This window comes from Streptomyces sp. NPDC006602 (genome assembly GCF_042870385.1).
Classification (GTDB): domain Bacteria; phylum Actinomycetota; class Actinomycetes; order Streptomycetales; family Streptomycetaceae; genus Streptomyces.
The window spans coordinates 1-55,080 of the sequence record NZ_JBIAHG010000010.1; the positions used below are offsets into that span (position 1 = coordinate 1).

Below are 55,080 nucleotides of genomic sequence, written 5' to 3' on the forward strand. Positions count from 1 at the left end.
GGGCGTCCCACGCCGCCCTCCGGACGAGACCGCGGCTCCTACCGGAGATCCTTCTCGATTCAGGGCCGAACGGCCAGGGCCGGTCGGCCCTGTTTTCACCTGTCGTGGCGGTGCCCCGGGCCCGGAGGGTGCTTTCAGCCGTCCCAGGTCCAGTCGGCGACCTCGGGCAGGTCCGTGCCGTGGATACGGATCCACTCGTGATGGCGCAACCGGATGTCCTCCATCCGCTGCCGGACGGCAGCGGCGCGCACCGCGAGGCCGGGCACGCGGTCGATGACGTCCATGACCAGCCGGTAGCGGTCCAGGTCATTGCGGACCACCATGTCGAACGGCGTGGTGGTGGTGCCGATCTCCTTGTAGCCGCGCACGTGCAGGTGGGCGTGGCCGGCCCGGCGGTAGGCCAGGCGGTGGACCAGCCACGGATAGCCGTGGTAGGCGAAGATCACCGGCTTGTCGCGGGTGAACAAGGCGTCGTACTCCGCGTCGGGCATGCCGTGCGGGTGCTCCTCGGCGGGCAGCAGCCGGGCCAGGTCGACGACGTTGACGACCCGCACGGCCAGCTCCGGCAGATGCCGGCGCAGCAACTGGGCGGCGGCCAGGACCTCCTGGGTCGGGACGTCGCCCGCGCAGGCCAGGACCACGTCGGGCTCGCCGCCGTCCTCGTTGCCCGCCCAGTCCCAGATGCCGGCGCCGCGGGCGCAGTGCACCTTGGCCTGGTCCATGGACAGCCAGTCGAAACAGGGCTGCTTGCCCGCGACGACGACGTTGACGTAGTCACGGCTGCGCAGCACGTGATCCGCCACGGACAGCAGGGTATTGGCGTCCGGCGGCAGGTAGACCCGTACCACCTCGGGGCTCTTGTTGAGGATGTGGTCGACGAAGCCGGGGTCCTGGTGCGAGAAGCCGTTGTGGTCCTGCCGCCACACGTGTGAGGTCAGCAGGTAGTTCAGGGAGGCGATCGGGGCGCGCCAGGGCAGGCGCCGCGTGGTGCGCAGCCACTTGATGTGCTGGTTGACCATCGAGTCGACGATGTGCACGAACGCCTCGTAGCAGGAGAACAGCCCGTGCCGACCGGTCAGCAGATAGCCCTCCAGCCATCCCTGGCAGGTGTGTTCGGACAGGATCTCCATCACCCGGCCGTGCCGGTCGAGGTCTTCGTCCACCTGGAGCGTCTGGGCCTGCCACGCCTTGCCGCTGGCCTCGTACACGGCCTGCAGCCGGTTGGAGGCCGTCTCGTCGGGACCGACCAGGCGGAAGTCGCGCCGCTCGGCGGTGGCCGCCATGACGTCCCGCAGCAACTCGCCGAGCACGCGGGTCGGTTCGTGCAGAGTGGCGCCCGGCTTGTCGACCTCGACGGCGTACCGCTCCAGCGGCGGCAGGGGCAGCTCGCGCAGCAGCAGACCACCGTTGGCGTACGGGGTCGCACCGAGCCGCCGGGTCCCCTCCGGGACGCAGGCCAGCACCTCGGGCCGGGGGCGGCCCTGCTCGTCGAACAGCTCCTCGGGCCGGTACGAGCGCAGCCAGGTCTCCAGCTGCCGCAGGTGCTCGGGGTTGTCCCGGACGGCGGACAGCGGGACCTGGTGAGAGCGCCAGGTGCCCTCCACCGGCAACCCGTCGACCTGCGCCGGGCCGGTCCAGCCCTTCGGGGTGCGCAGCACGATGACCGGCCAGCGGGGGCGCTCGCCGGCGCCTTCCTCGCGTGCCGCGCGCTGGAAGGCGGCGATCCGGTCCAGCGCGGTGTCCATGGCCTCCGCCATGGCGCGGTGAACGGCCATCGGGTCGTCGCCGGTGACATGGATCGGGTCGTGGCCGTAGCCGCGCATCAACTCGTCGAGTTCACTCTCCGGCAGCCGTGACAGCACCGTCGGATTGGCGATCTTGTAGCCGTTGAGGTGCAGGATCGGCAGCACCGCGCCGTCGTGGACGGGATCGAGGAACTTGTCGGAGTGCCAGGACGCGGCCAGCGGCCCGGTCTCCGCCTCGCCGTCGCCGATCACGCAGGCGACCACCAGGTCCGGGTTGTCGAAGGCGGCACCGTACGCGTGGGAGAGCGCGTAGCCCAGTTCACCCCCCTCGTGGATCGAGCCGGGCGTCTCGGGTGCCACATGGCTGGGCACCCCGCCTGGGAAGGAGAACTGCTTGAAGAGGCGGGCCATGCCTTCGGCGTCCCGGGTGATGTCCGGGTAGGTCTCGGTGTACGAGCCTTCCAGCCATGCGTTGGCGAGCACGGCGGGCCCGCCGTGACCGGGGCCCCAGATGCACAGGGCGTCCAGGTCACGGGCCTTGATAACACGGTTGAAATGGGTGTGCACCAGGTTCAGGCCCGGGGAGGTGCCCCAGTGGCCGAGCAGCCGCGGCTTCACATGCTCCGCGCGCAGCGGCTCGGTGAGGAGGGGATTGGCCATCAGGTAGATCTGGCCGACGGCCAGGTAGTTCGCGGCGCGCCAGTGGGCGTCCAGGGCCCTCAGCTCCTCCTCGGTGAGCCGGGCGGACGCCTGCTGAGTGTCGACGGACATGTGAGATCCCTTTCGGATCGGGTGTCGATGGGACGTACAAGCCGGTCCGTGCCTTCCACCATCGGTGACCGGCCACGTACCCAACAGGGCCGACCGGGCCACCCTCAGTGCCTCAGTGCCTCAGTGCCTCGGAGCGTCAGGGCGTGAGATCCACTCCGTAGAGCGTGCGCCCGCCGACGAGTTCCCGCCCGGTGACCAGCTCGGCTTCGATGCGGACGAAGACCTGCCGCGGCGAGGGCGCCCAGGAGCGGGGGCCGTGCTGTACCAGCCGCTCGTGTTCGACGGGGTCGGTCACCACCGTGGCCGGCCCGGTGACGACGACGCTCCAGCCCGAGTGGGCCGCGGCATCGACCTCGTCGGCCTCGAAGGCGACCACGGCGCCGTCGACGGCGCGAACCAGTTCCGATCCCGCGGAAGTGCACAGCACCACCGCGTCGTCGCCGTCCAGACAGAAGTTGACCGGCAGGACCGCGGGCAGGGCCCGGCGCGTGTGCACGATCCGTCCGACCGGCACCTTCGCCAGCAGACGCAGGCACGCCTGCCGATCGAGTTCGCGGAAACCGTCGTTGCGGTACATGGCCAGTCCGTCTTTCGCCCAATGACGCGGTGGTGCGGTCTGAGTCCATCCTCCGGTGGGCGGGGGACGGCGGTGAGGGCCCGTCGGTCCCTCCTCGGCCGGAGACCGGCCCTGTCACACGGTGATCCAGCGCCCGGTGACGGCATCGGGCTCGATACGGATCCACAGGTCTCGTCGTCCTCCGGCCCAGGGCGTGCTGTACGCCCGTTCGGTGAGCCGGCGCGCCTGGTGAGGACAAAGCCGCACCGGGACTCAGTCGTTCAGAACGCGGTCAGGCCCCTCTCCCGGAACTGCTCCTGGACCCTCCGGACCAGTTCGAGCCCCGGGCCGGGAGTGTCCCGGAGTGGGAAGGGCAGGCCGAGGGCGTCGTATTTCGCGGCGCCGAGTTTGTGGAACGGCAGGACCTCCACACGATCGACGGTGCCGAGGCCGGCCAGGAAGCGGGCGAGGCCGTCGACGGCTTCCGGGTCGTCGGTCCAACCGGGGACCAGGACGTAGCGGATCCACATCCGCCTGCCGAGACGGTCCAGGCGGGTGGCGAAGTTCAGCGTGGGCGCGAGTTCACCGCCCGTCAGCTTGCGGTAGGTGGTGACATCGAAGGACTTGATGTCGAGCAGGACCAGGTCGATGTCGGCGAGCAGGTCATCGATGGCGCGGGCGCCGAGGAAGCCGGAGGTGTCGACAGCGGTGTGCAGCCCGGCCTCCTTGCAACGGCGCAGGACCGCGGCGGTGAAGGCGGGCTGGAGCAGCGGCTCGCCGCCCGTGATGGTCACCCCGCCGCCGGCCGTGGTGATGAAGGCCCGGTACTTGTCGATTTCCGCCATCACCTCGTCGACCGTGGCCTGCCGCCCGTCGCGCATGTGCCAGGTGTCCGGGTTGGCGCAGTACAGGCAGCGCAGTGGGCAGCCGTTGACGAAGAGGACGAACCGGGTCCCGGGACCGTCCACTCCCGTGGACAGGTCCCAGGAGTGGATCCGGCCCGTCACCGGCTCGGCCGTGGTGTTCACAGCGAGTCGTGGAAGGTGCGGCTGATCACGTCGAGCTGCTGCTCGCGCGTGAGGCGGACGAAGTTGACGGCGTAGCCGGAGACCCGGATCGTCAGCTCCGGGAACTTCTGCGGGTGTTCCATCGCGTCCTCCAGGGTCGCCCGGTCCAGGACGTTGACGTTCATGTGGAAGCCGCCGGAGGCCGTGTACGCGTCCAGGATGCCGACCAGGTGGCCCGGCCGCTCGTCCGGGTTGTGACCCAGCCCCTCGGGAGTGATCGTGGTCGTCAGCGAGATGCCGTCCCGGGCCTCCTCGTACGGCAGCTTCGCCACCGACAGGGCGGAGGCAGCCACCCCGTGCCGGTCCCGGCCGTTCATCGGGTTGGCGCCGGGCGCGAAGGGCTCCCCGGCACGGCGGCCGTCGGGGGTGTTGCCGGTGTGCTTGCCGTAGACCACATTCGAGGTGATGGTCAGCACCGACTGGGTGTGCTCGGCGTTCCGGTAGGTGGGGTGGCGGCGGACCTTGGACATGAAGGACTTCACGAGATCGACGGCGATGGAGTCCACACGGTCGTCGTTGTTGCCGTACGCCGGGAACTCGCCCTCGGTCGCGTAGTCGACGGCCAGGCCGGTGTCGTCCCGGATCACCTTCACCCGGCCGTACCTGACCGCGGAGAGGCTGTCGGCGGCCACCGACAGTCCGGCGATCCCGCAGGCCATGTAGCGGTACACCGGGTGGTTGTGCAGCGCCATCTCTATGCGCTCGTAGGCGTACTTGTCGTGCATGTAGTGGATGACGTTGAGCGTGTTGACGTACGTCGCCGCCAGCCAGTCCAGCATGCGGTCGTACGCGGCGGCCAGTTCCCCGTACTCCAGGTACTCGCCGGTCAGGGCAGGCGCCTCGGGCGCGATCTGCTCACCGGTCATCTCGTCCCGGCCGCCGTTGATCGCGTACAGCAGTGCCTTGGCGAGGTTGACGCGGGCTCCGAAGAACTGCATCTGCCGGCCCACCGTCATCGCGGAGACGCAGCAGGCGATCGCGGTGTCGTCGCCGGTGCGCGGGCGCAGCAGGTCGTCGGACTCGTACTGCACGGCGCTGGTGTCGATCGACACACGGGCGCAGAACTCCTTGAATCCGGACGGCAATTGAGGCGACCACAGCACGGTCAGGTTGGGCTCCGGGGCCGGGCCGAGGTTGTAGAGCGTCTGCAGGAAGCGGAAGGACGTGCGGGTCACCAGCGTGCGCCCGTCGCCGCCGATACCGCCGATGGACTCCGTCACCCAGGTCGGGTCGCCGGAGAACAGCGCGTCGTACTCGGGGGTGCGCAGGAACCGCACGATCCGCAGCTTGATCACGAAGTCGTCGATCAACTCCTGGGCCCCGGTCTCGTCGATCAGACCCTCCTCCAGATCGCGCTGAAGGTAGACGTCCAGGAACGTGGAGGTACGGCCCAGCGACATCGCGGCGCCGTTCTGCTCCTTCACCGCGGCCAGGAAGCCGAGGTAGAGCCACTGCACGGCCTCGTGGGCGGTGGCAGCGGGGCGCAAGACGTCACAGCCGTACGAGGCCGCCATCTCCGTCAGCTCACCCAACGCCCGTATCTGCTCGGCCAGTTCCTCACGGTCCCGGATGACGTCCGCGCTCGAGAGCCGCGCGTCCAGCAGCGCGCGCTCGGCCCGCTTGGACTCGATGAGCCGACCGGTGCCGTAGAGCGCGACGCGTCGATAGTCGCCGATGATCCGGCCGCGGCCGTAGGCGTCCGGCAGCCCGGTGATGATGCCTGCCTTGCGGGCGGCGCGCATCTCGGGGGTGTAGGCGTCGAAGACCCCGTCGTTGTGGGTCTTGCGGTAGGTGCCGAAGACGCGGGTGACGAAGGGGTCGGCCTGGTAGCCGTATGCCTTCAGACTGTTCTCGACCATCCGCAGCCCGCCGTTGGGCATGATGGCCCGCCGCAGCGGGGCGTCGGTCTGCAGGCCGACGATCAGTTCGCGGTCGCGGTCGATGAATCCCGGTCGGTGTGAGGTGATGGTGGACGGGGTGCCCGGGTCGACGTCCAGGATTCCCTTGCGCCGCTCGTCGGGGAAGTGCGCGCTGACCTTGTGCCAGACCGTGAGGGTGCGCTCGGTCGGGCCGACGAGGAACGCCGAGTCGCCCTCGTACGGTGTGTAGTTGGCCTGGATGAAGTCGCGTACGTCGATGCGGTCGCGCCAGCGTGTCCCGGCGAAGCCTCGCCATGCCTCGGCCGTACGGCTGTCAGCTGTCACCGTTGTGGTCATCGCGGGATGTCCTCTCCCTGTTCGCATGCGTGCGTCTCTCACTGCCGATACTCGTCGTCCGCCGTGCTCGCGGGCAGTGCCGGACAGGCCTGGGAACGGTGCCGTCCGTCCCGAGCCGTAGGGCCGTTCGGCCCACCAGCCCCACCCTTGCGGACCTCAGCCGATGGACAGCTCGGGGCGGACGAGCGTCCCCGACCTCCCATGGACGATCTCGTAGGCCGCGTCGAGGGCGCCGATAGCGGCCAGACCACCGCAGCGTTCGACGAACCGGGCGGCGGCCTCCGTCTTGGGTCCCATCGAGCCGTCGAGGAAGCCGCCGCGCCGCAGGGCGTCCGGGGTGGCGTCGAGGACGGGGCGCTGATCGGGGGTGCCGTAGTCGGTGTAGACGTTCGGCACGTCGGTGAGGATGAGCAGGAAGTCGGCCTTGAGGTCCTCGGCGAGCAGGGCGGCGGTGAGGTCCTTGTCGATGACCGCGTCAACTCCCTGCAGTGCGCCGGTGTCGTGGTCGGCGGTGACGGGTATGCCTCCGCCGCCGGCGCAGATGACCAGCGCTCCGCACGTGAGCAGGTCGTGGATGGTCTCGGTCTCGACGATCCCCTGGGGTGCTGGTGAGGCGACGACCTGGCGCCACCCGGTGGCGTCCTTGGCGATGTGCCAGCCGCGCCTTCGCGCGAGTGAGCGGGCGACGTCCCGGGGGTACACGGGGCCGACGCGCTTTGTGGGCCGCGCGAACGCCAGATCGTCGGCCCGTACGAGGGTGTGGGTGACGAGCGCGGCGATTTTGCGGCCGGGCAGCGTGTCGTGCAGGGCGCGGACCAGCAGTGATCCGATCAGGCCCTCGGTCTGGGCGCCGAGCAGGTCCAGCGGATAGGGGGCGGTCAGGATCGGGTCGGCCGCGCTCTCCATGGCGAGCAGGCCGATCTGCGGCTCGTTGCCGTGGGTGATGACGATCTCGTGTTCGAGAGCGAGAGCGGCGACGGCGGTGGTCACCCGGTCGATGTTCGCCTGCTGCACCGCGGCATCGGGGCGGTCACCCCGGCGCAGCAGGGCGTTGCCGCCGAGAGCGATGACGATGCGCACGGTTCAGTCCTCCAGGGTGGCAACCAGCACGGTCTTGATGGCGTGCAGGCGGTTCTCCGCCTGATCGAAGGCGGTAGGTGGGCGGGGCAAACTCCTTCCAGCGGGTTGTCTCTCGTCCTCATCGAACCGCCGTGCCCGTTCCGGCGCAGGGGGCCCATGGGCTCTCACGAGGTACCGGACGGCCCCACCATGGGGCCGGGTGGCCCCATGGCCCGGCACGGGGCACGGGCACACGCTGGACGTGGCAGGTACGAACGCCTGATCGGAGGCACATCATGAACGCTCCCCCCACGGCCGGCATGCTGCGGGCGCTGCCCGCCGAGCACCGGCATCGGCTGATGCACTTCGCCCGGGAGGTGTCGTTCCCCCAGGGAACCCGTCTCTTCGAGGAGGGCGGGCGCGCCGACCGGTTCTGGATCATCCGCACCGGCACCGTCGCCCTCGACATGCACGTGCCCGGCCGCCGCGCGGCCGTCATCGAGACTCTCGGACACAAGGAACTCATCGGCTGGTCCTGGCTGTTCGCCCCGCACAGCTGGCACCTGGGTGCCGAGGCGACCAGCCCCGTGCGCGCCTACGAGTTCGACGCCGCCGCGATCCGTTCGCTGTGCGAGGACGACCCCGCGCTCGGTCGGAGCGTCGCCCAGTGGGTGGGCGACGTACTCGCCCACCGCCTGCGCTCGGCCCGCACCCGTCTGTTGGACCTGTATGCCCCTTACGGCAGCGGCAGCCTCCTGTGACCACCCCACGAGTCGTGACGACAGCGACCAAGGAGACATGATGCACGGCACCCCGCACATCGTGAGTGACGTCATGAGTGACACCGTCGCCGCCATCGGCCGCAACGCCAGATGCCGCCGCCGGTGCTGAAACTGCCGGACCGGCCGCCGTCGACCGGCTACCAGCGCCCGCCGCGCGATCTGCGGACCTACGTCCCCGACCACGCGGCGAGCCTTTGAACAACCGGTACCTGTCTCACACCCGTTCCGGCACGACGGCGACCGGGCAGGCGGAGTGGTGCAGGGCCGCGTGGGCAACCCGGCCGAGCTGGAGCCCGAGGTGACCCTCGCGGCGGCGGGCGCCGACGACGAGCAGGTCGGCCTCGTGCGAGGCGTCCAGGAGCACCTTGCGGGCGTGGCCCTCGACGGTGCGCCGACGCACTTCCACGTCCTCGGGGGCGTCGCGCAGCGCCGCTTCCAGCGTCTTTGCGGCCTGTTCCTCATACAGACGGGCGGGCTCGCCGGACAACAGCGGATGGTCGGTGCTCTCGTGTGCGGGGCACCGCCAGGCCCGTACGGCCTCCAGGGGCACCCCACGCCGCCGCGCCTCCTCCAAGGCGAAGCGCAGGGCCGCCGACGGCTCCGGGTGCTCGCCGACGCCCACGACGACGCGTCCGCGGACCGCGGGCGTCACCTGGTTGTCGTTGCCGCCGCGCAGCACGACCACCGGGCAGTGGGCGTGGGCGGCCACGGCCAGGCTCACCGAGCCGAGCAGCAGTTCGGTGAGGCCGCTGCGGCCACGAGTGCCGACGACCAGGGCGCCGGCGTGCCGCCCTTCCCTCACCAGGGCGTACTCCGGCTCCTCCGGCAACACGTCGGCGGACACCTTCAGGTCTGGGTGGCGGGCCCGCGCCCGGCGGGTCGCGCTCTCGATGATGTCGTCGGCCCGCACCCGCTCGGACGGGTTACCGAGGTCGGCGGCGAGTGCGGCGCCCTCGTAGCGCTCCCACAGCGAGGCGTACACCACCCGTAGCGGCACCCCGCGCAGGGCTGCCTCGTCGGCCGCCCAGTCCACGGCCCGCAGGCTCGGCTCGGAACCGTCCACGCCCACGACCAGGGGCACTTCCCTCATCGTCGTCACCTTCCCGCGCCGAGGTCGAAGACGATCCGGGCCTTGATGTGGCCCTGCAGAACGTCCTCGATGGACTCGTTGACCGAAGTCAGCGGCCGGGTCTCGTAGATCACCCGAGTCCGGCCCGCCTGGTGCAGCTGGAACACCTCGGCGAGGTCCTGCCGCGTGCCGACGATCGACCCGATCACGGACGTGCCGTTGAGGACGGTGTCGAAGATCGGTACCTCTACCGTGCCGTGCGCCGGCAGCGCCACCATCACCAGCTTGCCACCGCGCCGCAGCCCGGAGTTGACGGCGGCGAAGGCGGACTCGTTCACGGCGAGGGCGATGGCCGCATGCGCGCCGCCGAACCGCTTGAGCACTTCCCCCGGATCGTGCTTGCGGGCATCGATGACGAGGTCGGCACCGAGCTCCGCCGCGAGTTCGAGCTTCTCGTCGGTGACGTCGATCGCGGCGACCTGAGCTCCGGCGATCTTCGCGTACTGCACGGCCAGGTGACCGAGCCCGCCGACGCCGGAGATCGCCACCAGCTGAGTGGGACGGACTTCGGCAACCTTGAGCGCCTTGTACGTGGTGACGCCGGCGCAGGTCAGCGGGGCAGCGTCGAGGGCGGTGATGCTCTGGGGGACGGGCTGGGCGAAGTCGGCCCAGGCCAGCATCTTCTCGGCATAGCCGCCGTCACAGCCGTAGCCGGTGTTGACCTGCTGCTCGCACAGCGTCTCCCAGCCGGACAGGCAGTGCTCGCACCGCCCGCATGCCTTGCCCAGCCAGGGCACGGCCACCCGCTGCCCCACGGCGAGATGCGTAACCCCCTCACCGAGCTTCTCCACCAGGCCCACGCCCTCGTGACCGGGCACGAACGGCGGGTTGGGCTTGACGGGCCAGTCGCCGCGGGCGGCGTGGATGTCGGTGTGGCACAGCCCGGACGCCTCGACCCGGACGCGGACCTGGCCGGGGCCAGGCTCGGGGTCGGGCCGTTCCTCGATGACCAGGGGCTCGCCGAAGGCTCGTACGACCGCTGCCTTCATGATGTCTTCTCCTCGTGAGTCGTGAGTCGTGAGTCGTGAGTCGTGAGTCGTGAGTCGTGAGTCGTGAGTAGCGGCAGCGTCAGTCGTGCGCGATGACGGCGACGGGGGCGGCGGAATGGTGCAGGACTGCGTGAGTAACCGGGCCGATGTGGGCGCCGAGCGGGCTGCGGCGGATGCGACGGCCCACGACGACGAGGGAAGCCCCGCGCGAGGCGTCGACCAGCTGGACGGCGGGACTGCCCCATCCGGACTCCTCGACGACCTCGACGGACGGGTACTTCTCCTTCCAGCCGTGCAGCACCCCAGCCAACGCGGCAGCCTCTTGCTTGCCCAGCACGGCGTTGAACTCCGGGTCGACGGTCAGGCCGTAGGCGAAGTAGGGCGGCAGGTTCCAGGCTTGGACGACCCGCAGGGGTGCGACACGGCGGGCGGCCTCCTCGAAGGCGAAGGCGATCACCGTGTCGTCGGGGCTGTCGGTGTCGAGACCGAGCACGACGGGCCGGAACCCGGTCGCCGCGGACGGGATGCCGGCCGGGTCCATGGTGTGCTCGTCGGCGGCCTGCTCCCCCGCCCGCACGAGCACCAGGGGAACCTCCGCGTGCGCAACGACTTCCTGGCCCACGGAGCCGACGAGGAACCCTCCCAACCCGCTCAGCCCGCGGGAGCCCAGGACCAGCAGCTCGGCATCCTGCGCCACGCGCGTCAGCACCTCGCCGGGACGGCCGCTGATCTGATCCACGGTCACGTCCACGCCGGGGTGACGCAGACGGAGCCCTTCGGCCGCTTCGCGCGGGATGCGCTCGCTCCAGTGCTGCTGAGTCTCGGCACCGAGCAGCGGCGCCTGCGCCATGTGCTCCGGGACGGGCTCCCAGACGTGCACCAGCCGCAGCGACAGGCCGCGCAACTTCGCCTCGCGGGCCGCCCACTCGGCGGCGGCACGGCTCTCGGACGAGCCGTCGAGGCCCACGGTGACGTTGCGGGGCATACTGCCCACCTCCTGAATCGGGGTTTCTGATCTCAGGATGTGGGCGGGGAGGGAGACAGTGCAGAGGCCACATGTCCCGACCGAGGGCCGATGGGCCCCATGGGGTGGGAGGCGTCCCGTCGTCGCCGTGCCCGCACTGTCCGCCGTCGCTGCCCGGCGCGTCGACCAGAGCTGAGAACTTCCGCCGCCTGGCGCCGGCCGCCGGCCGCCGTCGACGAACAGAACAGCCCGGTCCGCTGGTCCGTCCTCAACGCCGAGCCGACGTGTAGGTCGACATCACCGCCCTGGACGCCGTCGACGCACTCCGCCGCGAGCTCACCCAGCGCGGCATCGTCTTGGCCCTCGCCCGCGTGAAGCAGGACTTGCTGGACGACCTGACGGCGTACGGCCTCGCGAACACGGCCGGCGGCGAGAAGGAGCTACCCCACCCTGCCGACTTCCGTGGCCACGTACCGGAAGTGGTGCCGCGACCACGGGACCGCCCCGGGCGCCAGATGCCGCAGCGCTCCGCGCGCGAGGTGCCCAGGGCCGGCGCCGCCGTCGGCGATCACCAGGTCAGTGGGAGCGGACAGGGCCGTCGGGAGGTCGCCCCGACGCCGTACGGCCCTGTGGCAAAGCAGGTTGCGGGGCCGATGTTCCCGACTCCATGGGGCCCTTCGGCCCCTCTTCGCCCAACGCCACGAAACAGCGCCGAAATATGGTCCGGTGCCTGCTACACAGTAGACGCCGCCCGATGCGATGCGGCGCACTTCCCACTTCATCCCCCTGCCTGGGAGGCTCCATGCTGTCCGCAGAATCCGCCGCGGTGATCCGTGCCACCCTGCCCGCCGTGGCCGGAGCGCTCGACGAGATCACCAAGCGCTTCTACGGCGCGATGTTCCACGACCGGCCTGAACTGCTCGACGGAATGTTCAACCGCGGCAACCAGGCCAGCGGAGCCCAACGCCGCGCCCTCGCCGGCTCGATCGCCGCCTTCGCGACCGCGCTCCTCGATGCCCCGGACGTCCGCCCGGACACCCTGCTGGACCGCATCGCGCACAAACACGCCGCGGTCGGCGTCACCGACGACCAGTACACGATCGTGCACAAGTACCTCTTCGGCGCGATAGCCGAGGTACTGGGCGACGCGGTCACCCCTGAAGTGGCGGCCGCCTGGGACGAGGTGTACTGGCTGATGGCCGGTGCCCTGATCGACCGGGAGGCCCGCCTCTACCAGGACGCGGGCGTCGAGCCCGGCCACATCTGGCGGCAGTGGACAGTCGTCGAGCGCCGCACCGAGACCCCGGACACCGCGTCCTTCCTGCTCCGCCCGACCGACGGCAAACCAGCCCCTCATGCACGGGCAGGCCAGTACGTGAGCCTGCGCGCCCTGATGGCCGAAGGCGTACACCAGCTGCGGCAGTACAGCCTGTCCTCCGACCCGGGCGGGGAACTGCGGCGGATCACCGTGAAGCGGGTCACGGGTGCGGCCGGTGAGCCGGACGGCGAAGTCTCCAACCTGCTCCACGCCCAGGTCCGTACGGGAGACGAACTGACGCTGTCCGCGCCCTTCGGCGACGTCTTCCTCGACGACCCGGTCGACACCACCACCCCGATCGTGCTGGTCTCCGCGGGCATCGGCTGCACCCCCATGACCGGCATCCTGGCCCACCTCGCCGCCCTCGGCTCACCCCGCCCGGTCCTGGTCCTGCACGCCGACCGCTCCCCCACCGACCACGCCCTGCGCACCGAGACCCACCGGCTCGTCGGCCAACTGCCGAACGCCCGCGCCCTGTTCTGGTACGAACGGCCCGGCGCAGAAGAACCCGACGCCCGTACCGGCCTGATGAACCTGGACGGCATTGAACTGCCCCACGACGCCGTCGTGTTCCTGTGCGGCCCGCTGCCGTTCATGCGCGAGGTGCGCGGACAGCTGCTGCGTGTCGGCGTCCCGGCCAGGCGCATCCGGTACGAGGTCTTCGGGCCCGACCTCTGGCTGCCCGGCCCGGCGGCCTGAACGACGTCGGACATCCCATCGCCCTTCCAGGAGAGGAACCGACATGACCGGCAAGAACAGCCAAGACACCGCTCCCAGCGTGCTGCTGCGTTTGGACGGCGAGGTGGACGAGGACACGCTCGGGTACGCCCACGCGAAGATCGACGCCGTCGTGGGCAGGCCGGGGCTGCCCTCAGTCACCGGCGAGGTGCACCTCACGCGAGCGTCCGCCCACCACGCGGACCGCCCCTGGTCGGCGACGGCCGCCCTGCACGTCGGGCAACGTGAGGTGGTCGTGCTCGCCGAGGAGGCCACCGGCCGGGAGGTCGTCGACCAGCTCCACGACCGGCTGCGCCGCCAGATCGACAAGGCGGCCCACGCCGGTCATCCCAGCCACCGCGCCCCGGCACCGCCGTGGCGCGGCGGGACTGCTGGGCCACGCCCTGCGGAGGGCATCGGCAGGACGGCGGACTCTCACCCGGCATGAGCCCGCGGGGAGTACGGGCCCGGTCGTTGGCGGTCCACCGACTGGGCTCCTGTCCTGCCCCCGCCCGCGCGGGGACACCGTAGAGCCCGCCTCAGAGGCCATATGGACCACACCGGTGAGTGCCGGACGACGTCGTCTTTCAGCGTCGAGTACTCCGTACGCACCGCCTGGACAGCAGTGGCCCAACTCCTCAAGCTCGACGAGCAGCCTGCACCGGTCTACAAGGGGCACCACGACCCCCACGCTCTGGCCGCGGCTCTGGAGACCATGCACCCTCGGTGGCCAGGGGTAACGACCAGCCGGTGGTCAACGGTTACCTCCGCTGCCCTCTGGCAAGATGCCAGTGCGGGCCACGTCGGCGTACCACCGCGCGCTGGCCTTCGGGATGCGCTTGCCGGTCGGGTAGTCCACGTAGACGGCACCGAAGCGCTTGCTGTAGCCGTAGCCCCATTCGAAGTTGTCCAGCAGGGACCACAGGAAGTAGCCCCGGACGTCGACGCCGTCGGCGATCGCGCGGTGCACGGCCGACAGATGGCCGTGGAGGTAGGCGATGCGTTCCGGGTCGGCCACCTCGCCCTCCGGGTTGACGTAGTCGTCGAACGCGGCTCCGTTCTCGGTGATCACCACAGGCATCGCGGGGAAGTCCGCCTGGAGTCGCATCAGCAGGTCGTACAGGCCGCTTGGGTCGACCGCCCAGCCCATCGCGGTGGTGCTGCCCGGTGGCCGGTGGAAGGCGACGTTGTCGGCGCCCGGCCAGGGGCTGTGCTCGCTCGCCCCGTGGCCGTCGGAGCCGTGGCCGGCCTCACCGGTGGCGGCGGAAACGAGCGTGGGAGTGTAGTAGTTGACGCCCAGGAAGTCCAGCGGCTGCTGGATCGTGGCGGTGTCGCCGTCCCGTACGAAGGACCAGTCGGTCAGGCTCGCCGTGTCCTGCAGGAGATCCTGCGGGTACTGGCCCTCCAGCACAGGGCCGGTGAAGACGCGGTTGGCCAGGGCGTCGATCCGGCGGGCGGCGTCGAGGTCCTCGGCGGCCTCGGTCAGCGCGCGGACGTGGTGGATGTTGAGTGTGACGGACGTCCGCGCGCGGGAGGGCAGTTCCGCGCGCAGCGCCTGAACGGCCTTGCCGTGGGCGAGGTTGAGGTGGTGCGCCGCGCGCAGGGCCGCGACCGGGTCGGTGCGCCCGGGCGCGTGGACACCCGAGCCGTATCCGAGGAAGGCGCTGCACCAGGGCTCGTTGAGGGTGATCCAGGTCTTCACCCGGTCCCCCAGCGCGTGGGCCGCCAGGGCCGCGTAGTCGGCGAACCGGTCGGCGGTGACGCGCTCCGGCCAGCCGCCCGCGTCCTCCAACTCCTGGGGCAGGTCCCAGTGGTAGAGCGTGACGACCGGCTCGATGCCCTTCTCCAGCAGTGCGTCGGTCAGGGCGCGATAGAAGTCGAGCCCCTTCTCGACGGCCGGGCCGCGTCCGGTCGGCTGCACGCGCGGCCATGAGAGGGAGAACCGGTAGGCGCTCACGCCGAGGTCGGCCATGATCGCGACGTCTTCACGCCAGCGGTGGTAGTGGTCGGTGGCGACGTCACCGGTGTCGCCGTTGCGCACCCTGCCGGGCGTGTGCGAGTAGGTGTCCCAGATCGAAGGGGTGCGTCCGTCGGCGGAGGCGGCACCCTCGATCTGGTACGCGGCGGTCGCCGTGCCCCAGGTGAATCCCTGCGGGAACCTCAAGATGGTGGTGTTCTCCGGGGCGGGCGCGACACGTCGGGTTGCGGTGGTCATGTGGGTCCTTCCAGATGTACTGCGGGCGAGGAGGGCCAGGCGGGGTGGCGGGCGTCGGGCCGCGGCAACAGGAGGACGGCAGGGCGCTCAGCCCTTGACCGCCCCCTGCATGATTCCGCCGACGATCTGACGGCCGAAGATGACGAACAGGGCGAGCAGGGGCAGCGTGCCGAGCAGCGCGCCCGCCATGATCAGCGACTGGTCGCGCACATATCCCGCGCTGAGCTGGGTGAGGGCGACGGGCACCGTCGGATTGGTCATGTCGAGCACGATGAAGGGCCAGAAGAAGTCGTTCCAGGCATGCACGAACGTGATCATGAACAGCACGGCCATGGGAGGCCGCGCGATCGGCAGCACGATGCTCCAGAAGATGCGCAGGGAGTGCGCACCGTCCACCCGCCCGGCCTCGACGAGTTCGTCGGGCAGCGCCTCGGACAGGTACTGCCGCATGAAGAACACGCCGACGGCGCTGACGAGCGTGGGGAAGATGACGGCGGGCAGCTTCTGACCCCAGCCCAGCTCGGTCATCATCATGAACAGCGGTACGACACCGAGCTGCGGCGGCACCATCATGGTGCCGATCACGAGCATCAGCAGGATGTTGCGGCCCTTGAAGCGGAGTTTGGCGAACGCGAAGCCGGCGAGGGTGGCGAACAGCACCGTGGACAGGGCGATCGCGCCGGCCACGATCAGGCTGTTGAGCATGGCCTTGCCCAGCGCGGCGTCCTGCCATGCCTTCCCGAGGTTGTCGAGAAGGTGGGGGCCGGGCAGGAACGGCGGAGGCGTCTGGGTGACGCGCGTGTTGTCGGTCGACGCCGCCACCATCGTCCAGTAGAGCGGGAAGAGGGAGAACAGGGCCGCGATCCCCAGCAGGATGTAGGCGACGGGCCCCGCGTGGTGCTGACGCCCGGCACCCGGGTGCCGGAACAGTCGTCGGCGCCGTTCGCCGGACGGGGTTGCCTTGCCGGCCTTCCGCGCGATACCGGGGCGCGCGTCCGCCGCCTGGACCGGGATGCTGTCTGTGGTCATGGAAATCTCCCGGTCAGGCCTTGCGCGCCACGACGCGCTTGACGACTCGTTGGACGACGAACACGAGGATGAGCACCAGGAACATCGCCCAGGCGACCGTGGCGGCCCGGCCCATCTGGTAGTTCTTCCAGCCCTCCTCGTACAGCAGCAGGCCCAGCGTCTGGTACTGGTTGTCCGCTCCGCCGGTGATGCCGTTCGGGCCCTGGCCGAAGATCAGGGGCTCACCGAAGAGCTGGGTGGCGCCGATCGTGGACAGGACGATGGTGAACACGATGGTGGAGCGGATACCGGGGACGGTGACCTTCAGGAACTGCTGCCACCGCGAGGCGCCGTCGATGGCCGCGGCCTCGTAGCGGTCGCGCGGGATCGCCTGCATCGCCGCGAGGTAGAGCAGGGCGTTGTAGCCGGTCCAGCGCCAGATGACGATCGAGGAAATGGCCGTCTGCGCGGCCCACTTGTTGTTCTCCCAGTCGATGTTGTCGACACCGACCAGGCTCAGCATCCAGTTGATCATGCCGAAGTCGCGCTCGAAGAGCATCGTGAACACGAGGGCCGCGGCACCCACCGACGTGGCGTACGGCGTCAGGGCGGCGACGCGGAAGAACGTCGAGCCGCGCAACCGGTAGTTGAGCAGGTGCGCCAGCCCGAGCGCCATCAGCAGCTGCGGCACGGTCGACAGGACGCCGATGGTGAAGGTGTTGAGCAGAGCGTTCCAGAAACGGTCGTCGTCCCACAGCGCCGTGTAGTTGTCGAAGCCGACCCACTCCATGAGGTTCAGGGTCGACAGTTCGACGCGGTGCAGTGAGATCCACGAGGTGTAGATGAGCGGGTAGAAGCTGAAGGCGGCGAAGACGATGAAGAACGGGGCGACGAAGGCGTACGGCGCGCCGCGGACGTCGAGGCGGTGCAGCAGCGTACGGCGCCGCTGACCGTCCCCGTCGGTGCCGGTCCCGGGCGGCAGAGCGGTGCCGGGCGCACCGTCTGGGGGTGTCGAGGTGGAGATGGCCACCGGAAGGCGTCCTTCCTGGAGGGTGAGGGAGGCGGGCAGGGGCCCGGCGGCCCACACGGGCCGCGTGTGGGCCGCCGGGCTGCTGCGGAGACGGGCTACGGGGCCCGAGGTGGAGAAGGGCCGCGGGTCCCGAGGTGGAGAAGGGCCACGGGTCCAGGTGGAGAAAAGGTCAGCCGGCGGCCTTCTCGATGCGCTCGTCAGTGGTCTTCCATGCCTCGTTCGGGCTCTTGTTCTGCGCCTCGATCAAGGTCAGGCCCTGCGAGAAGATGTCCTTGATGGTGCCGTCCTTACGGCCGAGCACCTGCTCGTCGGGGATCTCCTGGGCCGCGGCGCCGAAAATCTGTCCGATGGGCGCGCCACTGAAGTAGTCCGACTTGGCATCGACCACTTCGGGCATCTCCAACGCGGTCTGCGACGAGGGGAAGTTGCCGATCTCCTTGAAGAGGTAGGCCTGCTGCTCGGGCGCGGTGAGCCAGGCGACGAGCTCCTGCGCCTCCTTCTTGACGGGGCTCTTCTCCATCACGCCGAGGAACGATCCGCCCCAGTTGGCGCCCTTGGGCGCCTTGGCGACGTCCCACTTGCCCTTGTTCTTCGGGCCCGCCTTCTCGCTGATGTGTGCGAGCATCCACGCCGGGCAGACGGTCGTGGCGAAGGTGCTGTTGGCCAGGCCGGGGTCCCAACCGGGCTGGAACTGGCGGAGCTTCGCGGTCAGATCGGAGGTGGCGGCCTTGGAGGCCAGCTTCCACGCGTCCTTCACGACAGGGTTGGTGGCGTAGATCAGCTCGCCCTGCTTGTCGTAGAACTGCTGGGAGTTGCCGTAGATCATGGCGTTGAACAGTCCGCTGGAGCTGTCCATGAAGGCGACCTTGTCGGCCTTCGACTCCTGCTTGAACCGCTTGCCCGTGTCGACGTACTTCGACCAGTCGCCCTCCCACAGCTTGGCGACCTCGTCGCGGTCGGTGGGCAGGCCGGCCTGCTCGAAGAGGTCCTTTCGGTAGCAGACGGCCATCGGGCCGATGTCGGTGCCGAGGCCGATGACCTTCTTGTCCGCGGTGGTGACCTGGCTCTGCTTCCAGGGAAGGAAGTGGTCCGTCCCGGCCGCGCCGGCCAGATCGACGAACTTGTCCTTCTGGGTGTCGGCCAGTTCCTTGGCCCGACCAATCTCTATGCCCTGGATGTCCTTCAGCCCGCTGCCGGCGGCCAAGTGGGTCTGCAGGGCGGTGTAGTAGGTCTGCTCGTCGCCCGCGACGTCCGCCTTGATGACGACGTTCGGGTGCTCCTTCATGTACTTGTCGAGCAGACCGGTCTCCTTGAAGCCCATGACGCCGAACAGGCCCATGGTGATGGTGACCTTGCCGTCCTTCTTCCCCCCACCGGTCCCTCCGTCGCTGCCCCCGCAGCCCACGATCAGGCCGAGAGCCGACACAGCCGACACGGCGGCCACGACTCTCGTACGCAACTTCCTTCGGAGCTTGTCCATTTTCGTCCTCCCAGCGGCGGCGCTGACGCACCGGAGTTCGGGCCCCACGGTCCGCTCCGTAGGGACGATTTGTCCGGTGGGTACGTTCCCAATCAGCGATGGGAACGTACCCACTCAGGAGCCCGAAGCCTGGCCGCCGCGAAAGGCGTCTGTCAAGAAGTTGAATCCACTTCGTTGCGGGAAGATGTCCCGCCCTGGTGCTCGGACCCTGCGGACCCTCTGCGACGGTCTGGCACAATGCGCAGGTGAAAGCCGTCCGGGCAGCGCGGAGCGAGGGAGGCGTCATGGGGGGCAGGCAACGCCCGACCATCAAGACCGTGGCCGCGCGCGCCGGCGTCGGACGCACCACGGTTTCACGAGTCGTCAACGGCTCGGAGCTCGTCAGCGAGAAGGCCAGGGCCGCCGTGCTCGCCGCCATCGCCGAACTGAACTACGTACCGAACTCGGTCGCCCGGGGACTGGTGACGAGCAGGACGAACTCCGTGGCCCTGGTCATCCCCGAGTCGGCGAGCAGACTGGGTTCGGAACCCTACTTCTCGGCGGTCATCCGCGGAGTCAGCACCGCCCTCGCCGAGACCCGGACGCAGCTCCAGCTGGTGCTCGTACGCGACCAGGCGGAGCGGGACCAGCTCACCGAGTCGGTGGCGGAGCGGCGTGTCGACGGGGTGCTCCTCGTCTCGGTGCACGAACACGACCCGCTGCCGGGGCTGCTGGAGGACATGGGGCTGCCCACGGTCCTCGCCGGGCGCCGCTCCCCCGACGAGTCACTCAGCCACGTGCACTCCGACAACGCGGGCGGGGCCGCAGCGGCCGTCGGCCACCTCCTCGCGCGGGGGCGGCGGACCGTCGCCACCATCAGCGGGCCGCTCGACATGGACGTGGCGCGCAGCAGGCTCCAGGGCTGGCGCGAGACCCTCGAGAAGGCCGACTACGAGGCCACGGACCGACTCGTGGCCTCGGCCGACTTCACCGAGGAAGGCGGCGAGGCCGCGATGCGTTCACTCGTTGAACGAGTCCCCGACCTCGACGCCGTGTTCGTCGCCTCGGACGTCATGGCTGCGGGCGCGCTTGCGGAGCTGCGCAGGCAGGGCAGGGGCGTCCCCGACGACGTGGCCGTGGTCGGATTCGACGACTCCATCATCGCCCGGCACAGCAATCCGCCCCTCACCACCATGCGCCAGCCCGTCGAGGAGATCGGCAGCATGATCGCCCACATCCTTCTGGAAGAGATCGGCAACCCCGAGCAACCGCGCCGGTACGTCACGCTTCCCACCGAGCTCGTCGTACGCGAATCGTCATGAGCTCATGAGCCCATGAGCCCCATGAGGAGTGCTGGTGGGTCACGCAGATCAGGTTGGGAAGGCGATCCCGCTACGCTTCTACGTGTGCCTGGTGGCCCGCTGCGAGCCGGCCACCAGGCGGGATTTCCGTAGCGGCGCCGGCAGCGCCCTGGACCCGAGGTACTGCTCCAGGCCCAGCATGGCCTGGTAGGGCGGCGGCTCCAGATCGGCGACAGGCGTCGAAGCCCAGGACCGTCCCCACCCGGTCCCCGTCCGCCCAGACCTCATCGCCCCGTGGCTCGGTGACGAGTCCGCTAGCCGAACCGTGACGGGTGATGCGATCAGGACAGCGGGGGCAGCTCCCCGGCGGCGGCACCGTCTGGTTCTGTTCACGAGATCCGGCAAGTGTTGGCACTGGCTGCTCCCCAAGGCGGGGATGGCGCCGTCGTCCTGACCAGGGCTGACGGGCGTGACCTGGCCGATCTGGAGCGGAGGGTGGCCCGCTACTGGCAGCTCCACCAGGTAGGCCGGCCCTCGCAAGGCCCCCTGGAGACAGCACGCTTGTTGATCGAAAGGGACAACCAGCCCGGCACGGGATGGCTGACACGGCTCGTCGACCTGCTGAGGCGCAACCGTTCCGGAAATGAGCCGACGTCACGAATCAGCCACTGACCCGCGAAGTTGTCGGGAGGGTGCGGCAATCCGGTTCCTGAGCACCGTCCTGGGAGCCGCCGTCCTTGGAGCGTTCAATCGCCGTTCCGGTTGATCTCGATCCTCCGAAGCGACGGCATCAGCATCGCCACCGCGGCCACACCGCCGCCGGTGACGGCGACCGCCGCCGTCCCGAACACTGCGGCAAGGATGGGCATGGACAGTTGGCCGATGGGGATGGGCGCGAAGGATCACAACTCGTCGTGGGCGCCGAGCAGGATCACCGGGAGCGCGGCCAGCGACATCGAGGACAGCCCGGCACCATCGGTCGTCGCACCGTCAGCTTCACCATCGCCACACTGGCCGGCAGCGCCCCTACACCGCGTGCGCTCAGAACCTGTCCCCCAGCCCTCGGCACCGATCGTGCCGTTCGCGACCACCGGGCCCAGGATCTGCCAGACACCCATGTTGACAGCGTTGAAGACGGCAAAGGCCAAAGTCACCGCCCAGACCCATGACTTGAGGTGAAGTAGCTCCGCCCCTCGCGCAGTTCGCCGAGCGTCGGCGGGCCGTCGTCGGTGCGCGGTGGCAGGTCGGGCAGCGACATCCGAGCGAAGAACGCGGCCGCCAGGAGGAAGGACACGGCGTCCGCGGCGATCATCCAGCCGCCTCCGACGGAGGCGGTCAGCAGGCCGGCTGCGGTCGGGCCAAGGGTGCGAGTCGCGTTCCTGACGGACGCCAACAGGGGAGCTGGCCTGCTGGAGGCCGCGTCCCGCCGCCAGATTCGAGACGATTCCGCGCAACGCCGGCTTGGTCAGTCCCTGGAAGACGCTGTCACGATGGCTGGAAGACCAGTCGCGGCAGCCGATGCTTTCGGTTGCGGACTTCCGCTGCGCCGGAGACGTTGACGACTTCCGCGGGTCGACAGACGGGGCTCGTCGGTCAGTCGGGGGGCTCGGCCGGGTCGGCCGGCTCGGAGTCGTGGGTCGGCGTGGACCGCTCGATGTTGTCGTTGTTCGCGGCCCAGCTCGCCAGCAGGTTCAGGGCATCCTGCGAGGGGGACGCGGGCTCGGCGGTGTAGGTGACGAGGACCTGGCGGGGGTCGACGCCCAGCGGGAAGGTCTCGAAGGGCAGGTCGAGATCGCCGACGACCGGGTGGTGCAGAAGCTTCACGCCGGTGGTGTGGATCCGGACGTTGTGGGCGGCCCAGCGGTGGCGGAAGTCCTCGCTGCGGGTGGACAGTTCTCCGATCAGGTCGGTCAGCCGCCGGTCGTGGAGATCGCGGCCGACCTCGGCGCGCAGCATCGCGACCGTGTCGCCTGCTACCTGGTTCCAGTCGCGGAAGAACTCGGGTGCGTGCGGGTCGAGAAAGATGAACCTGGCGTTGTTGGGTGGGCGCACCGGGTCGGCGTAGACCGGGGAGAACAGGGCGCGCCCGAGGTGGTTGGCGGCCAGGATGTCCCCGCGTCCGTTGAGAACGAACGCGGGAGTGCCGGTCATCGAGTCGAGGACGCGCTGCACCGTGGGTCGAACACGCTGCTGGGTCGGTCGGCGGCGTGGCGGACGGGTGGTGCCGGCGCCGCGCAGCAGGTCGATCAGATGGATTCGCTCGGCCTCGTCGAGCTGCAGCGCTCGCGCGATGCCGTCGATGACGCTCTCGGAGACGCCGGTGGCGTTGCCGCGCTCCAGCCGGGTGTAGTACTCGCTGGAGATGCCCGCGAGGAGGGCCACCTCCTCGCGGCGCAGCCCGGTGACCCGTCGGCGCTCTCCGCCGTACGCGGGCAGTCCGGCCTGCTCGGGGGTGACCCTGGCCCGTCGCGTGCCCAGGAATTCCCGGATCTCCGCGCGGAAATCATCGCGGACGTCGCGGTCGGTGCCGTAAGGGTCGTTTCTGCCTGCCATGCGCTCCACTCTACGAGCGCCTCGCCCTGGGAGGGGGGCCCTGTCAGTGACCCCCTCATCAGGGACTCCCACGCTCCCGTGACAACGGGTTCTGTTGGTGGTGCACCGCCCATCGCCACCTCACACACCGGGTGCCGGATCACGGCACCTGAAAGGAAATCCTCCATGAGCAAGGTCGTTCTCGTCACTGGCGCCGGACGCGGTCTGGGCACGGACATCGCCCGCGAGGCCCTGGCCGCCGACCACCAGGTCGTGGCCACGGGCCGCCGTCCCGACGAGGTCGAGAGGACCCTGGGCGGTCCACAGGACAACCTGCTGGTCACCAAGCTCGACGTCACGAGTCCCGAGGACGCCGAGGACGCCGCGCAGGCCGCCGTCGACCGCTTCGGCCGCATCGACGTCCTGATCAACAACGCCGGGAACCTCTTCACCGGCTACTTCGAGGAGATCTCGCCCGCGCAGATGCGCCGCCAGTTCGAGACCAACCTCTTCGGCCCGATGAACGTCACCCGCGCCGTACTGCCCATCATGCGTCGGCAGCGCGCCGGCCACGTCATCACCATCACCTCGACGGCCGGCCTGGTCGGCATGGAGTTCACCTCCGCCTACGCCGCCTCCAAGTTCGCGGAAGAGGGCTGGATGGAATCCCTTCGCTACGACGTCGAGCCGTACAACATCCACACCACGGTGGTGGAACCCGGTTACTTCCGCACCGAACTCCTCGTGGACGGCTCCACCACCTGGCCCGAGCTGTCCATCGACGACTACGCCCCGCGCACCGCCCCGAGGATCGAGGGCATGAAAAGCATGAACGGCCGGCAGTCCGGCGACCCCGCCAAGCTCGCCCGCGCCCTGCTCACCATCGCCCAGCAGGACAAGCCGCTGCAGCGTTTCGTCGCCGGCGCGGACGCCATCGAGGCCGTCGAGGCCAAGGCGAAGGAACTCCTCGCCCAGGCCGAGGCCTCCCGCGAGCTGGGCGGCGACCTGGCCTACGACGACACCCACGTCTGAACAACCCACCCCGCACCCCCGGCCGAGACGGAACCCCCGCCGGGCTCAATCTTCGACAGCATGGAGAAAGGCAACATGCCGCTCAAAGGCGAGTACGAGCCGAGCACGGCGCAGTTCGTACGTGACCAGGTGCAGCTGTACGAAAGCTCCGGTGGTACGGAAGGAACGACGCTGAGTGTCCTGGTCGCACGTGAAGAGGACGAGAAGCTACGGGACCTGCCCGTCGTCGTCCTGACCACCCTGGGCGCGAAGAGCGGCAAGATCCGCAAGTCCCCGGTCATGCGGGTGGAGCACGACGGCTCTTACGCCGTGGTCGCCTCCATGGGAGGAGCCCCCACCCACCCGGTCTGGTACCACAACGTGGTCGCCGACCCCCGGGTCGAGCTTCAGGACGGCCCGATGCGCCAGGACATGCTGGCCCGCGAGGTGACCGGGGACGAGAAGGCCCTGTGGTGGGCCCGAGCGGTCGAGGCATTCCCGGACTATGCCGAGTACCAGAGAAACACGGACCGCGAGATCCCGGTCCTCGTTCTGGAGCCGACGGCCCAGGAGCACTGACGCGGCCCAGCCGCTTCAGCCTACGGATGTCCGCCGTCCGGCCCTGGCGACACCAGCGTCGGGCCCCAGCTGTCACCGGCCGACTCCACATGCCCTCGCAGGTAACCATTGCGCGCCCGGCTGCCTCGGCGAAGCAATCCGCAGCTCCGACGACCGAGGCGTCGACGTCGTCGGCAGCCTTACCTACGCCGGCACCCACCCGACCACCGACCGGGCCTGACGGCCACCACGACACAACGGGCCTGACGGCCGCAACGACAAGGAGTACCAGATGAAGCACGTATCACTGGGCGGGCTCGATGTCTCCCGCATCGGCCTCGGAGCCATGACCATGGCCGGCGTCTACACCACGGGCGGGAGGCTCGATGACGCCGAGTCGATCCGCACCATCCACCGGGCGCTGGACCTCGGGGTCACCCACATCGACACCGCCGAGATCTACGGCCCCTTCCACAGCGAGGAACTCGTCGGCAAGGCCATCAAGGGCCGGCGCGGCGACGTCGTCGTGGCGACGAAGTTCGGCCTGGTCTCCCACGCCGGCGACGGCCCCGGCGTCATCGACAGCAGCGCCCACAACGTGAAGACCGCGGTCGAAGGCTCGCTCGTGCGGCTCGGCACCGACCACATCGACCTCTACTACCAGCACCGCGTCGACCCGAACACACCCATCGAGGAGACGATCGGCGCGCTGGCCGAGCTGGTCACCGCGGGCAAGGTGCGCCACATCGGACTCTCCGAGGCCGGCCCCGAGACGATCCGCCGGGCACACGCCGTGCACCCGGTGGCCGCGCTGCAGACCGAATACTCCCTGTGGACCCGCGACGTCGAGGCCGAGATCCTCCCGCTGCTGCGCGAACTCGGCATCGGATTCGTGCCCTACTCCCCCCTCGGCCACGGCCTGCTGACCGGGCAGATCCGCACCGTCGACGACTTCGCCGACGACGACTGGCGCAAGACCAACCCGCGCTTCACCGGCGAGAACTTCCAGCGCAATCTGCGCATCGTCGACGAAGTACAGGCCATCGGCGCCGAGATCGGAGCCACCCCGGCCCAGACCGCGCTGGCATGGCTGCTGACCCGCGGTGACGACATCGCCCCCATCCCCGGAACCCGCCGGGTCTCACGCGTCGAGGAGAACACCGCCGCCGACGACATCCAACTCACTCCCGCACAGCTCGACCGTCTCAACAACCTCACGCCCGCCGCGGGCGAGCGCCACAACGAGGCGAACATGGCCAGCATCGACCGATGACTGTCGGTACCGGTGCACTCTCATCAGCACCGCGCTCCTGGATTCGCGCAGGAGAGGACTGACGCCCCTGCGAGTTCGCGACCCGTCAGACCCGATCAACCCGCATCCAGTCACCCATTTCCCTGATCACTGAAAAGGTTTCTCATCATGTCCAAGGTTCTCCTTGTCGTCGGCCATCCCGACCTTTCCCAGTCCAAGGCCAACGCGGCGCTCGTGGACGCCGTCCGCGATCTGGCCCATGTCACCGTGCACGACCTCTACGCCGCCTACCCCGACTTCCAGATCGACGCCGACGCCGAGCAGGCGCTGCTGGCCGACCACGATGTGATCGTCTTCCAGCACCCGGTGTTCTGGTACAACACCACTCCTCTGTTCAAGCAGTGGCAGGACAAGGTCTTCACCCTCGGCTGGGCCTTCACCATGGACGGCTCCGCCTCGCAGCTGGCCGGCAAGAAGGCCGTCGTCGCCGTCACCACCGGGGTCCCCGGCGAGCACTACACCCCCGAAGGCGCGAACCAGGCGACCCTCGAGACCCTCCTCAGCAACTGGCACGCGACCCTGCGGCTGTGCCAGTTCGACATCCAGCCGATGGTCAAGGTGTACGGCACCGCCTTCGGTCTCTCCGACCAGGACCTGGCCACCGCCGCCAAGCAGTACAACGAACTACTCGCCTCCTTCGCCGCCTGACCGAGGAGTGAAGCCGACTGCCCAACTCCCGGGGTGATCCGGCGAGTTCTGGCCCTGCCTGTCAGGGCGGCCCCGGGTCCGTGCGGGTCCGGTTCGAGGAGGAGGTCGGTGTCAGTGGCCGCGAGAGGTCCGGGTCAGTGGCCGCCTCGGCGTGTGTGTGCTTCGGCGAGGAGGAGGTAGCTGCTGGCGGTCCAGGTGTAGGCGCGGTCGCGCAGGCCCGTTCCGGTCAGGGCGTCGAAGTTCTCGGCGAAGCCGTGGGTCTCGCACAGGGCGCGGAAGCGGGCGCTGATCTCGTCCGCCAGGCGGTGGTGTCCGCCGCGACGCAGGCCGTCCTCGACGAGGACCGTGGCGGGGGCCCAGATCGGGCCGCGCCAGTAGCCGTCGGAGACGTAGTGCGGGGAGGTCGGCAGCTCGGTGGCCAGGCCGTACGAGGTCAGGTGGGCCTCGATGCGACCGGCCAGTACGCTGCTGACGTCGTCCGGAAGATGCTCGCCCAGCACGATGGGCATCAGATCGAGAAGGCTGGAACTGTGCCAGGTGTCCCCGCCGGCGACTCCCCGGGCGACGAACCGGTCACCGGTCCAGAGCTGGTCGAGCATCGCCGCCTGGGCTTCCGAAGCCATTCGCGTCCACCGGAGAGCCTTCTCGGGCGACCCCAACCCCGTTGCCAGGTCGGCGAGTTCATGCATTTGGAGAATGAGGAAGGCGGCCAGGTCCGCGGTGACGACCACGCGCTCGGGGTCGAAGGTGGTGGCGTTGTCCCAGCCGCTGTCGTTGCCGTGCTGGTAGTGGGGCAGTGCCGCACCGGGGGCGCGCCGTGCGGTGAGCCAGAAGTCCGTCCAGCGTTCCAGCCTGTCGTAGGTCTCGGCCAGTTGGGCTTGACCGAGGGCCGTGCTCAGCCGACGGCGCAAGTGACCGAACGTCCAGCCGTGGATGGGTGGTTTGACGAAGTTGTGGAGGACCTCGGAATGGGTGACCGAGTCGGGCAGCGCCCCTGTCTCGTCCTGGTGGTCGAAGGGCAGGTGGTACTGGTCCCAGGCCAGTTCGGGGCAACCGGGGGCCAGGGCGAGGGCGTTGAAGCAGTGGTCCCAGCTCCAGACCTTGTCCATCCAGTGCTTGGACATGAGGACGGCGGGCCGGGTGACCAGCCCCGCCGGGCGTACGGTCGCGGACCACAGGACGTAGGCGGCGAGTTCGGCGGCGGGGGTGGCGGACGAGCGCCAGGGGGCCACGGTGTCGACGAAGCCCGCGAAGGAGTTCTGCGCGGCCTCGACGATCTTGCCGAAGGCCGCCGATGGCGAGTACGGCGGGCGGGCCGTGTCGAGTTCCTCGACCGCGATCTCCCAGGGACCGTCAGCGTCGGCGGCGACCGTGAGGCCGCGGTCACCGCTGCCCAGTGCCTGGCTGCCGGACAGGTCGGTCACCGTGCCGGAGAGGACGGTGACGCGGTAGCGGCGTCCGGTCTCGTACGACGTGAAAACGTGTGCGTCGGCGGCCGCGTCGTGGAAGAAGTAGGTGCCGCTGAACGGGGTCAGGGTCCGGGCGGCCGCGGCGACGCGCAGCGGCAGCCCCGCACCGCTCAGGCGTACGGTGTCCGGCGACTCGTAGGCGAGGTCGGCGCGGCCGGCCTCGCCGATCCAGCTCAGCAGACCCGGTGTCGCCTCCACACGGGTCTCGGCCCGCTCGCCCGTCGCGCTGTCGAGCGGCACGAGGCGCAGGACGGCGTGCATGCCGTTCTGGTGCGAGACGAGGTGGAGGTCCTCGGCATGGGTCTTCTCCGCCAGCACGGGGGAGATGTCGAACCAGGATCCGTGCGTGCTGAACGGGATGTCGTGGACGGAGAAGGCCGGGCCAGGTCGGTCGGCGGTCATGAAGCGTCACTCGTTTCTCGGGCGGGGGTGACCGTCTGGCGGACGGACGGTGGGGCGGTGGCGAAGCGGAGGGTCAGTCCTTCACCGCACCGGCACTCACTCCGGCTGCGACGTAGCGCTGGGCGAGGACGAGGATGACCGTGGCGGGCAGCGAGGCCACGACGGCGGTGGCCATGATGGCGTTCCACTCCTGGTTGTTGTTGCCGATGTAGTGGTAGATGCCGAGCGTGATCGGCTCGTGTGCGCCGCCGCCCGCGAGCGTGCTGGCGAAGACGAAGTCGGACCAGGACCACAGGAACGCGAACAGCGACACGGTGACGACGGCGTTGCGGCTCATGGGCAGCACGATCGACCAGAACGTGCGCAGGGCCCTCGCTCCGTCCATCTGCGCGGCCTGGATCAGCTCGTCGGGGATTCCGGACATGAACGCGGTGAAGATCAACACCGCGAAGGGGACGGCCAGCGTGGAGTCCGCGACAATCAGGCCGGGCACCGACTGGAGCAGGCCGAGGCTGAGGTAGATGGCGTAGAAGCCCATCGCCATGATGATCCCGGGGATCATCTGGGCGACCAGGAAGAGGAAGCTGAGCACGCCGCCGCCGCGGGGACGCAGCTTGGCGAGCGCGTATCCAGCGGGTGCGGCCAGCGCGACGGTCAGCAGGACGGTGCCGAGGCCGATGACGAGGCTGGTGCCCAGGTAGGGCAACTGCTGGTCCAGGACGGCGCGGTAGCCCTCCAGTGTGCCGTGGGCGGGGATCAGGTCCGGCGGGCTCTTGCGCATGTCCTGCTCGCGGGTGAAGGACACGTTGAGCATCCAGTAGACCGGGAAGAGCATGACAGCGGTGAGCAGGAGACCGGTGGCCGTCTTCCACCAGGCGGTCCGTGCCCGGCGAGGGCGTGGTGCGGTCGCGATGGTCGTCATGAGGCGTACTGCTTTCGCTGGACCCTCACGTACACCAGGCCGAAGACCAGGGCGGCGACGACGAGCAGGTTCCCGACGGCCGCGCCGGGACCGAAGGCGGGCAGCAGGTTGCCGAAGCCGAGGCGGTAGGACCAGGTGGCGAAGGTGGTGGACGAGTCGGCCGGGCCGCCCTTGGTCATGATCCAGATGATGTCGAAGACCTTGAGCGTGTAGACCAGGCCCAGCAGCAGGGTGATGGCCGAGACCGGACGCAGCAGCGGGAAGGTGATGTGCCAGAAGCGCCGCCAGGCACCTGCCCCGTCGAGGGCGGCCGCCTCGTAGAGGCTCGCTGGGATCGCCTGCAGACCGCTGTGGAGTACGACCAGGTTGAACGGGACGCCGATCCAGATGTTGGCGATGATCACCGAGGCCAGCGACCAGGACGGTGACGTCAGCCAGTTCACCGGGCCGACGCCGACCGCGCTGAGGACGGCGTTGACGATGCCCGACTCGCTGTTGAGCATCCAGGACCAGGTGGAGGCCGACACGATCAGCGGCAGCAGCCAGGGTACGAGGAACAGGGCGCGCAGCGTCGCGGAGAGCCGGAAGCTCTGGTTGAAGAAGACCGCGAGGGCCAGGCCGATGGCGTACTGGAAGAACAGGCAGACGGCGGTGAACACCACTGTGTGGGTGAGTGCCGGGCCGAAGGTCGGGTCGTCGAGGACGGTCCGGTAGTTGGCCAGGCCCGTGAAGGGCGCGTCGCCCTGGACGAAGGAGCGGACGGTGTAGTTGCGCAGGCTCAGATCGAGGTTGCGGTACAGCGGATAGGCGTAGAAGAGAACGAGGTAGAGGGTGACCGGGGCGAGGAAGGCCCAGGCCGCCCACTGCTGGGACGTCGGCCGGCGCCGCCTTTGCGCGGGGCGGCCCGGGAGCGGGGCGGCTACGGCCGCCCCCTTCCGGTCGAGCACGGGCCGGCGCTCGGGCGGGTGCGTCGTCTGCTTCATCGGGCTCACGTCACTTGACCGCGCTCTGCGCCGAAGTCAGCGCGTCCTTCGGTGACTTGGCCCCGCTGAGAGCCGACTGGACCGCCTTCCACATCTGCTCGGAGATCTTGGGGTACTGGGTGCCGAGGTCGTCGCTGGTACGCCCCTTGGCCGCCTTGACCGCCTCGACCCAGGGCTTGAGCTTGGCGTCGGCCGCGACCTGCTTGTCCTGGACCTCGGTGGTGGGGGCCACGTAGGACAGGGTGGTGTCGGTGGCGTAGAGGTTCTCGGTGCTGGTCAGGCAGGTCACCAGCTTCTGTGCGGTGGTGTAGCGGCCGGTGTCGCCCTGGACCGGGACGGTGACGAACTCGCCGCCGGTCGGGGCCGCCGCGTTGCCCCCGCCGGAGGCCGGGATGGGCAGGACGCCGTAGTCGAAGCCGGCCTTCTCGGCGTTCGCGAGCTGCCAGGTGCCGTTCTCGGCGAAGGCGTAGTCGCCGCTGGCGAACTCCTGCCAGCTGGTGGTCTGGGTGTTGTTGATGACCGAGTTGGGGGCGTAGTCGTTCTTCAGCCAGTCGGTCCACAGGGACAGGGCCGACACGCCCTGCGTGGAGTCGAGTTCGGTGAGCTTGGCGCCCGAGCCCCAGTACCACGGCAGGAACTGGAAGCTGCCTTCCTCAGTGCCGATCGCCGAGAAGGTGATGCCCTTCTTGCCGGCCTTGGTCACCTTCTCCAGCGCCGTCGTCAGCGACGGCCAGTCCTTGATCGAGGCGACGTCGACGCCGGCCTTCTTCAGCACGTCCTTGTTGTAGTAGAGGGCGAGGGTGTTGGCGCCGATCGGCGTGCCGTACGTCTTGCCGCCGGACTGGCCGGCGGCGAGCAGGTTGGGGTCGGCCTTCGAGGTGTCCAGCTTGGTGTCGTCGGTGGTGGTGAGGACTCCGGCCTCGGCCAGGGTCGACACCACGGGGTTGTCCACGATGAGGACGTCCGGCGAGTTGCCCTGCTGGGCCGCCAGGAGCACCTTGTTCGTCAGGTCGCTGGTGTCGAACGCGGTCCGCTTGATCTTCACGCCGGCTGTGCTGCCGCAGCTGTCGAGCAGCTTCGCCCACGCCGAGTCCTTGGCGAACTGCGGGTAGGGGTCCCACACGGTGTACGTGCCACCGTCGTCCCCCTGCGCGGACGAGCTTTTGCCGGACGAGCAGGCGGTGGTGCCGGTGGCGAGGGCGACGACGGTCATGGCGGCGGCGGTGAGCCGTCGTCCGGTGGATCCGTTCATGGTGCGTTCCTTCGTGATGTCGGCATGGGCATGCCGGAGGAAGGCATGCCGAAGGGGCAGTCGGGAGACGACCGTCCGAGGGGACGGGTGAAGGGGCGGCGGTGCGCTACGGGGGCGACGGCCGCTGACAGGAGAGAGAGGGCGTGGGGATCAGGCGGTGGAGCCGGAACCCGTGTGGGTGGGTCCGGTGCTGGCGCGCAGCGAGATGGGCGGCGTCAGCAGGTGATGGCGCGGCGCGGCGTCGGGATGGTCGAGCCGCTCGACGAGCAGGTCGACGGCGAGGCGCCCCATCTGTTCGGCCGGTACGTCAGCCGCGGTGAGCTGCGGGGTCACCGTCTCCGCCCAGCGGCCCGCCACCACTCCGGTGACGGAGAAGTCGCGGGGTACATGACGGCCCGCCACGGCCAGGCCCCGGTAGAGGCCCCCGAGTGCGGCTTCGTTCAACGTGACCAGTCCCGTGGTGGCGGGGTCGTCGTGGAGGATCTGCTCCAGACACACCTGGCCCGAGGGTGCGTCGTCGCCGCAGGAGTACGTCCGGACCGTGAGCCCGCGTTCCGCCGCGGCCTTCGTGAAGCCGTCCAGCCCGCGCTGCGCGGACTCGTACCCGGCCCGCAGCAGCCGCTCGGGCCGGTTGACGAAGGCGATCCTGCGGTGGCCCAGGTCGGCGAGGTGGTGGACACACGCCTCCACCAGCGCGGTGTGGTCCAGGCCCACCCACCAGTCACCGTCCGGGTGTGCGGTGCGGCCGATGCAGACGGCGGGGAAGCCCGCCTCGCCGAGGTGGTCGACGCGATCGTCCTGGAGCCTGATCTCCATGAGGATCGCGCCGTCGACCCGGCGTTCGGCCAGCAGCCGCTGGAACGAACGGTCGCTGTCCACGCCGCTCGGGGAGAGCAGCACGTCGTAGTCGTGGGCGGCCGCGGCCTCCACCACGCTGCCGATGAAGTCGAGCTGCATGCCGGTGTAGTGGTTGCCGGCCGGTGGGAAGACCAGGCCGATGGTGCTGGTCCGGCCGTTGGCCAGGGCCCGCGCGCTGGCGTTGGGCCGGTAGCCCAGTTCGTCGATGACCTGCTGGATCTTGCGGCGGGTCTCCTCCGACACCGAGCGCTTGCCGCTCAGGGCGTAGGACACGGTGCTCCGCGAGACACCGGCCCGCTTGGCGATCTCACCGATGTTCACGGGCGCTCCCTCATCGAATGCTTCGAACCGGTTCGACATCGAAGCCGGTTGTCGAACCGGTTCGATGAGGGGAAGTTAGGAGGGGCCGCAGCGCATGTCAATGCCTTGCGCGCACTTCCGGAAAACAGTGTCCCATCCGTGTCGGAGGTATTGCTGGCCCGTTTCCGGCAGTGCTAGCTTCCGGCGAACCGGTTCGACAAGACCGCAAGCATCCGCCATATCCCCCCGCATCAGGCCAAGCCCTTCCAGGCTCGCCCAGCTGGACATGATTCGAACCGGTTCGCATCACGTCACGGGACGGATCACCCCAACGGAGACCTCAGTGCAACGCAGCCCCCTGAGAAGAACAGCCGGCGCAGCGGCCACAGCCGTGGCAAGTGTCGCCGCTCTGCTCACCGGAACCGCCGTCGGCACTGCCGGCGCCGCGGAGCCGGAGCACCTCACCATCGACCTCGCCACCGACACGGGCGTCTTCCACGGCGGCGCCTCCGGCACGCTGTACGGCGTCTACGGCGACGGCGTACCCAGCCGCAACGTCCTCGAAGGCATGCACGTCCGCACGGTGTCGACGAAGGCGCAGGACGGGCCCCAGCACCCGGGCGCGGACGCCCTCGAGGTGCTGCCGGCATTCGTGGACTCCGGCGGCAAGGACGTCTACATCTACATGACCGACATCTACCGCGGCTTCCCCTACCAGTGGCCGGGCGCGGACGGTCCGGCGCGGCTGGCCGACTTCAAGGAGAAGATCAAGAAGCAGGTCCAGCAGGTCCTGACCATGGGCGACCACAAGGACAACGTCGTCTACGTGCCCTTCAACGAGCCCGAAGGGAACATGTTCGGCACCGGCGAGTGGAGCTACAACAAGACCTCCTGGCTGAACGACCCGCAGTACTACTTCGCGGCCTGGAAGGAGGTCTACCACCTCATCAAGGGCCTCGACCCGGACGCCCGTATCGCCGGCCCCAACACGAGCGTGCTCTACAGCCAGGTCAAGGGCTTCCTCCAGTACGCCAAGGCCAACGACGTGGTGCCGGACGTCATGACCTGGCACGAACTGTCCAGCCCCGCCGCGGTTCGCACGAACGTGGCGAAGTACCGGCAGATGGAGAAGGACGTCGGCGTCGGCCCGCTGCCGATCAACGTCAACGAGTACGGCCACAACTTCCACCTCTCCGTGCCCGGTCAGGTCGTGCAGTGGGTCTCCGCCATCGAGGAGTCCAAGATCGACGCCGACCTGGCGTACTGGAACATCGACGGCAACCTCAACGACTCGGCCGTCGAGGCCAACAAGGGCAACGGTCAGTGGTGGCTGTTCAACGCCTACGGCCAGATGTCCGGTCACACGGTGGAGGTGACCACCCCGCACCCCAACCAGCAGTACACCCTCCAGGGCGTCGCCACCCTCGACGAGAGCAAGAAGCAGTCGCGGGCGATCTTCGGCGGCAAGAGCGGTGACGCGGACATCGTCTTCAAGAACGTCGATCCCGGGCTGTTCGGGACGACGGTGCACGCCACCGTGCAGGAGATCCCCTGGACGGGACAGGTCGGTGACTCGGCCCAGCCGCTGCGACTGGCCGATCGGGAGGTCGAGGTCGATGCGGACGGCACCGTCACCCTCCCCATGACCGGCATGAACGAGATGTCGGCGTATCAGGTCATCCTCTCCCCCGGCGGCAACGGCGGCGTGGCGGCCGAACCCGCCGTGAGCTGGCGCAAGACGTACGAGGCGGAGAACGCCACCTACACCGGCGGCGGCTACTCGAAGAACGGTCCCGAGGGAACGCCCGCCAACGTCGGCGGGTTCGCGACCTCCGGCACCTACAACGTCGGCGGCCTGCGCACCGGATCGGACGGGGTGCTGGGCTTCGACGTGGAGGTCCCGCAGGACGGCACGTACGACCTGAGTGTGTTCGCCAACTCCTACAACCTGTACGACCGGGTGAAGGAACAAGGCCCGACCAACGTCTTCCTGCGTGTCGACGGCACGGACCCGCAGGAGCTGCGGCTGCCGCTCGGCTACAAGTGGGTGGTCTGGGGCCACACCGACACCCAGGTGAAGCTGACCGCCGGCAAGCACCGCATCACGCTCGCCGCGAAGGACCCGGACCTGGGAGTGACCAAGGGCGACGCCATCATCGACAAGGTCGACCTGTCCCTGCGCGACGCGCGGGTGACCGCGCCTGCGATCTACGAGGCCGAGTACGCCACCCTCTCCGGAGCCCGGCCCGATTACACCCACCCGGGCGCCTCGGGTCCCGGTGCGGTACCGCTGGGCAAGGGCGACTCCGCGACCTTCTGGGTCCACTCCCCCGCCGACGGCGAAGCGACCGTGTCCGTCGACCACTTGGGCGGTGGCCGGGCAAGCCTGTCCCTCAACGGCGAGAAGCTCGACGTGTCCAAGGTCGGGGGCAGCAGGAAGGGCACCGACCCTGTCCCGGTGTTCCTGTCGGGCGGTATCAACAAGATCACCGTGACCGGCGCCTCGGGTGAACTGGCCCTCGACCGGCTGCGGGTCGCACCTTCCAGCGGCAGCCTGAAGACCACGGTGTACCAGGCCGAGGACGGCACGCTGACCGGCGCGGCCAAGGTGACCGACGCCTACACCTTCGCCTCCGGCGGCAAGGCGGTCACCGACATCGGCGACGGCAAGGCCAACGCCCTCAGCCTCGACGTCGTCGCCGGGAAGGCCGGGCGGCACGCGGTGACCATCCGCTACTCCAACGCCGAGCAACAACCCGCCACCCACTACAACCCCGACCCGATCGCACGCCACGCGGACCTGTCGGTCAACGGCGGACCGGCCCAGCGGGTGCTGTTCCCGACCACCTTCCACTTCAACAACTTCTGGGAGCTGACCGTCCCGCTCACCCTGAAGAAGGGCACGAACAGGCTCACCTTCACCGCACAGGAGCTGCCCGACTTCAACGGTGACACCTCCAACCAGTACGACCAGCGCTCCCCGTACGCGCCGGTCATCGACCAGATCGCCGTCACCCCGCTCACACAGAAGTAGCCCGCGGACAGGCCCGGGACGATCAGCGAACCACCGACCGTCCCGGGCCCGTTCACCCGTGCCGCAGGCGGTCCGGGACCATCCCCGACCTTGGCCGAGCCCCTCATGGACCTGCGCTCACCACGCCCGCTTGCCGGAACTGCCGTTCAGCCGGCGACTCCGGCGGCTCCAACATCAACGCGGCGCTGCCGACCGCGCCGATCGGATTGGCCAGGCCCCCGATCGGCTCCATCGACGTGGCCAGATCCGGCCACTGCCAGCCGAGGACGATCGCACCAGCACCTGCACGTACAGCTGCCGGTACCACGGCTTCTTCCTCACCACGGCATCGCCTGCGGCTTCCTTCGGGGCATGCGTCATTGCAACCTCCATCCAGGCACGGGTAGGGCCCGCCGACGCACCCCCGGGACGAAGGACACGCACCCCTCAAGGGATGCCGCGCGTCCGCCGGCTTCGAGGACCCGTGCACGGCACCGGGTCCCGACCGGTCGCCGCACCACCTACCGGCACAGTGAAGCCGGTCACGGACAAGGAACTCCACGACCAAAAATCGAAGGCCCGTATAGGCAGTGCCTATACGGAACGCTGCTTGACGGGCATGCCCAACCTGGTGAGACCGCCGCGGTTCGGCGGAGCGGATCGTGACGGATTGGTCAGGCGCGCGCTTCCTGGGTCGCCTGGAATGTGGGAGGTGATCGCGAGCACCGGGGGCCGGAACGGTTCGCGTGTCGCATCCTCGATGGCCTGGACAAGGACTGCCCGTGAACGAGGGCACAGTACGCGGCGGCCACCTCGACGAGCCCGAAGCGCACGAACCGGGCGGCGTCCTGTTCGGAGTGATCCGCGTTCTCCGTCAGTGTCGCTATCATTCATGGAGGTTGAGACGTCAACTTCCAGATGGTTGTTTTATGGATCGCAAACTCGCAGACGAGTGGTGGGACGGCGGCTGTCTCCGACTGCCGGGCTCCAAGGAGGACAAGTGACGATCAAGGTTGTCGACATACCTGAGGCACGCCGCTACGAGGCCACGGTGGACGGGGAGTCCGAGGTCGCGGGCTTCTCGCAGTACATCCGCACATCGGAACTGATCGCCTTCGTGCACACGGAGGTGGATCCGAGGTTCGAGGGCAGGGGCGTCGGTTCCGCGCTGGCTCGGGCCTCCCTCGACGAGGCACGCGCAGCAGGGCTGAGAGTGCTGGCCACCTGCCCCTTCTACGCAACCTGGATCGGCCGCCACCCCGAGTACGCCGACCTGCTGTACCAGGCCCGGAGCAAGGTCAGCGACTGATTCGGCCGGCCGGCCGAAGACGCGGGAAGGAAGATCGGCATGAGCGGCAAACCCCAGAGAAGAGCCTGCGAGGCGCCGGAAATCACCGTGACCTTCGAGGCCAGGCGCTGTCTGCACGCCGCAGAGTGCCTGAACGGCGCGCCCGAGGTCTTCGACGCGAGCAGACGCCCGTGGATCCAGCCCGACGCCGCCCCCGCCGATCGGCTCGCCGAAGTGGTACGTCGCTGCCCCTCGGGAGCGCTGCAGTACGCACTGGCAGACGGTCGGAGAGAGACGCCGGACCGGCCCACCCACATCATCCGCACCCCTGCCGGACAGCTGGTCGTGCGCGGCGAACTGTCGCTGGACACGCAGGAGGGGACGCACACCGAGACCAGGGCTGTGCTGTGCGGCTGCGGAAACAGCCAACTGCAGCCGTACTGCGACCACTCCGGCCCCTGCGGCCAGTGACACCGGCGGTGGCCGCCAGGGCGCCGCAAGCCGCCGGTGGATCCACGAAGTCGGTGTCAACTCCTGGGGATCTGCGCTGCGCCTATGTCAACTCGGGCCAGAAGGCGGGTATCTGGATCCCCGTTGACTCATGCCTGTTCATGGTGGCCACCGTGATGGTTCGGGTGTCTACGGTCTCGAACCTGGCGAGCAGGGTGGAGAGCCACTCACGGGAGTGGTCGCGGCAGACCGCCCCGTCGCCGGTTTCGAACACGCCATGTCTGCCGAGGCGATTGGCGTAGCGGCTGTACCGGCTGCGGTTGCGATCATCGTCTTGCGGCAGCAGGTCACTGATGTAGAGGATCCCGCCGGGCTCAAGGATACGGTTCACCTCGGCCATCAACCGGTGCTGGGATTCATCCCCGGGGACGCAAGTGAGCACGGCGAAAAGCAGGAGCGCGTCAAAGACGGCGTCTGGGCAGGGCGAGACCGGTGGTGCCTCCCTGGGGTCTTCGCTGAAGCCGGTCATGCGGTCACGGCGGTGGGACGCTCCACGACCCGCCCGCGCTCGCCACCTGCATCTGGCCCTGCCGCGGGCACGATACCGACGTCGATCCGCCCGAACCCATACCGAAGAGCATCTGATCCCGCTCAGTCCCGCGACCGGCGCGCGAGCATGCCGCCGCGTTTCAGCGAGCTGAGGACGAGCGAGGTGTCCACGGACGCCACGTCCCGCAGCCAGGGGGCGCGGGTGACGAAGTCGTACAGGGCTGACTCGCTGGGCAGCGCCGCCAGTACCAGGATCTGGTGCTCTCCGGTGACGAAGCTGGCGTACCGGACGTGGACGTTGTCCGCCAGCGCCGCTGCCACCGTCTCGGCCCCGGCCGGAGCGGTGCGTACCCGGAGCAGGGCCTCCACCGGCAGACCGAGCAGGGCCGGCTCGATCACGGCGCGGATGCGCACTCTGCCCTCCCGTCGCAGCGCGCCGAGGCGCCGCCGGGCGGTGGCTTCCGAGACGCCGGCGACGCGGCCGAGTTCCTCATAGGTGCATCGCCCGTCCTCGGCGAGGGCGTTCAGCAGCAGCCGGTCCGAGCGGGAGAGTTCGTGCGCCACGTCGGCGGGCGGCATCACGTCTCCCTCGGCCGACGACTGTGCGGGCGCCTCGGACGGGCCCGCCAGCGCGGCGATCTCGTCGTCGGTGAGCAGTCCGGAGTGCCACTCTCGGATCGTGCGGATGTGGCGCAGCACCGGCAGCGTGAACGTCTCCAACATGCCTGGCAGCCCCGGCAGTTCGTCCATCACCAGGCTCGCCAGCTGGTCCCGGGGGCAGAGCAGCTCCGCGACGCATTCCGGGGAGCCGGTCAGCACATGCGTGAAGACACAGTCGGACCGGCGGGCCAGCGCGCTCGCGACCATCCGCGCCTGCCCCGGGGCACAGCGCACCCCGACCACCGTGCTGCGGCCGTGCGGCGCCATGGCGCCGATCCGCACCAGCCCGGATTCCAGCAGCCGGGTCCCCCGGCGGACGACGGTGCGTTCGGCCTCGCCGAGCGCTGCCGCGATGCGGTGCCAGGAGGCCCGGCCGTCGATCTGCAGGGCGCTGATGATGCGGCGATCCAGCGAATCCGCCACTGGACCGGTCTGCTGTGCGTTCATCGCACCAAGCATATGGCCGATTCCGTCACTTCGGCCGAGATTCTTGTTCCCTTCCGTCATCGTGCCCGAGCCTGCCGGTGACACCCGATGAGCCGCACGACCGACGACTCCCGCTCACATGACGTACGGAGATGATCGACGTGACCGCGACGCAAGGCACAGCGCAAGGAACTCCCCCTCGGCAACAAGCGGTCGAGCCCGCCCAGGCCCCCGCCACCCGGCGCGGCCGACTGGCTCTGCTGGGCCCCGGCCTGGTCCTGGCGGCCGCGAGCGTGGGCGCCGGCGACATGGTGACGTCCCTCGCGGGCGCCTCCGGGTACGGGATGGCGCTGCTGTGGGCGATCCTCATCGGCGTCGTCCTGAAGTTCGTCCTCACCGAGGCGGTCGGACGGCTCTACATGGCGACCGGCCAGACCGTCATCGCCAGCCTGCGGTCGGTCGGACGCTGGCTGCCCCCGGCGTTCTTCCTCTTCGTCCTGGTCATCGGACTGCTGTACGGGGCCGCCCTGAGCTCGGTCGCCTCGCTGGCCCTGTCCACGCTGTTCCCCGCGCTCCCTGCGCGGCCGCTGGGCATCGCGATCGCACTGGCGTCCGCCGCGCTCGTGTACGTCGGCCGGTACGCGCTCTTCGAGCGTGTGATGAGCGTCTTCATCCTCGTCAAGTTCCTCGGCATGGTTGTCCTGGCGGTGGCCATGCTCGCCACCGTCGACGATCTGCCGGGCCTCGTCGCCACGATGCGCCCGCGGCTGCCGGAGGGGGATGTGGTGACGGTGCTCGCCCTCATCGGCGGCGTGGGCGGCACGGCCGGAATCGCCTCGTACAGCTACTGGGTACGGGAGAAGCGCTGGCAGCACCGCAGCTGGCTGCCCGTCATGCGGGCCGACTCGGCGGTCAGTTACGCCGTCACCTTCCTCTTCGTGCTCTGCACGACCATCGTGGGGACGGGCCTGCTGTACGGCACCGGCAACACCATCAGCGGCAACGACGGCCTGGCCGCACTCGCCGACCCGCTCGGCGCGGACCTCGGGTCGGCGGCCCGCGTCCTGTTCCTTCTGACCTTCTTCTTCGTGACGCTCAGCGCCCTCGTCGGCGGGTTCAACGCACTGTGCTACCTGCTGGCGGACTCGCTGCGGACGATGCGCGGCATTCCGGAGACCGACGCCGAGCCCCATATGGCGCAGAACAGCCGTCCTTTCCGGGCCTTCGTGCTCTACTGCGCGGCCGCGTCGATCGCCGTCACGTTCATGGGGAAGCCGGTCGCCCTGGTGCTGACGTACGCCGCCTTCGGGTCCCTGATCCTGCCCCTGCTCTCCGGGGCACTGCTGGTGCTGCTCAACCGCCGAGGCATCGAGCCGCTCTACCGCAACAAGATCATGTCGAATGTGCTGCTGTCCGGTGCCTTCCTCCTCTTCGGGGTGCTGGCCGTCGTACAGGTCAAGGAAACGTTCTGAGAGGCGTGAAGCCCGCAGTGAAGCCCGCGAAGAAGTCCGTAGAGAAGTCCGTGGATGAACTCTGCTTCCGGACCGCCACCGATCTCGCCGCCGCGATCCGGCGCCGCGAGGTGTCCGCCCGGGAGGTCGTCACCGCCCACCTGGAACAGATCGAGCGCGTCAATCCGGCGGTGAACGCCATCGTCACCCTGGTCGCCGATCAGGCACTGGAGGAGGCGGCCAAGGCCGACGCGCTGCTGATGACGGGCGCGGAGGTCGGCCCGCTGCACGGGCTGCCCGTCGCGCACAAGGACCTGCACGACACCGCGGGCATCCGGACGACGTACGGTTCGCCGATCTTCGCCGACCGGGTCCCCGACCGGGACCACCTGGTCGTCGAGCGTCTGAAGAACGCCGGGGCCATCACGCTCGGCAAGACCAACGTCCCCGAACTCGGCATGGGTTCACACACCGTCAACAAGGTGTTCGGGCCCACCCGCAACCCGTACGACCTCTCCCGCAGCGCGGGCGGCAGCAGCGGCGGCGCGGGGGCCGCGCTCGCCTGCGGAATGCTGCCGACCGCCGACGGCAGTGACACCGGCGGATCGCTGCGCAATCCCGCCTCCTTCAACAACGTCGTCGGGCTGCGCCCCTCCCCCGGGCGGGTTCCGTCCTGGCCCGACAAGGCGCCGTGGGGACAGCTGTCGGTCAAGGGGCCCATGGCCAGGACCGTGACCGACGTGGCACTGACACTGTCCGTGCTCGCGGGCCCCGACCCGCGCAGCCCGCTCGCCCTTGAGACGCCGGGCTCCGCCTTCGCGGGACCCCTGGACGGCGATGTACGCGGCCTGCGCGTGGCCTGGTCGCCCGACCTCGGCGGGAGCGTGCCCGTCGACGCCGAGGTGCGGGCGGCACTCGAGCCGGCGGTCGAGGCGTTCGCCTCACTGGGCTGCGAGATCGACGAGGCCTGCCCGGACCTGTCCGGGGCCGACGAGGTCTTCCTCGTCCAACGCGCCTGGCAGATGGAACTCGCCTACGGTCCCCTGCTCGACGAGCACCGCCACCGGATGGCCCCGGACGTGGTGTGGAACATCGAGGAGGGACGCGGGCTCACCGGCCCGGACCTCGGCCGGGCGCAGCTCCTGCAGACCGCCCTCTACCACCGCGTCCGGGAGTTCTTCGAGACGTACGACCTTCTGCTGCTGCCGGTCAGCCAGGTCGCCCCGTTCGACATCCGGCTCCCCTATCCCGCCTCCGTGGACGGCACAGCGATGGAGACCTACTTGGACTGGATGCGCTCGGCCTACCTGATCTCCGTCACCGGTTGTCCCGCGCTGTCGGTGCCGGCCGGTTTCACTCCGCAGGGTCTGCCCGTCGGGCTCCAAGTGGTCGGCCCGCACCGACAGGACTGGGCGGTCCTACAAGCCGGATACGCCATAGAGCAGGTCACGCGGACCGGTGAACACAGGCCGCCCGTCGCCTTGAAGGACAGGAGCGCCGCATGACCCCACGCACCACCGTCGGGCCTCCGCGCAACGCCATCGTGATCGGCGCCGGCATGACCGGACTGGCAACCGCCTGGTTCCTCCAGGAAGCCGGCGTCGAGGTCACCGTCGTCGACCGCCGGCATGTCGCGGCCGGCGCGTCCTGGGGAAACGCCGGCTGGCTCTCCCCCGCCCTCGCGGTACCGCTGCCCGAGCCCGGCGCCCTGCGCCTGGGACTGCGCACCCTGCTCTCGCCGACCTCGCCCCTCTACATCCCGCCCCGCGCGGACCCGCGTCTGGCCCGGTTCCTGCTGTCGTTCAGCCGCAACTGCACCCCCCGGCGCTGGCGGCTCGCGATGAGCGCCCTCGCCCCGCTGAACCGCCAGGCGCTGGCCGCGTACGACGAACTCGCCCAAGGCGGCGTCGCCGAACCGACCCGAGCGAGCGACCCGTGCCTCATCGCCTTCACCACCGAGGCCGCCCGCGCGCCGTTCGTCAACGAGCTGGAGGCGGTGCGCGCGGCCGGCCAGAGCGTCGACTACGACCTGCTCTCCGGCGCCGAGGCCCGGGACCGGGAGCCAGCGCTGTCGGAACGCACCGGGGCCGCCGTACGGTTGCACGGCCAGCGTTTCCTGAACCCGGGGGCCTATGCCGCGGCGCTCGCCGACGCGGTGCGTGAGCGGGGCGGCAAGGTCGTCGAAGGTCTGCGGGTCACCCGGAACCAGGATCACGGGGGCGAAGTCGCAGTGTTCGGCTCCGACGGTACGGATCTGCGCGCCGACCTGGCCGTTCTCGCGAACGGAGCCTGGCTGAACCGACTGGCGGCACCCTTCGGCGTACGCGTCGCCGTCCAGTCCGGCCGCGGCTACAGCTTCACCCTGCCCGCCGAGGGGCTGCCCACGGGGCCCACGTACTTCGCCGCCCAGCGCGTGGTCTGCACACCCCTGGGCGGCGATCGGGTACGGGTCGCCGGAATGATGGAGTTCACCGCCCCCGACCGGCCCGCGGACCCCCGCCGCATCCAGGCCGTCATCGACGCGGCACGCCCCATGCTGCCCGGCGCCGACTTCAGCCGCCGCAGCGACGAATGGGCGGGCCCACGCCCTTGCACCGCGGACGGACTGCCCCTCGTCGGCCCGACCCGCTCACCGCGCGTCCACGTCTGCGGCGGCCACGGGATGTGGGGCATCGCCCTGGGCCCGCTGAGCGGCAAACTCCTCGCCGAGTCGATCGTGACCGGGCAGAGCGCCGCCGAGCTCACCCCCCTGCATCCGCTGCGCTGAACCGCTGGGAGATACCGTCCACACGCCGGCATGGTGGTGAGGTGACCTGGACGTTCCCTCACCTGGCGTGGCCGGTGGGCGCCCCTGCTCGCCACCTCGCGGCACAAAGAGGAAGGCTGCCCCACGTCCCGGCGGACTGCTTGCAGATATACCCATCAAGAGGTGTGTTTGGAAGAATTAGGGCGTAGCGCTGTCCAGGCAGTCAGGACGGCTTCTCGGTATCCGCAGGAGAGGTACTGGTCAGGAGGTGAAGGACATGCCCGGGCAGCGACCCCGACGCGACCATTACGTGGTCCTGGGCGTCCAGCCCTCTGCGTCCGCGCAGCAGATCACCACCGCGTACCGCAGGCTGGTCCGCTCCCTGCACCCGGACACCGGTCACGGCGACCCGGCGGCCTCGGAGGACTTCGCCGAGGTCGTGACCGCCTACGACACGCTTCGCGATCCGGAACGGCGTGCCGCATACGACGCCGGACGTGACGATCCAGCCGACCGGACCCGGTCCGGCAATCCGATACCGGTGCGCGTCCGCGTCACCCGCACCCGCGCCGCACCGACCGCACAGCCCGGTGCGAACCAGCCGGATGACCTGGATCCCCTGGACGTCCTGGCGCTTCTCGGTGATCTGGCGGGCCTGCGGTACTGGTCGCGGGTGCGGGCCCGCCCGACACTGGTCGACCCGCGTCTTGCCCCGACCACCCGAACGTCTGCCGCGCGGATCCTTCAATGGATGTGGCATACGGACCCGTGGCAGTGACCGGCAGGGCAGGAGGAAGCGCGGCCCGCTGCCTGGCCGGCACGCGGGCCGCACCGGTCCTGCATCCTGCGCAGCCGCCTCTACCGCTACCGCTTCACCCGGACCTTGCCCACGACCGTCTGCGAGGACACAAGGCAGGCCGACGCCGTCCCGCCGTTCCCCCGGCCTGAGCGTCCGCGCCGGGCGAGGACTGGCCCGGGGCACCCTGGGCCTGTGCGTAGAGCGCGGTACCGATCTTCTGTGCGGCAGCTGCCGCCTTCTCCGTGGCGGCACGGATGGCGGCTGTATCGCCGCCCTCGACGGTCTCGCTCTCGAGTTTCTCCTTCAGTTCCGCCAGCGCGTCCCGCGTCTCCGTCTTCACATCGGCGGGGACGCGGTCACGTGCATGATGCCGTTGGCGTCGATGTCTAAGGCGACCTCGATCTGCGGGACACCGCGCGGGGCCGGCGGCAGACCGGTCAGCTCGAACACCCCGAGCTTCTTGTTGTACGCCGCGTCCATCGCCGGACTGTTCCTCACCACCGATAGCCGTCATCGCAGACATGCCCGAGGAGGAAGAGGCATCGGCCGGTGCGAGAACCGGCGCAGCCGACCTGTGACAAGAGAGATCATCAGAGAGTGCTGATGCGCGGGCGCTGGGGTCGGTTCCCCCGGAACCGCCCCGCAACTACTACTCGGCGAAGCGGGCCGTGTCGGGAGGTCGCTCAGGGGTACATGGGGGCCGACGAGCCTGGTCGGGTCGACCGTTCCTGCTACGCGCCGGCTGGATCCCCGTCACCGCGACGGCGCTGCCGCACAGGGGCAGCCCGGGGGCGACGGAGAGGAGAGCAGCAAGTGATTTCCGCGATGGTGACGGTGCCCGTCGAGGGCGCGCTACTCACAGGTGATCTGGTGGTTTCCGGTCCGACGCGGTCGGTCGTGCTCTTCGCGCACGGCGGCGCCAGCACTCGGAACAGCCCGCGAAGCCGTGACGTCGCCCATGAACTCCACAAAGCGGGTATCGCTACCCTGCTCCTCGATCTGTTGAGCGAGCTGGAGGAGCGCAACGACGCGGTGACCGGCAAGTACCGCTTCGACATCCCGCGTCTCGCCCACCGGCTGGTGACGGCGATCGACTGGCTGGACGAGCAACCGGACACTGCCCGATTGCCCGTGGGCCTGTTCGCGTCCGGCACGGCTGCCGCCGCCGCCCTCCTGGCAACTGCGGAGCGGCCGGATCGCGTGTACTCCGTGGTCTCGCAGAGCGGTCGCCCGGACCTGGCCGGCGAGACACTGCCGCCGCTCCGGGCTCCGGTGCTGTTCTTCGTCGGCGGCAACGACCAGGAAGCCGTCCGGCTGAACCGCGAGTCCGCTGAGCAGATGCAGGGCCCTCACAAGATCCACCTGCTGCGTGGTGTCACGCGCGTGTCGGAGGAGCCGGAGGCATTGCGTCAGGTGGCCGCCGCCGCCAGAGAGTGGTTCGTGTCTCCGTTGGAACAGGGCGGCGACGCCGCTCGCCCGTCACCGCATTAAAAGCGGTGCCCTCTCATACGTAGGGGACGGAACACCTTGACTCGCACGCGGCGGACCGGCGCGGGCGGACCGGCGCGGGCGGGGACCGGCGCGGGCGGCGCAGGCGAGCGGGATACCGCAGCGTCGGAGTCACCCGTACGGCGAGGACAGCGATGTCGTCGGAACCGCCTGGGGGGCGGCGAGCAGCTCGTCGCAGAAGGCGTCGAGGGGTGCGTCGGCCAGGGCCGCAGTGTGCTGGCCGCAGCAGTTCGATACCGTCTTCCAGGCTCTTCCCCGGACGTTCCACGAGCCCGTTGGTGTACAGCAGCAGGGTGGACCGCGGTGGGCAGTTGCTCGTTGTCGTTGCCGTGGCCTGGCTCCACGCCGAGCAGCACGCCATGACCGTTGCCGAGAAAGCGGATGTCGCCGTCGTGGTCGACGAGGAGGGCGGCGGATGGCCCGCGTTGGAATGACGCAGCCTGCCACCGACGGCGGTCGTCGGACTTCGAAACGGGCGTAGACACAGCTGGCGAGGTGGCCTGCGTAGAGGGTGTCCGAGATCAGGTCCAGGCGCCGGAGGACGTCGCCGGGCGGTTCGCGGCGGTCACAGGCCAGCGCGCGCAGCATTTTGCGCAACTGGCTCCTCGCGATGGCGGCCGGCAGGTCATGACCACTGACGTCGCCGATGATCAGCGCACTGGCGCCGTCGGGCAAGGTGAAGCAGTCGTACCAGTCGCCTCCTAGCGGAACAGTCGGCTCTTGTCGACGGCCAGGGCGGTACGTGCGCCAGGTCCTCGACCAGGGCGACGTCGTTCTCGGTCAGCGGCATCTCGCCACCGCAGCGGGTCCGTCATCCGGGCAGGGCGACCGTCCCGTGTGGGGGAATTCCACCGTATTGAGGAAGATTATGATGATTGGATGTCTCGGTCAGGGGGACTTCCGGACAGCGGGTGAGCGCGTTGCACGCCACCGTTCTCGGAAGGAGATGATCGGCATGACGCTTCCCGTACGGCGCGAACAGACAGCACCGATGTGGGACCCGTTCCGCGAAATGGAGGATCTCCGCGAACGCATGAGCCGCCTGATGGCCGCCGGCTTCCCCAGCGACCTCGGTATCAGCGGGGGGTGGGCGCCGCTCGCCGACCTGGAAGAGACCGACGACGCATACGTCATCGAGGTCGACTTGCCCGGCCTGAAGCAGGACGACATCACCATCGAGCTCAACGCCGGCGAGCTCGCCATCCACGGCGAGATGAAGGAGAAGGAACGCACCGGCGTTCTCAGGCATCGCACCCGCCGCACCGGCCAGTTCGACTACCGCGTCACCCTTCCACAGGACACGGACGCGGAGAACGTCACCGCAGAGCTCGCCGAGGGCGTGCTCACCGTCAAGGTTTCCAAGGCAGACAAGGCCAAGCCCCGCCGCATCGAGATCAGCGGCTGACGAGGTACCGCGGCCTCGTCCGGGCGGGGCACCACCGCCTGGACGACTATCGGCCGCGTGTCCCTGCCCCGCCGTGGGGCAGTGCTCCACAGCCCTGCAGATCGGGTGACGCGGGGCGGGCGATGGTAGGGAGGGAAGCGATATCCCGTGGCCCGCTTGCTAGTTGAGAACAAGGATGTGGTCGTACGGCTGTCCTGGCGTGAGGCGCTTCTCGCCAAGCGGAAAGCGATTCGGGTGCCCCTTACGGCTGTACAGGGGGCGCGGGTCGAGCAGGATTGGTGGCGCAGTCTGCGGGGCACCACCGAGCGGGGGCGCTGGAGATCGGGGCGCTTCTGCATGGGCACTTGGCGGCATGCGCGCGGCATCGACTTCGCAGCCGTACGCGCGGCCGGCCCGGTGGCTGTTGTCGATCTGTTGCCGGGCCGCGAATTCGCCCGCCTCTCCGTCTCGACGGCCGATCCGGAGGGCGCCGTGCAGGCTGTGCGCCTTGCAGCACGGCGCGCATGAGACGTGAACGGTGGTCAGGGACGGGGGCAGAGGATGCGGCGAGGGCAGTGAGGCCGTGGCCGCTGTCGGCAGGTCATCGGCTGACTCCGATCCCTGGCGCGCCCGCGGCCCGTGGGCCGCCCCAACGGATACCCGCCCGCAGGGGGCCTCTGCGGTTGACGCGGTGATCAGGCGAATCCGGCCGAGCGATCCATTGGGCCGACCTCGTCATCGCGGCCTGACAGGTGGGGACCGACGACGGTGGGGGCCCGCCCCCGGCCGGGCCGAGGGCGGGCATGAGGCGCTGGGTGGCTCAGACAGCGGTGATGTTCTCTGCCTGTGGGCCTTTCTGCCCCTGGGTGACGTCGAACGTCACCTTCTGGCCTTCCCGAAGTTCACGGTATCCGTGGCCGGCCACGTTGGAGTAGTGAGCGAAGACGTCCGGGCCCCCGCCGTCCTGCTCGATGAAGCCGAAACCCTTGTCCGAGTTGAACCACTTCACAGTTCCGCTGGTCATGCGTGCCCTCCACAGGACTCCGACGAATCGGTTCCCGCACCGCGCGGGAACCGGAGCTGATCGCCTTGGTCCTCAGTGATGCAGAACAGCAAGACCGCCCGTGCGCTGCGCACGGGCGACACAACTTCGGAACCACGACAGCTGTACGCGACGCTACACGCGAGGCACCCCGACCACGACGCGCAGACGGCCGAATTGGTCCGCTCGGCGCATCACAACAGCCGTCCGTATGAATCGAACGGCTGCTGCGTGTCGCGCGCACTGCCCAGGGGTGCCGGTCTGAACAACGCTCTCCGGCTGGAGACCTCCGTCCGCGGCGCCGAACGCGAGAACGACATCGACCGTGTGGAGCTGTCCGCAAGGTCCCCGGCCGTCGTGACCAAGGGTTCGCCGCCTGGGCCCTGAAGGACGGCCTGCCAAGCGGAGTTGGCTTCGGGTCAGCTGTTGAGTTCCTTTTGTCCGCCACCACTGGTGGCGATCTTGCGTGGCTTGGCCTGCTCGGCGACCGGGATCTGCAGCTTCAGCACGCCCGCCTCGTAGGAGGCGCCGATCCGCTCGGTGTCCAACGTCTCGCCGAGGAACAGCTGCCGGCTGAACGTCCCCGCGGGCCGCTCAGTGATCACCGTCTCGGTGTCCTCGCCGTACGTCGGCTTGCGTTCGGCCTTCACCGTTAGGACGTTGCGCTCGACGTCAAGGTCGATCGACTCCGGCGTCACGCCCGGCAGGTCCAGCTCCACGAAGAACGTTGCACCCTCGCGCCAGGCGTCCATCGGCATGACGCGTCCCACTGCATTCGCATCTGCTCCTCCCGGAGGGTAGCCGGGTTTGTCGCGTATGCCTTGGAGACGACGGGCTCTGCCTGCGCGCCTGCCCCCCACACACAAGCTTCGGCGGGCTCGCCGCAGCCGGCGGCGAGCCGGTCCCCGAAGGGCAGCGGACTCTGTCAGTCTCCGGTCGTGATCTCGATGCGATGGGGCTTGGCGGCTTCGGCCTTCGGGACCTTGACCGTGAGCACCCCATCACCCAGGCGGGCGTCGACGCCTTCTGCGTCGATGTCGCCGGGCAGGACTGTGCGGTACTCGAACCGGCCGGTGCGCCGGGTGCTGCGCCGCAGGACGCCGGTGCGCTCCCGCTCCTTGAACTCGCCGCTGATGACCAGCTCCCGGTCGCTCATCTCGATGTCGATGTCGTCGCGGTTGACGCCGGGGACTTCGACCTCGATCTCGTAGGCGTCGTCGGTCTCGGAGACATCCGCCAGCGGTGACCAGGCCATCGCCTCGGTGGCGGGCGCCATGGCTCCACCGACGGTCGATTCCAGCAGGTTGCCTACGCGACCGAACAACTCGTTGAATTCGGCCAGCGGATCCGACACCCAGCCGGGGAGGCGCCGCTCGGCGAGTCGGCCGGAAGTGCCGCGTCGCACGGGAAGAGACATCTCGTCTCACCTCCGCAAGATTTGCCTACGCAAGGTTTCCGCTTTGCCCTGTTTCGATACCCGATGGGGTGGTCTTCACACGGGAACCGGCACATGATTCAAGGCAATTGCCACGCCGGCCGCAGCGCCTCGGTCGGAAGCATCGTGCCGGGTCCACCTCGCCGGCTCAGCCCTTGACGGTGATGACCGAGGCCGTGCAGCAGCCCCACCGGCTCCCACGCGCCCTGATGCCCGTGGCGACCCTCACCGGGGCCAGACCCGGAACAGTGCCTTCGATCATTCATCCATGTCCTCGAGCACCCGCCCATGCCCCATGGCGGTCTGTGAACGAATGCGGGTGATCACCTCGACGAGCTGTTCACGCAGCAACTGGCAGACGAAGGGCTCGGTCGCCGCTGCCCGGAAGTGCGGTGAACCAAGTCCGCGTCTGAGGCTCTCATTCGAGGCGTCCACGACGGCGGGCACAATCGCGGCGACGACCGCTCCCGCCGAGTCGATGGCCATCAGGTGCCCGCCCCAACCACAGTGCGGGGCAAAGCATCGTCATCGCGAGGTTTCACGTCGTGCCTAACGTGTGATCGTGAACCACGGTCACAACAAGGCCATGGTCATCACACGCTCGGCTTACGCCTTCGCCCTTGAGCCCAGACCTCGTCGCCCATCACGCCCAGCTCGGCTCGGCGCCCCGGAAAGCCTTGTGGCTGTCGGCGGGTCCGGCGGCCCTGCACACCGAGCCGCCCTCAGTCAGGACACCTGAAGCCCTCGGTGGGCTGTTCTTGACAAATTCGCCCTGTACCGCTGCCTCACATGGTGATGACGATCTTGCCGCGTGCGCGGCCCTTCTCCAGATGCCGTATGGCTTCCGGAACCTCGCCCAGCGAGTACGTCCTCTCGATGACCGGCGTGACCTTGCCGGCCTCGATGAGCTGCCCCAAGAGTTCAAGGTCCGCGCTGCGTTCCGCGGACATCAGGCCGCGCAGCTTCTGCTGTGTGAACGAGGACAGCACCATCGCCTGGAGCGTGCGGTCCACGCCTTGCAGCCACCGTCCGTCCCCTTCGCCGCCCACCAGGACAAGGGTTCCGCCAGGGGTGAGGGCGCGTCGTAGGAGTGACAGGGGGCGGTTGCCCGCGGTGTCGAGGATGAGGTCGTAGCGGCGGGCCCCGGCCGTGACGTCCGTGAAGTCCTCGCGGGTGTAGTCGATGACGTCGTCCGCGCCGATCGACCGGACCAGTTCCGTCTTCGTCGTGCTGCACAGGCCCGTGACCTCCGCACCGAAGGCCTTGGCCAGCTGCACGGCGTACGTTCCTATGCCTCCCGCCGCGCCGATGACCAGGACCTTCTGCCCTGGCTTGACTTGTCCCCTGTCGCGAAGGCCCTGGAGCGCGGCGAAGGCAGCGGTGGGAACGGCCGCCGCCTGCTCGAAGGTGAGGTTGGCCGGCTTCGCTGCCAGCCTGTCCTGCCGACCCCGCGCGTACTCGGCGAAGGAGCCGTCGCAAGCGCCGTACACCTCGTCGCCCGGACGGAAGCGCCTGACGTTCGCGCCGACCGCCTCGACGCGCCCCGCGACGTCCAGACCACGGACGCGGGATCTGGGTGCGCGGAGCCCATATCCCATCAGGCGCATCAGATAGGGCATGCCCGTCATGCAGTGCCAGTCGGCCGGGTTCACTCCCGCCGCGCGCACTTGCACGAGCACGTCGTCGGGCCCGGGTTCCGGCTTGTCGATGTCCCTGAGTTCCAGGACGTCCACCGGCCCGTACATGTCCTGAACAACTGCCTTCATGGTGTCTCCTCTTCGTGGTCCGAGTACTGGAACACGTCGTCCAGCGGGACTTGGAACACCTTGGCGATCTGGAATGCCATCTCCAGGGAGGGTGAATAGCGGCCCTGTTCGATGGCGATGACTGTCTGGCGGGAAACGCCGATCCGGTCCGCCAGCTGCGCCTGGGTCATTTCTCCGTGCGTGAAGCGGAGGGACCGGATCGAGTTCGTGACCCTCGTGGGCTTGGGTTTCGGCTTCGGATTGGGTTTCACCACGGCTGGAAGCCTCGGCGGTACGCGACGATCCTGGCGGCGGACCCGAGGATCGCGGACAGGACGAACGCCAGGTAGATCGTGTTGGAGATCCAGAAGTGGTCCAGCTCGGCCATCGACATGCCAAGGGCCGACACTCCGCCCACGACGAGGAACGACTGGCCGATGTATTCGCCGAACCGAATGATCTCCTTGTCGCGCTGGTCCTTCTTGCGGGCGTCCTTCGGCGAGAAAGTCGCGACGAGGACGTGCAGCACGATCGACGCGGCGATCGAGGCGCCGATGGCCCACAACATCGTCGCCACGTACGCCACTTCACCGAGAGGAACGTCGCCCGCCCGCCCAAGAATGACGGCGATATAGGCCGCATATGTTCCGATCGCGAGGACCGCCATGATCCACGCGCTCTTCTCTTCGAATGGCATGCCGCGAATGTAAAGCAGCGTCGACATGGTGTCAAGGATTCTTGACATGGCTTGGGCGGGCCGACGCATCCGTGTGGGCCCTCAGGAGCCGTCAGGCGTCAGTGCCCGGCGGGCACCACCGCCCCGCACCTGCCCCGGCCACCTCAACGATCACCTCGGCGATCCGCGGCGTACACATCCCGCCCCGGAGCATCAGCAGCCTGCGCTCGGCATCATCGGGACCGGCCCTCCGGACATCGCAACCCGAATACGCACTCTCCCCGCTCATACGCCTCAGGCGATCCCCACCCAGCCACGCATCAACCGGCTGGGACCGGACGCCACGTGTTGCCCAGCCGCCCGGGACCCCGCGCGACCCGGCCGGCCTGCCGCTGTGCCCTCGGCGCCCGGCGGGCGTGCCTCGCTCAATCCATGCCGCGGTCCAGCAGTTCCCTGACGCCCCGAGCCGTCAGCGCCAGCTCCTCCGGTGTGCCGGCATCGATGACGAGTGCCAGTTCCTCGGAAGGCCAGCCGTGGGCGAGCGCGCCGAGCAGGATCTGCCGGTGCTCTGTGATCTGCGGGAACGCCTGCCGCATACGGGCCTGCGAGGTGAACACCGGCACCAGTTCGGTGCCGTCCCGCTGCTCGTAGACGGGCAGACTCACCGTGCCGACAGGCTGGTCCTCGGCAGCGGCGGTGGTGGGGACCAGAACCTCGCTGCCCGCGAGGGTGTCCAGTTCCGCCTCGTCGGCGTCGCCCTCGACAACCGCCCGCAGGGCCAGTTGAACGGCGGAGGCGGCGCCGTTGGGAAAGTTGTCAGTCACGGCTGGTCCATTCCGATGGGTCGGACATGTCCGGGAAGACATTGCAGTGCCCCTCGAGATCCAGCGGCCGAGTACCCGGACTCCCCCCTCTCATGTGCCACCTGGCGGCCACACCTCCAAGGCCCCGGCGCTCGGTCGGGCTCAGGTTCTAGCGATCGTCGCAACACCCCAGCCCAAGGGATGCGATGTTCGAGATCCGCCGGGCAGCCCTGGTCGATGCCCTCACACGGTTGTACGGCGTCCCCTGCCGAACTCCTCGGACAGGATCCACCGTCGGCGCAGGTCGTTGCCGAGCCGGTTCGGCGGCACCCCACGTCCTCCCAGCCCTCGAAGGACAACGGCGATCGGGGCCACCGTGCGCAGGTCGCCGGCCACCTCCGATCACTACTCCTCCGGTGCCGCCTTCCGCACGGAGCGCAGCCGGTCGTCGCACCACTGCCTGGCCGCCTCGGCGACCTGTTCCAGAGCGCCGGGCTCTTCGAACAGGTGCGTGGCTCCCGGCACGACGCGCAGGGAGTGCGGGGCCCCCAGCCGCAGGGCCGCCTCCTGGTTGAGCTTGAGCACCTCGTGGTCCTGGCCGCCGACGATGAGCAGGACCGAAGCCCTCACGTGGCCCAGAGCCTCACCGGCCAGATCCGGCCGACCGCCCCGCGACACCACGGTCAGCACACGGTCCGGCCGCTCGGCCGCGGCCACCAGTGCCGCCGCGGCGCCCGTACTCGCGCCGAACAGGATCACCGGCAGCCTCCGGATGTCGGGCTGCGCCTCCAGCCAGTCGATCGCAGCCACGAGCCGCCGGCCCAGGAGGGGGATGTCGAAGCGGTGCTCGGCGGTGAGCGCGTCGTGCCGCTCCTCCCGTTCGCTGAGCAGGTCCAGCAGCAACGTGCCGAACCCGGCGGTGCGCAGCTCGGCCGCGACCATCCGGTTGCGCGGGCTGTGACGGGAGCTGCCGCTGCCGTGCGCGAACAGCACCACGGCCCGAGCCGGTGTGGGGACGACGAAGTCGCCGGGGAGCGTGACGTCGTCGGTGTGCACCAGAACCATCTCGGAGATCATCGGCATCAGCTTCTTCCGGTCTGCCGACCTTGCGGATCGATACGACCACGATCCGGATGTCCTCACCGCGTACCCACCTTGCAGCGGGAACCGTTCCTGAAGACTGAGCGGCAGTAAGTCGTGCTGCCGGAACCCGTGCTCAACCGGGTGCCCCGAACAGTCTCGGGCACCCTGGTCGCGGGCCGTGCTCCGCCGCTGTTGACGGCCGCGGCGCCGCCGTTACCACGACCCTGCTACGGGAACCCGGTACGTCGGGCAGCCACACTCGAGGAGGTGAGTGACATGCCCGGACGACAGGAGCTGCCGTCGACCCTCGAGCGCTCCTCGAAGCAGGCCCAGCGCACGTGGATCAAGGCGCACGACTCCGCCGTGGAGCAGTACGGCGAGGGTGAGCGGGCACACCGGGTCGCCTACGGCGCGCTCAAGCACACGCACGAGAAGGTCGGCGACCACTGGGAGCGCAAGGAGGGCGGCCGCAAGGGCCCGTCGGACCCGCAGTCGGCCCGGCCCCGTCAGCAGGGCGGACGCAGCGGCGAAGGTCTCGACGAGCACGCGACGAAGGAGCATCTCTACGACCTCGCGCGGCGACTGGACATCGACGGACGGTCCCGGATGTCGAAGCCCGAGCTGCTCGACGCGGTCCGTAAGGCGAACCGCTCCCGCACGCGCGCATCCCGTTCAAGCTGACTCAGCCATATGCGGCGGACACAGCTCGCCGACCGGAAGGTAGGCATCAGGCCATGCGATTCCGCGACCGTCGCCACGCCGGCCAGGAACTCGCCCTACGGCTGAGGGAGTGGGCGGCTGACAGAGATCTGGTCAAGACCCTTGTACTCGCGCTGCCCAGGGGCGGCGTCCCGGTGGCAGCCGAGGTGGCTCATATCCTCAAGGCACCCTTGGACGTGCTGGTCGCGCGGAAGATCGGCGTTCCGGGTCACCCGGAGACCGGCGTCGGCGCGATCGTGGGGGACGATCCCCCGCTGTTCGACCAACGCGCCTTGGAGATGCTCGGCCTGAGCGAGAAGCGGCTCAACCCGGACGTGGCCCGCGAACGAACCGAACTGCACCGTCGGGAGCAGGTGTACCGGGGTGACCGCTCCGCGCCCGACGTCAAGGACCGCGCCGTGATCCTCGTCGACGACGGGCTCGCCACCGGCGCCACCGCACGCGCCGCTCTCCGGTACTTGCGCCGCCGGAACCCGGCCCGGCTGATCCTCGCCGTGCCCGTCTGCGCTCCCGACTCCGCCGCCGCGATGCGCTCTGAGGCCGATGACGTCGTCTGCCTGCACCAGCCGCCGGACTTCTGGGCGGTCGGCCAGTGGTACGACGACTTCGACCAGGTCAGCGATGACGCGGTCATCGAAATCCTGCACGCCCTCAGCGCCTCGCCGCCCAAGAGCTGACACCGCGGGGCCGGGATCAGTGTGGTGTGGCTTTCCACCATGATCCTCTGG

Annotated in this window: 52 protein-coding genes and 6 pseudogenes; 23 read left to right on the forward strand and 35 right to left on the reverse strand. The window is 69.4% G+C overall.

Features of this window, described 5'->3' with window-relative positions:
- Positions 1-134 precede the first annotated feature (134 nt).
- The 6 genes and pseudogenes from ACFYO2_RS24540 to ACFYO2_RS24565 form a co-directional block, all read right to left on the reverse strand.
- Complete coding sequence (locus tag ACFYO2_RS24540) at positions 135-2,516, reverse strand: phosphoketolase (protein WP_388352818.1); 2,382 nt, start codon at positions 2,514-2,516, stop codon at positions 135-137.
- A gap of 136 nt (positions 2,517-2,652) precedes the next feature.
- Positions 2,653-3,093: a pyridoxamine 5'-phosphate oxidase family protein gene (locus ACFYO2_RS24545; RefSeq protein ID WP_388352820.1), complete on the reverse strand. Its 441-nt coding sequence runs from the start codon at positions 3,091-3,093 to the stop codon at positions 2,653-2,655.
- A gap of 114 nt (positions 3,094-3,207) precedes the next feature.
- Positions 3,208-3,327 (reverse strand): annotated as a pseudogene (locus ACFYO2_RS24550) (DNA-binding protein); the annotation flags it as partial.
- Between the two features lie 26 nt (positions 3,328-3,353).
- The gene (pflA, locus tag ACFYO2_RS24555) at positions 3,354-4,100 is read right to left on the reverse strand and encodes a pyruvate formate-lyase-activating protein (RefSeq protein WP_388352823.1); all 747 of its coding nucleotides are present in this window, start codon (positions 4,098-4,100) and stop codon (positions 3,354-3,356) included.
- Positions 4,097-6,355, reverse strand: coding sequence for a formate C-acetyltransferase (pflB, locus tag ACFYO2_RS24560; protein WP_388352825.1), 2,259 nt, complete (start codon positions 6,353-6,355; stop codon positions 4,097-4,099). Before pflB ends, pflA begins: the two co-directional genes overlap by 4 nt.
- Before the next feature lie 156 nt (positions 6,356-6,511).
- Positions 6,512-7,435, reverse strand: coding sequence for a carbamate kinase (locus ACFYO2_RS24565; RefSeq protein WP_388352828.1), 924 nt, complete (start codon positions 7,433-7,435; stop codon positions 6,512-6,514).
- Between the two features lie 275 nt (positions 7,436-7,710).
- On the opposite strand from ACFYO2_RS24565, the gene ACFYO2_RS24570 reads away from it, so the two are divergent.
- Positions 7,711-8,175, forward strand: coding sequence for a Crp/Fnr family transcriptional regulator (locus ACFYO2_RS24570; protein WP_388352831.1), 465 nt, complete (start codon positions 7,711-7,713; stop codon positions 8,173-8,175).
- A gap of 99 nt (positions 8,176-8,274) precedes the next feature.
- Positions 8,275-8,394, forward strand: a pseudogene (locus tag ACFYO2_RS24575) (polyphosphate kinase 2); the annotation flags it as partial.
- 16 nt (positions 8,395-8,410) lie between these two features.
- Here ACFYO2_RS24575 and ACFYO2_RS24580 read toward each other — a convergent pair.
- The 3 genes from ACFYO2_RS24580 to ACFYO2_RS24590 all read right to left on the reverse strand — a co-directional run bounded on the left by ACFYO2_RS24580 (position 8,411) and on the right by ACFYO2_RS24590 (position 11,299).
- Positions 8,411-9,286 (reverse strand): universal stress protein, encoded by an 876-nt coding sequence (locus tag ACFYO2_RS24580; protein WP_388352834.1) that lies wholly within the window; start codon positions 9,284-9,286, stop codon positions 8,411-8,413.
- 5 nt (positions 9,287-9,291) lie between these two features.
- A complete protein-coding gene (locus ACFYO2_RS24585; protein ID WP_388352837.1) occupies positions 9,292-10,314 on the reverse strand; it encodes a zinc-dependent alcohol dehydrogenase in 1,023 nt (340 codons plus the stop codon).
- A gap of 79 nt (positions 10,315-10,393) precedes the next feature.
- Positions 10,394-11,299 carry a universal stress protein gene (locus ACFYO2_RS24590; protein ID WP_388352840.1) on the reverse strand — a complete coding sequence of 302 codons (906 nt, stop codon included), beginning with the start codon at positions 11,297-11,299 and terminating at the stop codon, positions 10,394-10,396.
- 192 nt (positions 11,300-11,491) lie between these two features.
- Between ACFYO2_RS24590 and ACFYO2_RS24595 the strand changes: the two are divergent.
- The 4 genes and pseudogenes from ACFYO2_RS24595 to ACFYO2_RS24610 form a co-directional block, all read left to right on the forward strand.
- Positions 11,492-11,761, forward strand: a pseudogene (locus ACFYO2_RS24595) (sodium-independent anion transporter); the annotation flags it as partial.
- A gap of 319 nt (positions 11,762-12,080) precedes the next feature.
- On the forward strand, positions 12,081-13,295 hold the full coding sequence (locus ACFYO2_RS24600; protein WP_388352843.1) for a globin domain-containing protein: 1,215 nt from the start codon (positions 12,081-12,083) through the stop codon (positions 13,293-13,295).
- A 43-nt stretch (positions 13,296-13,338) separates the two neighbouring features.
- Positions 13,339-13,761: a hypothetical protein gene (locus tag ACFYO2_RS24605; RefSeq protein WP_388352846.1), complete on the forward strand. Its 423-nt coding sequence runs from the start codon at positions 13,339-13,341 to the stop codon at positions 13,759-13,761.
- Positions 13,762-13,880: 119 nt separating this feature from the next.
- A pseudogene (locus ACFYO2_RS24610) lies at positions 13,881-14,040 on the forward strand (oleate hydratase); the annotation flags it as partial.
- 27 nt (positions 14,041-14,067) lie between these two features.
- Here ACFYO2_RS24610 and ACFYO2_RS24615 read toward each other — a convergent pair.
- From ACFYO2_RS24615 to ACFYO2_RS24630, 4 genes are all read right to left on the reverse strand, one after another.
- On the reverse strand, positions 14,068-15,528 hold the full coding sequence (locus ACFYO2_RS24615; protein ID WP_388352849.1) for a GH1 family beta-glucosidase: 1,461 nt from the start codon (positions 15,526-15,528) through the stop codon (positions 14,068-14,070).
- An 87-nt stretch (positions 15,529-15,615) separates the two neighbouring features.
- Complete coding sequence (locus ACFYO2_RS24620) at positions 15,616-16,557, reverse strand: carbohydrate ABC transporter permease (protein ID WP_388352852.1); 942 nt, start codon at positions 16,555-16,557, stop codon at positions 15,616-15,618.
- Between the two features lie 13 nt (positions 16,558-16,570).
- The gene (locus tag ACFYO2_RS24625) at positions 16,571-17,566 is read right to left on the reverse strand and encodes a carbohydrate ABC transporter permease (protein WP_388352856.1); all 996 of its coding nucleotides are present in this window, start codon (positions 17,564-17,566) and stop codon (positions 16,571-16,573) included.
- A 169-nt stretch (positions 17,567-17,735) separates the two neighbouring features.
- Positions 17,736-19,046 (reverse strand): extracellular solute-binding protein, encoded by a 1,311-nt coding sequence (locus ACFYO2_RS24630; RefSeq protein WP_388352859.1) that lies wholly within the window; start codon positions 19,044-19,046, stop codon positions 17,736-17,738.
- Between the two features lie 284 nt (positions 19,047-19,330).
- Here ACFYO2_RS24630 and ACFYO2_RS24635 point away from each other — a divergent pair, with 284 nt between their 5' ends.
- The gene (locus tag ACFYO2_RS24635; RefSeq protein ID WP_388352861.1) at positions 19,331-20,347 is read left to right on the forward strand and encodes a LacI family DNA-binding transcriptional regulator; all 1,017 of its coding nucleotides are present in this window, start codon (positions 19,331-19,333) and stop codon (positions 20,345-20,347) included.
- 881 nt (positions 20,348-21,228) lie between these two features.
- On the opposite strand, the gene ACFYO2_RS24640 is transcribed toward ACFYO2_RS24635, so the two are convergent.
- From ACFYO2_RS24640 to ACFYO2_RS24650, 3 genes are all read right to left on the reverse strand, one after another.
- Positions 21,229-21,444 carry a hypothetical protein gene (locus tag ACFYO2_RS24640; protein WP_388352864.1) on the reverse strand — a complete coding sequence of 72 codons (216 nt, stop codon included), beginning with the start codon at positions 21,442-21,444 and terminating at the stop codon, positions 21,229-21,231.
- Between the two features lie 32 nt (positions 21,445-21,476).
- Positions 21,477-21,638, reverse strand: coding sequence for a hypothetical protein (locus tag ACFYO2_RS24645; protein ID WP_388352867.1), 162 nt, complete (start codon positions 21,636-21,638; stop codon positions 21,477-21,479).
- A 281-nt stretch (positions 21,639-21,919) separates the two neighbouring features.
- A complete protein-coding gene (locus tag ACFYO2_RS24650; RefSeq protein WP_388352869.1) occupies positions 21,920-22,879 on the reverse strand; it encodes a helix-turn-helix transcriptional regulator in 960 nt (319 codons plus the stop codon).
- Positions 22,880-23,044: 165 nt separating this feature from the next.
- Between ACFYO2_RS24650 and ACFYO2_RS24655 the strand changes: the two genes are divergently transcribed.
- The 4 genes from ACFYO2_RS24655 (at position 23,045) to ACFYO2_RS24670 (ending at position 26,387) form a co-directional block, all read left to right on the forward strand.
- Positions 23,045-23,890, forward strand: a complete 846-nt coding sequence (locus tag ACFYO2_RS24655; RefSeq protein WP_388352872.1) for an SDR family oxidoreductase — start codon at positions 23,045-23,047, stop codon at positions 23,888-23,890.
- 75 nt (positions 23,891-23,965) lie between these two features.
- A complete protein-coding gene (locus ACFYO2_RS24660) occupies positions 23,966-24,448 on the forward strand; it encodes a nitroreductase family deazaflavin-dependent oxidoreductase (protein WP_388353512.1) in 483 nt (160 codons plus the stop codon).
- 271 nt (positions 24,449-24,719) lie between these two features.
- Positions 24,720-25,700 (forward strand): aldo/keto reductase, encoded by a 981-nt coding sequence (locus tag ACFYO2_RS24665; protein ID WP_388352875.1) that lies wholly within the window; start codon positions 24,720-24,722, stop codon positions 25,698-25,700.
- A gap of 147 nt (positions 25,701-25,847) precedes the next feature.
- On the forward strand, positions 25,848-26,387 hold the full coding sequence (locus ACFYO2_RS24670) for an NAD(P)H-dependent oxidoreductase (RefSeq protein WP_388352878.1): 540 nt from the start codon (positions 25,848-25,850) through the stop codon (positions 26,385-26,387).
- Between the two features lie 134 nt (positions 26,388-26,521).
- On the opposite strand, the gene ACFYO2_RS24675 is transcribed toward ACFYO2_RS24670, so the two are convergent.
- From ACFYO2_RS24675 to ACFYO2_RS24695, 5 genes are all read right to left on the reverse strand, one after another.
- On the reverse strand, positions 26,522-28,258 hold the full coding sequence (locus tag ACFYO2_RS24675; RefSeq protein ID WP_388352881.1) for an amylo-alpha-1,6-glucosidase: 1,737 nt from the start codon (positions 28,256-28,258) through the stop codon (positions 26,522-26,524).
- A 73-nt stretch (positions 28,259-28,331) separates the two neighbouring features.
- Positions 28,332-29,180: a carbohydrate ABC transporter permease gene (locus ACFYO2_RS24680; RefSeq protein WP_388352884.1), complete on the reverse strand. Its 849-nt coding sequence runs from the start codon at positions 29,178-29,180 to the stop codon at positions 28,332-28,334.
- Positions 29,177-30,163 carry a carbohydrate ABC transporter permease gene (locus ACFYO2_RS24685; RefSeq protein ID WP_388352888.1) on the reverse strand — a complete coding sequence of 329 codons (987 nt, stop codon included), beginning with the start codon at positions 30,161-30,163 and terminating at the stop codon, positions 29,177-29,179. Before ACFYO2_RS24685 ends, ACFYO2_RS24680 begins: the two co-directional genes overlap by 4 nt.
- A 10-nt stretch (positions 30,164-30,173) precedes the next feature.
- Entirely contained in the window at positions 30,174-31,415 is a 1,242-nt protein-coding gene (locus ACFYO2_RS24690; protein WP_388352891.1) for an extracellular solute-binding protein, read from the reverse strand.
- A gap of 150 nt (positions 31,416-31,565) precedes the next feature.
- Positions 31,566-32,594 carry a LacI family DNA-binding transcriptional regulator gene (locus ACFYO2_RS24695; protein ID WP_388352894.1) on the reverse strand — a complete coding sequence of 343 codons (1,029 nt, stop codon included), beginning with the start codon at positions 32,592-32,594 and terminating at the stop codon, positions 31,566-31,568.
- A 370-nt stretch (positions 32,595-32,964) separates the two neighbouring features.
- Here ACFYO2_RS24695 and ACFYO2_RS24700 point away from each other — a divergent pair, with 370 nt between their 5' ends.
- The 3 genes from ACFYO2_RS24700 to ACFYO2_RS24710 all read left to right on the forward strand — a co-directional run bounded on the left by ACFYO2_RS24700 (position 32,965) and on the right by ACFYO2_RS24710 (position 37,345).
- Complete coding sequence (locus ACFYO2_RS24700; RefSeq protein ID WP_388352897.1) at positions 32,965-35,607, forward strand: cellulosome protein; 2,643 nt, start codon at positions 32,965-32,967, stop codon at positions 35,605-35,607.
- A gap of 979 nt (positions 35,608-36,586) precedes the next feature.
- Positions 36,587-36,895, forward strand: coding sequence for a GNAT family N-acetyltransferase (locus tag ACFYO2_RS24705; protein WP_388352899.1), 309 nt, complete (start codon positions 36,587-36,589; stop codon positions 36,893-36,895).
- A gap of 39 nt (positions 36,896-36,934) precedes the next feature.
- Positions 36,935-37,345: a (4Fe-4S)-binding protein gene (locus ACFYO2_RS24710; RefSeq protein ID WP_388352902.1), complete on the forward strand. Its 411-nt coding sequence runs from the start codon at positions 36,935-36,937 to the stop codon at positions 37,343-37,345.
- A gap of 82 nt (positions 37,346-37,427) precedes the next feature.
- On the opposite strand, the gene ACFYO2_RS24715 is transcribed toward ACFYO2_RS24710, so the two are convergent.
- Positions 37,428-37,853 carry a methyltransferase domain-containing protein gene (locus ACFYO2_RS24715; RefSeq protein WP_388352905.1) on the reverse strand — a complete coding sequence of 142 codons (426 nt, stop codon included), beginning with the start codon at positions 37,851-37,853 and terminating at the stop codon, positions 37,428-37,430.
- 122 nt (positions 37,854-37,975) lie between these two features.
- Entirely contained in the window at positions 37,976-38,980 is a 1,005-nt protein-coding gene (locus ACFYO2_RS24720) for an Lrp/AsnC family transcriptional regulator (protein WP_388352908.1), read from the reverse strand.
- 131 nt (positions 38,981-39,111) lie between these two features.
- Here ACFYO2_RS24720 and ACFYO2_RS24725 point away from each other — a divergent pair, with 131 nt between their 5' ends.
- The 4 genes from ACFYO2_RS24725 (at position 39,112) to ACFYO2_RS24740 (ending at position 43,934) form a co-directional block, all read left to right on the forward strand.
- Positions 39,112-40,431: an Nramp family divalent metal transporter gene (locus ACFYO2_RS24725; RefSeq protein WP_388352912.1), complete on the forward strand. Its 1,320-nt coding sequence runs from the start codon at positions 39,112-39,114 to the stop codon at positions 40,429-40,431.
- A 5-nt stretch (positions 40,432-40,436) separates the two neighbouring features.
- Positions 40,437-41,915 carry an amidase gene (locus tag ACFYO2_RS24730; protein ID WP_388352915.1) on the forward strand — a complete coding sequence of 493 codons (1,479 nt, stop codon included), beginning with the start codon at positions 40,437-40,439 and terminating at the stop codon, positions 41,913-41,915.
- A complete protein-coding gene (locus ACFYO2_RS24735; protein WP_388352917.1) occupies positions 41,912-43,177 on the forward strand; it encodes an NAD(P)/FAD-dependent oxidoreductase in 1,266 nt (421 codons plus the stop codon). The genes ACFYO2_RS24730 and ACFYO2_RS24735 overlap by 4 nt, the downstream gene beginning before the upstream one ends.
- A gap of 256 nt (positions 43,178-43,433) precedes the next feature.
- Complete coding sequence (locus ACFYO2_RS24740; protein WP_388352920.1) at positions 43,434-43,934, forward strand: J domain-containing protein; 501 nt, start codon at positions 43,434-43,436, stop codon at positions 43,932-43,934.
- Between the two features lie 94 nt (positions 43,935-44,028).
- On the opposite strand, the pseudogene ACFYO2_RS24745 reads toward ACFYO2_RS24740, so the two are convergent.
- Positions 44,029-44,429 (reverse strand): annotated as a pseudogene (locus ACFYO2_RS24745) (Hsp70 family protein); the annotation flags it as partial.
- A 351-nt stretch (positions 44,430-44,780) separates the two neighbouring features.
- On the opposite strand from ACFYO2_RS24745, the gene ACFYO2_RS24750 reads away from it, so the two are divergent.
- A complete protein-coding gene (locus ACFYO2_RS24750) occupies positions 44,781-45,446 on the forward strand; it encodes a dienelactone hydrolase family protein (RefSeq protein ID WP_388352923.1) in 666 nt (221 codons plus the stop codon).
- Positions 45,447-45,459: 13 nt separating this feature from the next.
- Here the strand turns inward: ACFYO2_RS24750 and ACFYO2_RS24755 are convergent, their stop codons facing one another.
- Positions 45,460-45,951 carry a SpoIIE family protein phosphatase gene (locus ACFYO2_RS24755; protein ID WP_388353515.1) on the reverse strand — a complete coding sequence of 164 codons (492 nt, stop codon included), beginning with the start codon at positions 45,949-45,951 and terminating at the stop codon, positions 45,460-45,462.
- Positions 45,939-46,139: pseudogene (locus tag ACFYO2_RS24760) on the reverse strand (SpoIIE family protein phosphatase); the annotation flags it as partial. The gene ACFYO2_RS24755 and the pseudogene ACFYO2_RS24760, both read right to left, overlap by 13 nt.
- Before the next feature lie 280 nt (positions 46,140-46,419).
- On the opposite strand from ACFYO2_RS24760, the gene ACFYO2_RS24765 reads away from it, so the two are divergent.
- Both ACFYO2_RS24765 and ACFYO2_RS24770 read left to right on the forward strand, forming a co-directional pair.
- Entirely contained in the window at positions 46,420-46,869 is a 450-nt protein-coding gene (locus tag ACFYO2_RS24765) for an Hsp20/alpha crystallin family protein (protein WP_388352925.1), read from the forward strand.
- A gap of 147 nt (positions 46,870-47,016) precedes the next feature.
- The gene (locus ACFYO2_RS24770) at positions 47,017-47,376 is read left to right on the forward strand and encodes a hypothetical protein (protein ID WP_388352928.1); all 360 of its coding nucleotides are present in this window, start codon (positions 47,017-47,019) and stop codon (positions 47,374-47,376) included.
- Positions 47,377-47,668: 292 nt separating this feature from the next.
- Here the strand turns inward: ACFYO2_RS24770 and ACFYO2_RS24775 are convergent, their stop codons facing one another.
- The 9 genes from ACFYO2_RS24775 to ACFYO2_RS24815 form a co-directional block, all read right to left on the reverse strand.
- Positions 47,669-47,872 (reverse strand): cold-shock protein, encoded by a 204-nt coding sequence (locus ACFYO2_RS24775; RefSeq protein ID WP_388352931.1) that lies wholly within the window; start codon positions 47,870-47,872, stop codon positions 47,669-47,671.
- 437 nt (positions 47,873-48,309) lie between these two features.
- Positions 48,310-48,648, reverse strand: a complete 339-nt coding sequence (locus tag ACFYO2_RS24780) for an Hsp20/alpha crystallin family protein (protein WP_388353517.1) — start codon at positions 48,646-48,648, stop codon at positions 48,310-48,312.
- Between the two features lie 167 nt (positions 48,649-48,815).
- Positions 48,816-49,307 (reverse strand): Hsp20/alpha crystallin family protein, encoded by a 492-nt coding sequence (locus ACFYO2_RS24785; protein WP_388352934.1) that lies wholly within the window; start codon positions 49,305-49,307, stop codon positions 48,816-48,818.
- Positions 49,308-49,583: 276 nt separating this feature from the next.
- The gene (locus tag ACFYO2_RS24790) at positions 49,584-49,811 is read right to left on the reverse strand and encodes a hypothetical protein (RefSeq protein WP_388352936.1); all 228 of its coding nucleotides are present in this window, start codon (positions 49,809-49,811) and stop codon (positions 49,584-49,586) included.
- A 299-nt stretch (positions 49,812-50,110) separates the two neighbouring features.
- Positions 50,111-51,091: an NAD(P)-dependent alcohol dehydrogenase gene (locus ACFYO2_RS24795; protein WP_388352939.1), complete on the reverse strand. Its 981-nt coding sequence runs from the start codon at positions 51,089-51,091 to the stop codon at positions 50,111-50,113.
- Positions 51,088-51,345 (reverse strand): helix-turn-helix transcriptional regulator, encoded by a 258-nt coding sequence (locus ACFYO2_RS24800; protein WP_388352941.1) that lies wholly within the window; start codon positions 51,343-51,345, stop codon positions 51,088-51,090. Before ACFYO2_RS24800 ends, ACFYO2_RS24795 begins: the two co-directional genes overlap by 4 nt.
- Positions 51,339-51,794, reverse strand: a complete 456-nt coding sequence (locus ACFYO2_RS24805) for a hypothetical protein (RefSeq protein WP_388352944.1) — start codon at positions 51,792-51,794, stop codon at positions 51,339-51,341. Before ACFYO2_RS24805 ends, ACFYO2_RS24800 begins: the two co-directional genes overlap by 7 nt.
- 377 nt (positions 51,795-52,171) lie before the next feature.
- Positions 52,172-52,570 (reverse strand): SseB family protein, encoded by a 399-nt coding sequence (locus tag ACFYO2_RS24810; protein WP_388352947.1) that lies wholly within the window; start codon positions 52,568-52,570, stop codon positions 52,172-52,174.
- A gap of 384 nt (positions 52,571-52,954) precedes the next feature.
- On the reverse strand, positions 52,955-53,626 hold the full coding sequence (locus ACFYO2_RS24815) for a dienelactone hydrolase family protein (RefSeq protein ID WP_388352950.1): 672 nt from the start codon (positions 53,624-53,626) through the stop codon (positions 52,955-52,957).
- A gap of 282 nt (positions 53,627-53,908) precedes the next feature.
- Here ACFYO2_RS24815 and ACFYO2_RS24820 point away from each other — a divergent pair, with 282 nt between their 5' ends.
- Entirely contained in the window at positions 53,909-54,313 is a 405-nt protein-coding gene (locus ACFYO2_RS24820) for a ChaB family protein (RefSeq protein WP_388352953.1), read from the forward strand.
- Positions 54,314-54,366: 53 nt separating this feature from the next.
- The gene (locus tag ACFYO2_RS24825) at positions 54,367-55,029 is read left to right on the forward strand and encodes a phosphoribosyltransferase (RefSeq protein WP_388352956.1); all 663 of its coding nucleotides are present in this window, start codon (positions 54,367-54,369) and stop codon (positions 55,027-55,029) included.
- The last annotated feature ends 51 nt before the right edge of the window (positions 55,030-55,080 follow it).

What these genes read in the sequence shown, in the direction of transcription:
- ACFYO2_RS24720 (WP_388352908.1), bottom strand. Translation starts at nt 38,980, where the DNA reads ATGAACGCACAGCAGACCGGTCCAGTGGCGGATTCGCTGGATCGCCGC.
- ACFYO2_RS24670 (WP_388352878.1), top strand. Translation starts at nt 25,848, where the DNA reads ATGTCCAAGGTTCTCCTTGTCGTCGGCCATCCCGACCTTTCCCAGTCC.
- ACFYO2_RS24790 (WP_388352936.1), bottom strand. Translation starts at nt 49,811, where the DNA reads ATGGCCATCGACTCGGCGGGAGCGGTCGTCGCCGCGATTGTGCCCGCC.
- ACFYO2_RS24765 (WP_388352925.1), top strand. Translation starts at nt 46,420, where the DNA reads ATGACGCTTCCCGTACGGCGCGAACAGACAGCACCGATGTGGGACCCG.
- ACFYO2_RS24680 (WP_388352884.1), bottom strand. Translation starts at nt 29,180, where the DNA reads ATGACGACCATCGCGACCGCACCACGCCCTCGCCGGGCACGGACCGCC.
- ACFYO2_RS24725 (WP_388352912.1), top strand. Translation starts at nt 39,112, where the DNA reads ATGATCGACGTGACCGCGACGCAAGGCACAGCGCAAGGAACTCCCCCT.
- ACFYO2_RS24655 (WP_388352872.1), top strand. Translation starts at nt 23,045, where the DNA reads ATGAGCAAGGTCGTTCTCGTCACTGGCGCCGGACGCGGTCTGGGCACG.
- ACFYO2_RS24735 (WP_388352917.1), top strand. Translation starts at nt 41,912, where the DNA reads ATGACCCCACGCACCACCGTCGGGCCTCCGCGCAACGCCATCGTGATC.
- ACFYO2_RS24750 (WP_388352923.1), top strand. Translation starts at nt 44,781, where the DNA reads ATGGTGACGGTGCCCGTCGAGGGCGCGCTACTCACAGGTGATCTGGTG.
- ACFYO2_RS24650 (WP_388352869.1), bottom strand. Translation starts at nt 22,879, where the DNA reads ATGGCAGGCAGAAACGACCCTTACGGCACCGACCGCGACGTCCGCGAT.
- ACFYO2_RS24795 (WP_388352939.1), bottom strand. Translation starts at nt 51,091, where the DNA reads ATGAAGGCAGTTGTTCAGGACATGTACGGGCCGGTGGACGTCCTGGAA.
- ACFYO2_RS24775 (WP_388352931.1), bottom strand. Translation starts at nt 47,872, where the DNA reads ATGACCAGCGGAACTGTGAAGTGGTTCAACTCGGACAAGGGTTTCGGC.
- ACFYO2_RS24675 (WP_388352881.1), bottom strand. Translation starts at nt 28,258, where the DNA reads ATGACCGCCGACCGACCTGGCCCGGCCTTCTCCGTCCACGACATCCCG.
- ACFYO2_RS24570 (WP_388352831.1), top strand. Translation starts at nt 7,711, where the DNA reads ATGAACGCTCCCCCCACGGCCGGCATGCTGCGGGCGCTGCCCGCCGAG.
- ACFYO2_RS24690 (WP_388352891.1), bottom strand. Translation starts at nt 31,415, where the DNA reads ATGAACGGATCCACCGGACGACGGCTCACCGCCGCCGCCATGACCGTC.
- ACFYO2_RS24785 (WP_388352934.1), bottom strand. Translation starts at nt 49,307, where the DNA reads ATGTCTCTTCCCGTGCGACGCGGCACTTCCGGCCGACTCGCCGAGCGG.
- ACFYO2_RS24615 (WP_388352849.1), bottom strand. Translation starts at nt 15,528, where the DNA reads ATGACCACCGCAACCCGACGTGTCGCGCCCGCCCCGGAGAACACCACC.
- pflB (WP_388352825.1), bottom strand. Translation starts at nt 6,355, where the DNA reads ATGACCACAACGGTGACAGCTGACAGCCGTACGGCCGAGGCATGGCGA.
- ACFYO2_RS24820 (WP_388352953.1), top strand. Translation starts at nt 53,909, where the DNA reads ATGCCCGGACGACAGGAGCTGCCGTCGACCCTCGAGCGCTCCTCGAAG.
- ACFYO2_RS24815 (WP_388352950.1), bottom strand. Translation starts at nt 53,626, where the DNA reads ATGATCTCCGAGATGGTTCTGGTGCACACCGACGACGTCACGCTCCCC.
- ACFYO2_RS24740 (WP_388352920.1), top strand. Translation starts at nt 43,434, where the DNA reads ATGCCCGGGCAGCGACCCCGACGCGACCATTACGTGGTCCTGGGCGTC.
- ACFYO2_RS24685 (WP_388352888.1), bottom strand. Translation starts at nt 30,163, where the DNA reads ATGAAGCAGACGACGCACCCGCCCGAGCGCCGGCCCGTGCTCGACCGG.
- ACFYO2_RS24645 (WP_388352867.1), bottom strand. Translation starts at nt 21,638, where the DNA reads ATGATCGCCGCGGACGCCGTGTCCTTCCTCCTGGCGGCCGCGTTCTTC.
- ACFYO2_RS24600 (WP_388352843.1), top strand. Translation starts at nt 12,081, where the DNA reads ATGCTGTCCGCAGAATCCGCCGCGGTGATCCGTGCCACCCTGCCCGCC.
- ACFYO2_RS24545 (WP_388352820.1), bottom strand. Translation starts at nt 3,093, where the DNA reads ATGTACCGCAACGACGGTTTCCGCGAACTCGATCGGCAGGCGTGCCTG.
- ACFYO2_RS24585 (WP_388352837.1), bottom strand. Translation starts at nt 10,314, where the DNA reads ATGAAGGCAGCGGTCGTACGAGCCTTCGGCGAGCCCCTGGTCATCGAG.
- ACFYO2_RS24580 (WP_388352834.1), bottom strand. Translation starts at nt 9,286, where the DNA reads ATGAGGGAAGTGCCCCTGGTCGTGGGCGTGGACGGTTCCGAGCCGAGC.
- ACFYO2_RS24635 (WP_388352861.1), top strand. Translation starts at nt 19,331, where the DNA reads ATGGGGGGCAGGCAACGCCCGACCATCAAGACCGTGGCCGCGCGCGCC.
- ACFYO2_RS24590 (WP_388352840.1), bottom strand. Translation starts at nt 11,299, where the DNA reads ATGCCCCGCAACGTCACCGTGGGCCTCGACGGCTCGTCCGAGAGCCGT.
- ACFYO2_RS24780 (WP_388353517.1), bottom strand. Translation starts at nt 48,648, where the DNA reads ATGCCGATGGACGCCTGGCGCGAGGGTGCAACGTTCTTCGTGGAGCTG.
- ACFYO2_RS24640 (WP_388352864.1), bottom strand. Translation starts at nt 21,444, where the DNA reads ATGGGTGTCTGGCAGATCCTGGGCCCGGTGGTCGCGAACGGCACGATC.
- ACFYO2_RS24660 (WP_388353512.1), top strand. Translation starts at nt 23,966, where the DNA reads ATGCCGCTCAAAGGCGAGTACGAGCCGAGCACGGCGCAGTTCGTACGT.
- ACFYO2_RS24665 (WP_388352875.1), top strand. Translation starts at nt 24,720, where the DNA reads ATGAAGCACGTATCACTGGGCGGGCTCGATGTCTCCCGCATCGGCCTC.
- ACFYO2_RS24825 (WP_388352956.1), top strand. Translation starts at nt 54,367, where the DNA reads ATGCGATTCCGCGACCGTCGCCACGCCGGCCAGGAACTCGCCCTACGG.
- ACFYO2_RS24715 (WP_388352905.1), bottom strand. Translation starts at nt 37,853, where the DNA reads ATGACCGGCTTCAGCGAAGACCCCAGGGAGGCACCACCGGTCTCGCCC.
- ACFYO2_RS24605 (WP_388352846.1), top strand. Translation starts at nt 13,339, where the DNA reads ATGACCGGCAAGAACAGCCAAGACACCGCTCCCAGCGTGCTGCTGCGT.
- ACFYO2_RS24710 (WP_388352902.1), top strand. Translation starts at nt 36,935, where the DNA reads ATGAGCGGCAAACCCCAGAGAAGAGCCTGCGAGGCGCCGGAAATCACC.
- ACFYO2_RS24630 (WP_388352859.1), bottom strand. Translation starts at nt 19,046, where the DNA reads ATGGACAAGCTCCGAAGGAAGTTGCGTACGAGAGTCGTGGCCGCCGTG.
- ACFYO2_RS24540 (WP_388352818.1), bottom strand. Translation starts at nt 2,516, where the DNA reads ATGTCCGTCGACACTCAGCAGGCGTCCGCCCGGCTCACCGAGGAGGAG.
- ACFYO2_RS24805 (WP_388352944.1), bottom strand. Translation starts at nt 51,794, where the DNA reads ATGTCGACGCTGCTTTACATTCGCGGCATGCCATTCGAAGAGAAGAGC.
- ACFYO2_RS24620 (WP_388352852.1), bottom strand. Translation starts at nt 16,557, where the DNA reads ATGACCACAGACAGCATCCCGGTCCAGGCGGCGGACGCGCGCCCCGGT.